General features: G+C 74.5%; 42 protein-coding genes, 1 pseudogene and 2 riboswitches (2 of these 45 only partly in view). Of the genes and pseudogenes, 11 read left to right on the top strand and 32 right to left on the bottom strand.

Translation table 11 applies throughout. The features are described from left to right. Positions 1-1,227, top strand: partial view of an acyl-CoA synthetase gene (locus QK440_RS04980; protein WP_282791717.1) — the 3' portion only. Its footprint begins 375 nt before the window's first position; the window shows 1,227 of its 1,602 coding nt (coding positions 376-1,602); its start codon lies off the left edge, out of view; its stop codon occupies positions 1,225-1,227. A gap of 122 nt (positions 1,228-1,349) precedes the next feature. On the opposite strand, the gene QK440_RS04975 is transcribed toward QK440_RS04980, so the two are convergent. The 4 genes from QK440_RS04975 to gap all read right to left on the bottom strand — a co-directional run bounded on the left by QK440_RS04975 (position 1,350) and on the right by gap (position 6,183). Then, on the bottom strand, positions 1,350-3,926 hold the full coding sequence (locus tag QK440_RS04975; protein ID WP_282791716.1) for a tetratricopeptide repeat protein: 2,577 nt from the start codon (positions 3,924-3,926) through the stop codon (positions 1,350-1,352). Beyond that, positions 3,923-4,291: a hypothetical protein gene (locus QK440_RS04970; protein ID WP_282791715.1), complete on the bottom strand. Its 369-nt coding sequence runs from the start codon at positions 4,289-4,291 to the stop codon at positions 3,923-3,925. Before QK440_RS04970 ends, QK440_RS04975 begins: the two co-directional genes overlap by 4 nt. 119 nt (positions 4,292-4,410) lie before the next feature. Then, on the bottom strand, positions 4,411-5,103 hold the full coding sequence (gene aroQ / locus QK440_RS04965) for a gamma subclass chorismate mutase AroQ (protein WP_282791714.1): 693 nt from the start codon (positions 5,101-5,103) through the stop codon (positions 4,411-4,413). A 75-nt stretch (positions 5,104-5,178) separates the two neighbouring features. Beyond that, positions 5,179-6,183, bottom strand: a complete 1,005-nt coding sequence (gap, locus tag QK440_RS04960; protein WP_282791713.1) for a type I glyceraldehyde-3-phosphate dehydrogenase — start codon at positions 6,181-6,183, stop codon at positions 5,179-5,181. 163 nt (positions 6,184-6,346) lie between these two features. Between gap and QK440_RS04955 the strand changes: the two genes are divergently transcribed. Together QK440_RS04955 and QK440_RS04950 are read left to right on the top strand one after the other, a co-directional pair. Further along, positions 6,347-6,937, top strand: a complete 591-nt coding sequence (locus QK440_RS04955) for a MarR family transcriptional regulator (protein WP_282791712.1) — start codon at positions 6,347-6,349, stop codon at positions 6,935-6,937. 97 nt (positions 6,938-7,034) lie between these two features. Continuing rightward, positions 7,035-8,015, top strand: coding sequence for a ferric reductase-like transmembrane domain-containing protein (locus QK440_RS04950; protein ID WP_282791711.1), 981 nt, complete (start codon positions 7,035-7,037; stop codon positions 8,013-8,015). Between the two features lie 23 nt (positions 8,016-8,038). On the opposite strand, the gene QK440_RS04945 is transcribed toward QK440_RS04950, so the two are convergent. From QK440_RS04945 to QK440_RS04920, 6 genes are all read right to left on the bottom strand, one after another. Next, positions 8,039-8,788 (bottom strand): class I SAM-dependent methyltransferase, encoded by a 750-nt coding sequence (locus QK440_RS04945; protein ID WP_282791710.1) that lies wholly within the window; start codon positions 8,786-8,788, stop codon positions 8,039-8,041. Beyond that, positions 8,757-10,145, bottom strand: coding sequence for an MFS transporter (locus QK440_RS04940; RefSeq protein ID WP_282791709.1), 1,389 nt, complete (start codon positions 10,143-10,145; stop codon positions 8,757-8,759). Before QK440_RS04940 ends, QK440_RS04945 begins: the two co-directional genes overlap by 32 nt. Then, positions 10,138-11,442 carry an ATP-grasp domain-containing protein gene (locus tag QK440_RS04935; RefSeq protein WP_282791708.1) on the bottom strand — a complete coding sequence of 435 codons (1,305 nt, stop codon included), beginning with the start codon at positions 11,440-11,442 and terminating at the stop codon, positions 10,138-10,140. Before QK440_RS04935 ends, QK440_RS04940 begins: the two co-directional genes overlap by 8 nt. After that, on the bottom strand, positions 11,439-12,461 hold the full coding sequence (locus QK440_RS04930; protein WP_282791707.1) for a pyridoxal-phosphate dependent enzyme: 1,023 nt from the start codon (positions 12,459-12,461) through the stop codon (positions 11,439-11,441). Before QK440_RS04930 ends, QK440_RS04935 begins: the two co-directional genes overlap by 4 nt. Then, positions 12,458-13,396 (bottom strand): hypothetical protein, encoded by a 939-nt coding sequence (locus QK440_RS04925; RefSeq protein WP_282791706.1) that lies wholly within the window; start codon positions 13,394-13,396, stop codon positions 12,458-12,460. Before QK440_RS04925 ends, QK440_RS04930 begins: the two co-directional genes overlap by 4 nt. A gap of 41 nt (positions 13,397-13,437) precedes the next feature. Continuing rightward, positions 13,438-13,653, bottom strand: a riboswitch (cobalamin riboswitch). Between the two features lie 152 nt (positions 13,654-13,805). Continuing rightward, entirely contained in the window at positions 13,806-15,170 is a 1,365-nt protein-coding gene (locus QK440_RS04920) for a hypothetical protein (protein ID WP_282791705.1), read from the bottom strand. A 158-nt stretch (positions 15,171-15,328) separates the two neighbouring features. On the opposite strand from QK440_RS04920, the gene QK440_RS04915 reads away from it, so the two are divergent. After that, positions 15,329-15,886 (top strand): MaoC family dehydratase, encoded by a 558-nt coding sequence (locus tag QK440_RS04915; RefSeq protein WP_282791704.1) that lies wholly within the window; start codon positions 15,329-15,331, stop codon positions 15,884-15,886. Here the strand turns inward: QK440_RS04915 and QK440_RS04910 are convergent. The 7 genes from QK440_RS04910 to QK440_RS04880 are packed head-to-tail and all read right to left on the bottom strand — an operon-like array spanning position 15,847 to position 23,063. Further along, positions 15,847-16,821, bottom strand: coding sequence for an ornithine cyclodeaminase family protein (locus QK440_RS04910; protein ID WP_282791703.1), 975 nt, complete (start codon positions 16,819-16,821; stop codon positions 15,847-15,849). The two genes, QK440_RS04915 and QK440_RS04910, sit on opposite strands and share 40 nt — an antisense overlap. Continuing rightward, positions 16,818-17,834 carry a 4-hydroxy-2-oxovalerate aldolase gene (gene dmpG / locus QK440_RS04905; RefSeq protein WP_282791702.1) on the bottom strand — a complete coding sequence of 339 codons (1,017 nt, stop codon included), beginning with the start codon at positions 17,832-17,834 and terminating at the stop codon, positions 16,818-16,820. The genes QK440_RS04910 and dmpG overlap by 4 nt, the downstream gene beginning before the upstream one ends. Beyond that, a complete protein-coding gene (locus tag QK440_RS04900) occupies positions 17,831-18,760 on the bottom strand; it encodes an acetaldehyde dehydrogenase (acetylating) (RefSeq protein WP_282791701.1) in 930 nt (309 codons plus the stop codon). The genes dmpG and QK440_RS04900 overlap by 4 nt, the downstream gene beginning before the upstream one ends. Further along, positions 18,747-19,652 (bottom strand): CoA ester lyase, encoded by a 906-nt coding sequence (locus QK440_RS04895; RefSeq protein ID WP_282791700.1) that lies wholly within the window; start codon positions 19,650-19,652, stop codon positions 18,747-18,749. The genes QK440_RS04900 and QK440_RS04895 overlap by 14 nt, the downstream gene beginning before the upstream one ends. Continuing rightward, the gene (locus QK440_RS04890) at positions 19,649-20,929 is read right to left on the bottom strand and encodes an aminotransferase class I/II-fold pyridoxal phosphate-dependent enzyme (RefSeq protein WP_282791699.1); all 1,281 of its coding nucleotides are present in this window, start codon (positions 20,927-20,929) and stop codon (positions 19,649-19,651) included. The genes QK440_RS04895 and QK440_RS04890 overlap by 4 nt, the downstream gene beginning before the upstream one ends. Then, positions 20,926-21,774, bottom strand: coding sequence for a cupin-like domain-containing protein (locus tag QK440_RS04885; protein WP_282791698.1), 849 nt, complete (start codon positions 21,772-21,774; stop codon positions 20,926-20,928). Before QK440_RS04885 ends, QK440_RS04890 begins: the two co-directional genes overlap by 4 nt. A 35-nt stretch (positions 21,775-21,809) precedes the next feature. Continuing rightward, complete coding sequence (locus tag QK440_RS04880) at positions 21,810-23,063, bottom strand: MFS transporter (protein ID WP_282791697.1); 1,254 nt, start codon at positions 23,061-23,063, stop codon at positions 21,810-21,812. A 459-nt stretch (positions 23,064-23,522) separates the two neighbouring features. Between QK440_RS04880 and QK440_RS04875 the strand changes: the two genes are divergently transcribed. Continuing rightward, complete coding sequence (locus QK440_RS04875; RefSeq protein WP_282791731.1) at positions 23,523-24,938, top strand: aminopeptidase P family protein; 1,416 nt, start codon at positions 23,523-23,525, stop codon at positions 24,936-24,938. Between the two features lie 53 nt (positions 24,939-24,991). Here QK440_RS04875 and metE read toward each other — a convergent pair whose 3' ends face one another. Then, the gene (gene metE, locus QK440_RS04870; protein ID WP_282791696.1) at positions 24,992-27,310 is read right to left on the bottom strand and encodes a 5-methyltetrahydropteroyltriglutamate--homocysteine S-methyltransferase; all 2,319 of its coding nucleotides are present in this window, start codon (positions 27,308-27,310) and stop codon (positions 24,992-24,994) included. Positions 27,311-27,502: 192 nt separating this feature from the next. After that, positions 27,503-27,734, bottom strand: a riboswitch (cobalamin riboswitch). Between the two features lie 171 nt (positions 27,735-27,905). Beyond that, positions 27,906-28,778, bottom strand: a complete 873-nt coding sequence (locus QK440_RS04865) for a maleylpyruvate isomerase family mycothiol-dependent enzyme (RefSeq protein ID WP_282791695.1) — start codon at positions 28,776-28,778, stop codon at positions 27,906-27,908. A gap of 86 nt (positions 28,779-28,864) precedes the next feature. Between QK440_RS04865 and QK440_RS04860 the strand changes: the two genes are divergently transcribed. Both QK440_RS04860 and ligD read left to right on the top strand, forming a co-directional pair. Next, positions 28,865-29,803 (top strand): MerR family transcriptional regulator, encoded by a 939-nt coding sequence (locus QK440_RS04860; protein WP_282791694.1) that lies wholly within the window; start codon positions 28,865-28,867, stop codon positions 29,801-29,803. A 195-nt stretch (positions 29,804-29,998) separates the two neighbouring features. After that, complete coding sequence (gene ligD / locus QK440_RS04855) at positions 29,999-30,976, top strand: non-homologous end-joining DNA ligase (RefSeq protein WP_282791693.1); 978 nt, start codon at positions 29,999-30,001, stop codon at positions 30,974-30,976. A gap of 18 nt (positions 30,977-30,994) precedes the next feature. On the opposite strand, the gene QK440_RS04850 is transcribed toward ligD, so the two are convergent. From QK440_RS04850 to QK440_RS04795, 12 genes and pseudogenes are all read right to left on the bottom strand, one after another. Further along, positions 30,995-33,325 carry an MMPL family transporter gene (locus tag QK440_RS04850; protein ID WP_282791692.1) on the bottom strand — a complete coding sequence of 777 codons (2,331 nt, stop codon included), beginning with the start codon at positions 33,323-33,325 and terminating at the stop codon, positions 30,995-30,997. 206 nt (positions 33,326-33,531) lie between these two features. Beyond that, positions 33,532-34,932: an MDR family MFS transporter gene (locus QK440_RS04845; RefSeq protein ID WP_282791691.1), complete on the bottom strand. Its 1,401-nt coding sequence runs from the start codon at positions 34,930-34,932 to the stop codon at positions 33,532-33,534. Continuing rightward, complete coding sequence (locus QK440_RS04840) at positions 34,929-45,062, bottom strand: non-ribosomal peptide synthetase (protein ID WP_282791730.1); 10,134 nt, start codon at positions 45,060-45,062, stop codon at positions 34,929-34,931. Before QK440_RS04840 ends, QK440_RS04845 begins: the two co-directional genes overlap by 4 nt. A gap of 169 nt (positions 45,063-45,231) precedes the next feature. Continuing rightward, a complete protein-coding gene (locus QK440_RS04835; RefSeq protein ID WP_282791690.1) occupies positions 45,232-46,017 on the bottom strand; it encodes an ABC transporter ATP-binding protein in 786 nt (261 codons plus the stop codon). After that, on the bottom strand, positions 46,014-46,973 hold the full coding sequence (locus QK440_RS04830; RefSeq protein WP_282791729.1) for an iron chelate uptake ABC transporter family permease subunit: 960 nt from the start codon (positions 46,971-46,973) through the stop codon (positions 46,014-46,016). The genes QK440_RS04835 and QK440_RS04830 overlap by 4 nt, the downstream gene beginning before the upstream one ends. Positions 46,974-47,104: 131 nt before the next feature. Continuing rightward, positions 47,105-48,127, bottom strand: a complete 1,023-nt coding sequence (locus QK440_RS04825) for an iron chelate uptake ABC transporter family permease subunit (RefSeq protein ID WP_282791689.1) — start codon at positions 48,125-48,127, stop codon at positions 47,105-47,107. Continuing rightward, positions 48,124-49,119 (bottom strand): ABC transporter substrate-binding protein, encoded by a 996-nt coding sequence (locus QK440_RS04820; protein WP_282791688.1) that lies wholly within the window; start codon positions 49,117-49,119, stop codon positions 48,124-48,126. Before QK440_RS04820 ends, QK440_RS04825 begins: the two co-directional genes overlap by 4 nt. 163 nt (positions 49,120-49,282) lie before the next feature. Next, positions 49,283-50,131 (bottom strand): siderophore-interacting protein, encoded by an 849-nt coding sequence (locus QK440_RS04815; protein ID WP_282791687.1) that lies wholly within the window; start codon positions 50,129-50,131, stop codon positions 49,283-49,285. Continuing rightward, positions 50,128-50,367 carry a phosphopantetheine-binding protein gene (locus QK440_RS04810; RefSeq protein WP_282791686.1) on the bottom strand — a complete coding sequence of 80 codons (240 nt, stop codon included), beginning with the start codon at positions 50,365-50,367 and terminating at the stop codon, positions 50,128-50,130. Before QK440_RS04810 ends, QK440_RS04815 begins: the two co-directional genes overlap by 4 nt. A 772-nt stretch (positions 50,368-51,139) precedes the next feature. After that, a pseudogene (locus QK440_RS04805) lies at positions 51,140-51,412 on the bottom strand (ion transporter); the annotation flags it as partial. Between the two features lie 69 nt (positions 51,413-51,481). Next, the gene (locus tag QK440_RS04800; protein ID WP_282791685.1) at positions 51,482-53,116 is read right to left on the bottom strand and encodes a serine/threonine-protein kinase; all 1,635 of its coding nucleotides are present in this window, start codon (positions 53,114-53,116) and stop codon (positions 51,482-51,484) included. A 149-nt stretch (positions 53,117-53,265) separates the two neighbouring features. Then, positions 53,266-53,661 (bottom strand): ATP-binding protein, encoded by a 396-nt coding sequence (locus QK440_RS04795; protein WP_282791684.1) that lies wholly within the window; start codon positions 53,659-53,661, stop codon positions 53,266-53,268. A 389-nt stretch (positions 53,662-54,050) separates the two neighbouring features. Between QK440_RS04795 and QK440_RS04790 the strand changes: the two genes are divergently transcribed. The 4 genes from QK440_RS04790 (at position 54,051) to paaK (ending at position 57,622) form a co-directional block, all read left to right on the top strand. Continuing rightward, positions 54,051-54,926, top strand: a complete 876-nt coding sequence (locus QK440_RS04790) for a helix-turn-helix transcriptional regulator (RefSeq protein WP_282791683.1) — start codon at positions 54,051-54,053, stop codon at positions 54,924-54,926. Between the two features lie 24 nt (positions 54,927-54,950). Continuing rightward, a complete protein-coding gene (locus QK440_RS04785; RefSeq protein ID WP_282791728.1) occupies positions 54,951-55,163 on the top strand; it encodes a DUF397 domain-containing protein in 213 nt (70 codons plus the stop codon). A gap of 107 nt (positions 55,164-55,270) precedes the next feature. Continuing rightward, a complete protein-coding gene (locus QK440_RS04780) occupies positions 55,271-56,137 on the top strand; it encodes an SAM-dependent methyltransferase (RefSeq protein ID WP_282791682.1) in 867 nt (288 codons plus the stop codon). Between the two features lie 183 nt (positions 56,138-56,320). Further along, on the top strand, positions 56,321-57,622 hold the full coding sequence (paaK, locus tag QK440_RS04775) for a phenylacetate--CoA ligase PaaK (RefSeq protein ID WP_282791681.1): 1,302 nt from the start codon (positions 56,321-56,323) through the stop codon (positions 57,620-57,622). 18 nt (positions 57,623-57,640) lie between these two features. On the opposite strand, the gene QK440_RS04770 is transcribed toward paaK, so the two are convergent. Beyond that, on the bottom strand, positions 57,641-57,671 hold the 3' portion of the coding sequence (locus QK440_RS04770; protein ID WP_282791680.1) for an alpha/beta hydrolase. The gene runs 746 nt beyond the window's last position; only the last 31 of its 777 coding nucleotides appear in the window; its start codon lies off the right edge, out of view — the gene reads right to left on this strand; it ends in the stop codon at positions 57,641-57,643.

Raw genomic sequence — 57,671 nt, 5'->3', positions numbered from 1 at the left:
CCCCGCGCGGGCAGGCTGCGCCACCTCGTCCGCGTGGGCCCGGGCGACGCGCCCGCGGCGGTGCCCTTCGCGCAGGCGGAGGCGTCCGGCTCACCGGGGCGCGGCTTCGGCCCGCGCTCGCCGGACGACCTGTTCATCATCTACACCGGCGGCACGACCGGGATGCCCAAGGGCGTGATGTGGCGCCAGGAGGACCTGTTCTTCTCGGGGCTCGGCGGCGGGGCGCCGACGGGCGAGCCGGTGACGCGGCCGGAGGAGGTCGCCGAGCGCGTGGCGGCCGGGGGCGACGGCATCACCTTCTTCCCGGCGCCGCCCCTGATGCACGGCACCTCGACGCTGACCGCGTTCATCTGCTTCCACTTCGGCCAGCGCCTGGTCATCCACCGCAAGTTCGTGCCCGAGGAGGTGCTGCGCACCATCGAGCGGGAGAAGGTCACCAGCGTCTCGCTGGTGGGCGACGCGATGCTGCGCCCGCTCGTCGACGCTCTCACCGGGCCCTGCCGCGGCACGGACCTGTCGTCCCTGTTCAGCGTCTCCTCCTCCGGCGCGATCATGTCGGACGCCGTGCGGGCGGAGTTCACGGCGCTGGCGCCCGACGTCGCGCTCCTGAACAACTTCGGCTCGTCCGAGTCCGGTTTCAACGGCACGGCGACGGACGACGCGGGCCCGGAGCGCGGCTTCCGCATCCGGGTCAACGACCGTACGCGGGTGGTGGACCCCGCGACGCACGAGCCTGTCGCCGTCGGCGAGCCCGGCCGCATCGCCCAGCGCGGCCACGTCCCCCTCGGCTACTACAACGACCCGCGCAAGACCGCCGAGACCTTCTTCCGGCGCGGCGACGAGCGCTGGGTGCTGCTCGGCGACATGGCGACCGTCGACGCCGAGGGCGTCGTGACGGTCCTCGGCCGCGGCTCGCAGTGCATCAACACCGGTGGCGAGAAGGTGTACCCCGAGGAGGTCGAGCAGGCCCTCAAGTCCCACCCGGGCGTGTACGACGCGCTGGTCGCCGGGGTGCCGGACGAGCGCTGGGGCAGCCGGGTCGCGGCGGTCGTCCAACTCCGCCCGGACGCCGGGCCGGTGGACGCTGCCGCCCTGCAGAGCCACTGCCGGGCCCGGCTCGCCGGGTACAAGATCCCGCGCGCCGTGGTGTTCACGGACCGCGTCCAGCGCTCGCCCAGCGGCAAGGCGGACTACCGGTGGGCGCGGAGGGTGGCGGCGGGGGCCTGACCACCCGTCCCCCTCCCCCGCCGCGCGGGCGTTCCACCGCGCGGGCTACGTCACGTTCGCAGGCACGCTCACCCTGACCTGGGGCTGACGGCCGGACGCGCCTCCGCGTGCGGGCCGCGGTGTCACTGCGGCACGCGCAGGGCCTTGGAGGGATGGGCGATGGCCTGGGTGGACGGCCCCTCCTCGCCACCTGTGTCGCGCGGCAGCGCCCGGGCCTTGTCCAGGAGCTGCCGGGCGAGCGGGTGGTTCTGCCGGGCCCATTCGACCTTGGCGGCGAGGCGGTAGGCGTACGCCAGGCTGGCGGGGTCGCCCGCCGTCTGGAACAAGGTGAGCGCGCGGTAGGCGTGCTCACGGGCCTGGTCGAGGTCACCGGTCTTGCGCAGGGCCTCCGCGGCCGAGGCGTGCGCGTGGGCGGCGCCCTCGTCGTCGCCGTGCGCGGCCAGGAGCCCGGCGGCCCGGTCGGCGAGCCGGGCGGCGGCACCACACTGGCCGGCGAACGTGTGCAGCGCCGCCTGGCCGACGAGGCACTCGGCCAGCAGCTTGTCGTCACCGGCTTCCTCGAAGCGGGCGTGGGCCTCCACCTGGAACCGCATGGCGTCCTCGATGAGGTCGGCGACCAGGGCCCGCTCGGCGAGGTCCATCAGCTCGTGGCCGACGTCGACCGGGTCGGCCCTGCCGTCGACGGCCTGCCGTGCGGCCTGGGCGGCCCGGCGCAGCTCCGCGGCCACCTCCTGGCGCGTGCCCGCGGGCTCGCGGCCCGGCGCCCTGGCGTCGCCGGGGCGGAGCCCGCCGCCGAGGAGGGCGAGGCAGCCGCGCGCCCGCGCGATGGCCCGGCCGTCGGTCCGGGCCGCCGCGTACCGGTAGGCCGCCTCGGCCTCCTCCCTGGCCTCGTCGAGCCACCGCTCCTCGCGGAGGGCGTCGGCCACCTCGCAGCTCAGCTCGGTCGCGAGGTTCCAGCGGTCCTCGCGCGCGGCCCGCGCGGCGGCGCGCAGCTCGGGGAAGGCGGCGACGCGCCAGTCCCCGCCGGGGCCGTGGTCGCGCGCCGCTCTCAGGCGTCTCCGCAGGTGCAGGTAGAGCCAGGTGCGGCACAGGGCCGCCTCCTTGGCGGAGGTGTGCGAGTAGCTGCGGTAGAGGTCGTGGAAGGCGTACCGGTCGTCGCTGCGCTGCAGGAGCCCCGCGTCGACCAGCTCCTCCAGCATGAGCCCGCAGATCCCGGGGGGCATCCGGCTGAGGGCCGCCGCCGAGTGGCGGTCGAAGTCCGCTCCGGGGTGGCTCACGCAGGCGTGCAGCACGTGGCGCTGCCGCTCGTCGAGCGCCTCGTACGACACCGTGAAGGCGGTGCGCACCCGGTCGTCGTCGGAGCGCAGGTGCTGCAGCGGCCGGTCGGACTCGCGCATGGCGTCGAGCATGAGGTCGGGCGGGGTGCGCCGGAGGCGGGCGGCGATGGGGTGCAAGGCGAGCGGGAAGCAGCTCAGCAGGCGGGCGATCTCGGCCAGTTCGTCGTCGTACCCGGTCAGGCCGCTGAGGTGGCGCAGCATCTCCACCGCGTCGGGCAGCGCGAGGGGCGCGAGCGCGTGGCGGCGGACGCCGGCGCCGGCTTCGGTGAGGGAGGCGCGGCTGGTGGCCACGACGAGGGCGTCCCCGGCGGCCGCGAGCGCCCGGTTGACCTCCGCGACGTCCGTGACGTCGTCCAGGAGGACGACGGGGAAGCCGACGGCCCGGTGCCCGCGGCGGCCCGTGAGCCGCTGGTGCAGCTCGGCGGCCAGCGCCGACTTGCCCACGCCGGGCGGTCCGTGGATGACCAGGAGCCCGGGGCCGGCGGCCGCCCGGGCCGCGAGGTCGGCCAGCTCGCGGTCCCGGCCGAACAGCCGTTCCGCGGGCGGCGGCTGCGGTGTCGTGGCGGCCTCGCGCTCGTGGTCCCGCGGTGCGTCCGCGACGTACGCCGGATTGCGGAAGACGGCGATCCGCTCGCCGGAGTTGTGGACGCCGAGCTGGGGGTGCTGGGGGTGTTCCCGGGTGCTCAGGTGGTGGTACAGCCGCCCGTGCAGGGTGCCGAAGTCGAGCACGGGCCCGGCCTCCGGCACCCCCGCCCGGACCAGGTCGACCAGAGCGCCGGTGAAGGCGGTCAGCTCCTCGTCGGGCGGGGAGTAGGCCAGTTCGGTGGCGGCGCTGGAGGTGAGGACGCACACGCCGTCGATGTCGGCGGCCTGCTTCAGCAGCGCGTCGCGGGCGCTCATGCCGCCCTCGACGGCCGCGCCGCTGAAGCAGCAGTCGAGGACCACGGCGCACTTCAGATGGCGCTGCCGGTGCGCGGCGCGCACCTCGTCGCGGATGTACGCGTGCGGCAGGGCCCGCCACATCTGCTGGTCGTTGGAGTCGTGCAGGGCGAGGTGGAGCTCCGTGGGCCGGTTCGGGTGCAGCAGGCCGTGTCCGGCGTAGTACACGAACAGCGTGTCCGTGGCCTCACGCACCGCCTCGTCGATGGCCCGCATCACCTCGCCGCTGCCTGCCTCGGGGCCGAGCACGCGGCAGCTCGCCGGGCTCAGGCCCCAACTCGCCTCGTCGCAGAGCACGTCGCGCAGCGCGGCCACGTTCCGCCTGACCGCGGGCAGGGGGGCGAGCCCGGCGTCCGCCGCGTAGGAGTCGACTCCGATCAGGACCGCTCGGGAGGACGCCCGAGCGGACAGCCGTACCGTCATGTACTGGTCTGCTCCCGTTCACCGCGTGCCCGTACCGTGCGGAGCACGTCCTCCACGCTGCCCTCCAGCACGGTTCCGTCGTTCTCGATGACGCGCACCACCGGGGGCGGGGTTGCGCGGGGCCGCCGCCAGGCCGCTACGGCGATCAGCAGGCTGAGGACGCCGACCGCGCCGTCGACGACCGCGGTGACCGTCTCCACCGTGCCCATCCCGGCCGCGGAGCCCGGCGTCCCTGCCGGAGCGGCCCCGGTCCCGGCCGGTTCGATCTCGACGCCCGCCCGCGCCACCGAAGGATCACGCCGCAGCCAGCCGGCCAGCGCACCGGCGCCCGCGGCGCTTCCCGCGTCGATCCACACCTCACCCATGCATGCTCCCCCGGACTATGTCCCAGCGACGAAGACTCCAGGGTGGCATCTTCCACTTGCGCGCGGGGCGTTGTATGCCGACATGCATCCACAGGGGCGAGATCGCGCCACCGTTCGGCTCATCCGCACACCGTCTTCACAGCCTGCCCCAGGGCCACCGCGTGCGTCCCGTCGAGGGTCCGCTCGTGCCGTACCCGGGCGGTGGCCGCCGCGAGGAGGCCTGCGCAGGACGACGGGGCGGTGCGCGCGGGCAGGGCCGCGGCGAGGGCGCGCACCAGCTCACCATTGACGCGATCGATCTCCTCGCGGACCGCGTCGAGGCGGGGCCGTTCGGCGGGCGCCGAGGCCGGGTCGGCGTCCCACCGGCGGTGCAGCGCGCGCTGGACCGCCTTGTGCGCCTCGATCTGGTCGCGGAAGACGCGCACGGTCACCCCGGGGTCGCCGCCCGCCTCCGCCGCCTGCCGCGCCACGGCGTCCAGGACCCGCCGCTCACGGGCCGGGTCGTCGACCGGGCCGCCCGTGCCGTACTTGGCGGCGGCGACGAGGTCGGCGGTGGCCAGGCGCCGCGCGGACAGGTCGACGACGGCGTGCAGCCGCGCGTAGGAGCCGGGGTGCGCGGCGGCGGGTACGGCGGCCGCCGGGCGCGGGGCGGGCGCGGCGGTGGCGGGGGCCTGGGCCGCGAGCAGCAGGGCGGCGGCACCCCCGGCGGCGAGCAGGCGTCGGCGGCCGGAAAAAGCGGGAAGGGCGAGGTGCACGGGCGTTCCCCTTGTCGACTGGTCGACGGTCGCGGCGATCACGCGGTTGACGGCCACGGCGCCCCCGGGCGGGTACCGGCGGGCTCGACGGCTCCCGCCCGTTCCCGCCCGCGGGCACCGTACGATCCTGCCCTACAGGGTGGCGCCCACCATGAGGGACAGGTCCACGAGGCGGTTGGCGTAGCCCCATTCGTTGTCGTACCAGCCGACGACCTTGACCTGGGGGCCGAGGACGCGGGTGAGTCCGGCGTCGAAGACGCACGAGGCCGGGTCGGTGACGATGTCGGTGGAGACGAGGGGCGCCTCGGAGTAGGTCAGGAGTCCTCGGTAGGCGCCCGCGGCGGCCTCCGCGTACGCCGCGTTGACCTCCTCGACGGTGGTGCGGCGGGTGGTGGTGACGGTCAGGTCGGTGACGGAGCCGGTGGGCACGGGCACGCGCAGCGCGAACGCGTCCAGGCGGCCCTGGAGTTCGGGCAGCACCAGGCCGATGGCCTTGGCGGCGCCGCTGGAGGTGGGGATCACGTTGAGGGCGGCGGCGCGGGCGCGGCGCAGGTCCTTGTGCGGGGCGTCCTGGAGGTTCTGGTCCTGGGTGTAGGCGTGGACGGTGGTCATCATGCCGGACTCGATGCCGACGGAGTCGTGCAGCACCTTGGCCAGCACGCCGAGGCAGTTGGTGGTGCAGGAGGCGTTGGAGATGATCGTGTGGCGCCGCGGGTCGTAGGCGTCCTCGTTCACGCCGAGCACGATCGTGACGTCCTCGCCGCTGGCCGGGGCCGCGATGACGACCTTCTTCGCGCCGCCGTCGACGTGCGCGCGGGCCTTGGCGGCGTCGGTGAAGACGCCGGTGGACTCGATGACGACGTCCACGCCGAGGTCCCCCCACGGCAGCGCGGCCGGGTCGCGTTCGGCGAGGACCTTGACGGTCACCGCGCCCGCGCGGATGGCGCCGGGCTCGGCGGTGACCTCGTCGGGGAAGCGGCCCAGGACGGAGTCGTGGGCCAGCAGATGGGCCATGGTCGGCACGTCGCCGAGGTCGTTCACGGCGACGATCTCCAGGTCCTCGCCGCGCGCGGCCACCGCGCGGAACACGTTGCGGCCGATCCGTCCGAAACCGTTGATGCCGATGCGCACAGTCATGGGGCTCGCTCCTTGTGTGCGGACGCGGTCGTACGGCGCGTACGGCGCGGACGCGTCCGGGTGCCGAAGAAAGGGCGGCAAGGGCGCACCGCGCCCCGTCGCACGGGCCGCCCGCCGCCAACATCATAAGCAGCTTATATAAGTCGCGCGATATATTTCTGCCGTGAACGAGAACGCACACCACGGCGACGCACATCACGGCGACGCGCACCACGCCATCGCGCACCACGCCACCGCGCACCACGACGAGGACGGCGAGGACCACGAGGCCGTCGACGACGGCAGCGGCACCGACGACGGCGACGACGGCACCGACGACGGCGACGACCTCGACGTGCACGCCTTCACGACCGCCCTGGAGAACTTCAACCGCTTCTACATCCGGCTCCCGACACTGGAGAAGCTGCCCTTCACGACGCTCTCGGTGCTCGACACCCTCGCGTTCGGCGGCAGCCCGAGGCGGCTCACCGAGCTGACCAGGACCGAGCAGCTCACCCAGCCCGCCATCACCCAGCTCATCACGCGCCTTGAGCGCGAGGGGCTGGTGGAGCGCCGCCCCGACCCGAGCGACGGCCGTGCCGTCCTGGTGCACATCACCGAGGCCGGCCGCCGCGTCGGCCGCTCCCGCCACCAGGACCGCACCCGGCACCTGACCCCGCTCGTCGCCCGGCTCTCCCCCGAGGACCGGCGGGCGCTCGCCGCCGCGCTGCCCGCCCTGACCCGCCTGGCCGAGCTCGGCCGCGCCGGCGACTGAGGCCGATCACCCGGGCGGTCTGCGCAACTCCCCTTCCACCAGCCATACTTGTGCCAACCGCGCCTCGGACACCCCACCCGTACCGGAGGGCCACGTCATGCAGCAGGAAGTGACGCCAGACAACGACGGCCCGCCGGTGCGGGAGGCGGCGGCCCCGGCCGCCCCCCGGGTGCGCCTGCGCTCGGACCTCCGCGCGGCGCTGCCCGACGCGGCGGCGGCCGTGGGAGTCACCGCCGCCGTGTTCGCCTTCCTGTGGTCCCGGGTGGCCTCGGGCGACTCGGCCACCGTCGCGGTCATGCCGTTCATGGACGACCCGGCGACCTACTGGATGTACCTCCTGAGCCAGGCGTTCGGCTGGTCGGGCCTGCTGTGGGCCTGGGGCACGGTCATGCTGGGGCTGCTCCTGTCCGGCCGGCTGACCGGCCGCCTCGCGGCGTCCCGCGCCGCGCTGGAGCGCTGGCACCGGACCACCAGCCTCACCACCATGGCCCTGATGTTCGCGCACGCGCTGATGTTCGCGGCCGAGCTGGTGCGCTACGAGACCGGCCTCGGCTGGGCCGAGCGGCTGTGGGGCGGCTTCGCGGACGCCTTCGTCCCCGGCTGGTACGACTCGGGGACCGGCGAACTGGCCATCCCCATCGGCCTCGGCGCGCTGTACCTCGCCGTACCGCTCGGGCTGCTCTTCTACGTCCGCCACCGCATCGGCCCGACCACGTGGCGACGGCTGCACCGGTGCGTCATCGTCGTCTACGTCCTCAGCGTCTGGCACACCCTCCTGTACGGCACCAACGTGTGGTACGGCGAGTGGCCGCGCACGGTGCTGTGGCTGCTCCAGCTGCCGGTGGCGGTGCTGCTCCTCGCCCGACTGTGGCGGCCCGCGCGGCGCAGCGAGCGGCTGGGCGCGCCGCGCCGGACCGGGGCCCTCGCCTGGGCGCTGCGGGCGGCGGGGCGGGTCGCCGCCGCGGCCGTGGTCGTGGGCCTGGTGGCCGTGGTGGTGTCCGGGCACGACGGCGGACGGGAGCGCCCGAAGCCGCAGCCGCCCTCCTCGGCGCCGCAGGACCACCACGAGGCGGACTGACCCCCGGGCGCCCGCCCTTCAGGTCACTCGGGCCGTACGGCCCGGACGATCAGGCGCTCCGCGTCCTGGTCGTAGGGCCGGGCGTCGAAGCCGCCGAACACCTCGACCCCGGCGAACCCCGCCGCGCGCACCATCGCGCTCAGCTCGACGGCGCTGTACACGAACCACACCAGGGCGGCGCGGGTGACGGTGTCCCCGCGGACCAGCACCCAGTCGCTGCGCAGCCGCGCCCAGTCGTCGAGGACCGTGTCGGTCTGCACGAGCAGGTCGTCGCCGCGCCGCACCACCTTGGGCGGGGTCACCTTGCGGGCGAGGAGCTCCTTCCCGGCCACGTCGAGCAGCAGGGTGCCGCCGGGCGCCAGGGCGGCGTACATGGCCTCCAGGACGCGGGCGTTGTCGGCGGGGTCCTCGAAGTACCCGAAGGACGTGAACATGTTGAGGACCACGTCGTAGGAGCGCGGCTCCGAGAAGGCGAGCACGTCCTCCTCCACGTAGCGGACCGTCACCCCCTGGTCCGCGGTGCGCTTGCGGGCCCGGGCCAGCATCGCCGCGCTGCGGTCCACGCCCGTGACCTCGTGGCCGCGCACGGCGAGCGGCACGGTGAACACACCCGGCCCGCAGCACAGGTCCAGGATCCGCGAGCCACGGGGGAAGGACAGCAGCGGGGAGGTGGCGAGGAGCTGCTCGGCCTGGTGGTGGCGCTGCTCGGAGAAGAGGAAGTCGTAGAACTCGGTCCAGAAGTCATCGTCCTGGAACCCGCCGGTCCGTGTCATGGGCGCTGAGCGTTCCTTCCGCGTCGGGGTGGTCGGAGCTGTCGGGACTGTCAGGGCTGTCAGGGCTGTCAGGGCTGTGGTTGCCGTGATCGCCGTGGGTGCCGCTGTTGCCGCTGTGGTTGCTGTGGTGACCATCGCGAGGGCCGTCGTGGCCCTGGTCGTACGCGGCGTCCGCGCGGCGCAGGGCCAGCAGTACCGGGGGCAGGACGAGGCACTGGGCGGCGGCCAGGAGCCAGAACAGGCCGGTGTCGCCGCCGCGTTCGGTCAGGCCGTAGAGCTGTCCGCCCAGGAGGCCGCTGGCGCAGGCGCCGAGTCCTGCGGCGAGGCGCTGCCGGCCGAAGATCACCGCCTCGGAGCGCGTGCCGCGGCGCAGCGCCTCCAGGTCGTTCTTGAGGAACAGCACGATGTCGCCGAGGGTGATGAGGGCCCCGCCGACGAGCAGCGCGGGCCGCGAGCCGACGGCGAGGACCGCCATGCCCGCGGCGAGCCCGAGGAAGCCCAGGGCGAGCGCCCGCGGGTAGGGCATGCGCCGGATCGCGTCGGAGGCCAGCGGCTGGACCACGATGACCAGGGCGAAGCACAGCAGCAGGACCACGCTGTAGAAGGCACTGGACGCCCGCTCCACCGCGTACACCGCGAGGTAGTGCTGGAAGTGGAAGTAGAGGTAGAACGCCAGAGCGTTGGCGGCGAAGGGCAGCACGGCCACCGCGCCGCCCCGCCCCGGCCCGGCGGCGGCCGCGCCGGGCCGCTCGCCCGCGGCCGGGGGCAGCCGGGCGTGCCCGGCCGTGACCAGGACGAACAGGGCCGTCACGGCCAGGAAGAGCGCCCCGGGCGCGGACAGGACGAAGGGGCCCGCGACGAGCGGGCCCACGGCCATGCCCGCGTTGAGGGCCGCGTTGCCCGCCGAGAGGAGGGCCGGGCGGTGCTCGTCGGGTACGCCGTGCACCAGGTACGCCTTGTTGGCCGGCAGGTACAGGGCGGCGCCGCAGCAGGTGAGGAGCAGCGCGGCCACGGCGAACGAGGGCCGGTGCAGGGCCAGGAGCAGTCCCGCGAAGCCGGCGGTGCGGATCACCAGGGCCGCCACCATGGTCCGGCGCAGCCCGATCCGGTCGGCGAGGGCGCCGCCGAGGACGCCGCCGGAGAACTGCACCAGGGAGGCGGCGGCGAGCACCACGCCCACCGTGCCGAGCCCCATGCCGAGCCGCTCGTGCAGGAAGACGGACATGAACGGCAGCACCATGAAGCTGCCGAGCGGGATCAGGAACGAGCTGAGCAGCAGGAACCGCGACGAGCCGTCGAGCGACCCGAGCGCGGTGCGCAGGTGCCCGCCCCCGGCCCGCGCCGCCCGGTCAGCCACCGCCGGTCCGCTCGGCGGGGCCGGGGAAGGGCTCGGCGGACCCGGGGAAGGCCTCCGCGGGGCCGGGGAAGGGCTCGGTGGTGACGCGCAGGGCGTTGGCGGCGGCCACGGCGTGGTGGGTGGCCAGTTCCGCCGTCGGGCCCTCCGCGTAGACGATGCCCGCGTAGCCCCGGCTGTCGTCCAGGTGCTCCACGGGGGCCCCGGGGCTCTTGACGGGGAACCAGGCGGGTGAGCCGGGCATGTCGAGGAGCCGGTCGAGGCCCGTGACGCCGGTGTACACGCCCGGGCGGTCCGGGTAGCCGAGCACGAAGGCGACGGCCGGTCCGCCGGGCGGGTCCAGGTCCATGAGGCGGGGGCGGCGGCCGAGCGCGCACTCCACCATCGCCTCGTAGACGTTGACGCCCAGGGCCCGGCACAGGCCCTCGCCGACGAGGGCGCCGCCGATGCGCGGGTTGACCTCCACGACCTCGGGCCCGGTGGCGGTCAGGGCGAACTCGACGTGCGCGAAGCGGTCCGTGTAGCCCACCGCCGCGAGGACGCGGTCCAGCCACCGCTCCAGCTCCGCGTGGCGCGCCCCCGGGAAGGCGACGGGGAACGCGGTGACCTCCTCGCGGAACCGCGGCTCGCGCGACATCAGCCTGCTGGAGACGCCGAGCAGCCGGGTGCGCCCCGCCCACGTGAGCGTCTCGGCGCTGTAGACCGGGCCGGAGAAGTACGGTTCGGCGAAGAGGCGGCCCTTGAGCGTCCGTCCGGCGGCCTCGCGCAGGGCCGCGTCCAGCTCCGCCTCGTCGCGGACCAGCCAGACGTTCTGGCTGCCGGTGCCCGCGGAGTCCTTGACGACGGCGGGCAGTCCCGCGTCCTTGAGCACGGCGTCCGCGAAGTCCACGCGCCCGTCGCCGGGGAGGGCGGCGGAGTCCACGGCGCGCGCCCTGGTCAGGCCCGCCTCGTGCAGCCGGTCGCGTACGGCGGCCTTGTCCCGGCTCAGCCGCAGCACGGCGGCGTCCACGCCGGGCAGGCCGAAGCGCGCGGTGAGCTCGGCGCCGACCAGCGTCCAGGTGTCGGTGGAGCTGATGAGGCCGCGCAGCTCCGGCACGCGGCCGAGGCGGTCCGCCACCTGTTCCGTGTCGAAGGTGTCGACCTGTACGACGTCGAGCGCCGTCGGGGGCAGCCGGTCCAGCTCGTAGGCGTAGTAGGCGGGGTCGCCGGTCAGCAGGCACAGTCGCTCCCCGAGGGCGTCGGCCGCGCGCACCAGGTGGCCGAGGCCGAAGGTCAGGGACTCCAGGCAGACCACGGTCACGCCGTCGCCTCCTTCCAGTGGGGCGGGCAGGGGGTGCGGTTCCAGGCCATCGTCGACCAGGGCATGGTCATGTCCTCGACGGTGTCGACCTCGACGGGCTTGAGTGCCGCCACGTCCAGGGCCTCGGCGTGCCGGGCGTAGACGCCCTGGACGTAGCGGTGACCGGTGTCGGCGCCGATGACGAGGTGGAGCCGGTCGGGGTGGCGCCGCGCCTCATGGGCGGCGGCCAGGTAGGCGGCGCCGGTGGACAGGCCCGCGAAGACGGCGTGGGCGCGCAGCAGGGCGACCGAGCCGGACAGGGCGTGGGTGAAGTCCAGCCAGTGCACGGCGTCGTAGAGGTGGTGGCGGACGTTGTCGAAGGGGATCGAGGAACCGATCCCGGCGATGATCGCCTCCGGGTCGTGGTGGTCCTGGCTGCCGAAGGTCACGCTGCCGAAGGGCTGCACGCCGACGAGGCGCACCGCCGGGTCGCGGCGGCGCAGGTGTTCCACGAGGCCGCCGGTGGAGGCGCCGGAGCCGACGCCGCCGACCACCGTGAGCGGCCGGTCGGGCACGGTCGCGGCCACGAGGTCGGCGACCTCCCGGTAGCCCGCGTAATGGATGTCGTCGTGGTACTGGCGCATCCAGTGGACGTCGGGCCGCGCGGCGAGGATCTCGCGCACCCGCCGGACGCGCAGGCGCTGGTCGAGCCGGAGGTCGCGGGAGGGCTCGACCTGCTCCACCGTGGCGCCGAGGATCTCCAGTTGGACGCGGGTGGTGGCGTCGACGGTGGTGGACGCCACGATGTGGCAGCGCATGCCGTAGCGGTGGCAGGCCAGGGCCAGGGCGTAGGCGTAGATGCCGCTGGAGCTGTCGACGAGGGTCTGGCCGGGGCGGACGACACCGCGGTCGAGGAGCCGGCGGACCGCGCCGAGCGCGGAGTAGATCTTCATGGACTCGAAGCGGAGCAGCACCATGCCGTCGGTCAGGCGGATGAGGTCGGGGGTCTTCAGGGCGTCGGCTATGTGGGGGTGGATCACCCATATCCTCCTCGGGCGAATGAGCACTGGTGGCCGAGCGAGCAGAAGAAGGCGGACAGCTCGTCCTTGAGCGCGGGGGCGGGGCGGTGGGCGAAGAGGTAGCCGACGACGGAGCCCGTGTGGGCGACGAAGACCCCGTCGGCGCCGAACTCCTCCCGGTGGGCGAGGACCGCGTCGAAGCACCGCTTGGGCAGGACGTCCTGGGAGAGCGCGGCGCTGGTGGTCGCCGCCCGGGCGACGGCGCACGGGTCCGTCGCCGCGAAGCCCTTGAGCAGGTCGGTCAGGCAGCGTTCGTACTCCTGGGCGCGGCGCCGGTAGTGCGGCAGGAGCAGCGGGGTGACCGCGGCCGTGTCCACGGTGCCGGTCTCGGTGACGTACGCCGTGTGGAAGCCGACGGCCGTGCCCAGGCGCCGCACCACGCGGTGCCGGCCGCTCAGGTGCAGCGCGAACTCGTCGAGGAACACGCTGTCGGCGCGCTCGATCGCGGCGAGGACACCGAGGACCGCGTCGGGGTCGTAGGGCAGCGCGAACACCCGGAACAGGCAGCGCAGGGTGGCGACGACGTCGGCCGTCGAGCTGGCCATGCCGACGCCGACCCGCAGTTCGGAGTGGGCGCGCCAGCTGCCCCGGGGGAGGGTGAGGCCGTAGCGGTCGAGGAAGAGCCGGACGGCCGTCGCCGACTTGTCCCCGAGCGGGTGCGGGCCGGGTTCGCCGGGCCCCGGGGTGAAGTGCACCCAGGAGTGGCGGTCGACGGGGAACGACACCAGCGCGATGTCGGGGTCCGGGCCGGGCCGCAGGGGGCCTTGGTAGAGCTCGCCGAGGGTGCCGTGGCAGACCCCGGACGAGGGGCGCGCCGAAGGACCGGCGCGGTCGGCCCGCGCCGCGTCCCGGGTGCCGGGCGTCCGGCGCCCGTCGTTCGCAGCTCTGCCCTGCACAGCACACCCGCCCTCGAGGTCACCGTGAACAACGCGTACGGGTGGCGCACGCGCACAGCGGCAGGTCTTCGGACTCGGGGGCGTGTCCCCCGCCTTCGGACGAAGGCGCGGGGGCTCCTACTGGCCGTCGCTTCCCGGGGCCGGTGTCCGGCCCCAGTGCGCCTGACGGCGTTCGTTCCCTCTCACCGCTGCGGGGCAGTCCCGGATTCCCACCGGGTTCCCTCTTACGACGCGCCACCGCGGACGGTGGCGCGAACCGACTGCGCACATCAGCGTAGAGGCGCCGCCGCTCCGGCGACAGGGCGTCTCCGCAGACGGCTGGTTATGGCCGAATGCCGCCCTCCGGGTGCCGGGCCCCGGACGCGGCGGCGGGGCGGGGCGAACGGCCGGCGGTGTGCGGTCGGGAACGTCAGACGGCGACCACGCAGTTGTCGGAGCTGTGGGTGCCGTGGACGGTGACGATGCCGGCCGTGCCGTCGCCGAAGAAGCGGGCGAGCACGCCGGCGGGGCGGCCGCCGAAGAGGAGGGGGCCGAGGACCGGCGCGACGTCGGCGTCGTACACCTCGTCCGCGCCGTCGGCGGCCAGGGACAGCCGGCAGGTGCGCGGGGACACGAAGTCCTGGACGATGCTCGTGCCCTCCTCGGCGGCGGCGGTCACCGCCGTCTCCCACTCCGCCGGACCCGTCTCGCGGCCGATGACGACCTGTTTGCCGCTCATCCCGATGCTCGCCTTGAGGACCAGCGACTCGCGGTGGTCCACGGCGTACCGGACGAGGTCGACCTTGCGGTCGCCCCGGTGCGTGAAGCGGTGGGACAGCACCCGCGTCCACGGGAGGTAGCGGTCGACCAGGGCCTGTTCGGCGGCGCTCATCCACGGGCGGCCCTCCGACAGGTGCCCCATGGTGAGCTTGCTGGAGAGGAAGGTGGACGTCTGGGTGCCCACGAGCAGGCAGCCGTGGTCCAGGGCCGCCTGTACGGGCGCGGTGTCGATGCCGAGTTCGAGCCAGTCCGGGATGGTGAAGTCCCGCAACCCCACCTGGTAGCGCAGGTGCGGCGGGCAGTCCCAGGCCTCGTGGAGGTCCTCGGGCTCGAAGAAGCGCGCGGTCAGACCCCGGCTCGCAAAGTACTCGGTCTGCATGTCGAAGTACCGGGTCTCGCCGCCCTGGTCGCGGGCGCTGCCCAGCACCGCGACGCGGGGCGCCACGCCCAGTTCCGCGCACACGTCGCGGAACATCTCGGTGCGCACGGCGAAGGGGTCCTGGCTGCTGAACGGCAGCCTGCCCTGCTCGTCGGCGTACAGTTCGCGCCAGACCGCGAGGCGGGAGTGCACCTCCACCGGGCCGCCGAGCGCCCCGCTGACGTTGAACTCCAGGAACTGCGGGCCGTGCGGGCCGATCACGATGTCCGGGCGGGTCACGCAGTCCGCGTACCGCTCCTCGAGGAACGGGTCGGCCATGAAGAGCCGGTGCTCGCTCTCCGGCATGCGGTAGGCGGCAAGGCGGCCCTGCGTGGTGGCTGCCGTCTCCAGCGCCGTGCGGCGCACCAGGTCGAGCAACGCGGCGGTCACCCGGAACAGTTCCGCGTACGACGCGCGCGGCAGCGCGACGGGCGCCGCGGGCAGCAGCCGCTGGTAGGGCCAGCCGGTGTCCCGTATCGCGTGTTCCAGCATCCGGCGGACGGCGGCCGGGGGCACGTCCGGCGGAGCGAGGCGGTGGTCGCCGAACCACGGGTGTCCCGACGGCGCCTGCGTGCCGGCCTCCACGAGCGCGCTCATACGCTTCCCCCAGTCCTTCCGGGTGCGCTTGGGCCACCGCGGGATCGATATCGATATGGATGACATGTGCCCAGGTCAGCCCGGCGCTCGTCTGCGATATGGATAGCGTACAGTCGCATCGCACGGCAACCGCCGTATCACATAAGGGAGTCCGACGCATGACGTTGCGCCGCATCCGGGACAACGAGTACGTGGAAGAGCACGGCGGGGACTACGAGGACTTCGAGCCCGGCATGCTGATCCGGCACTGGCCGGGCCGGACCATCACCGAGACGGACAACACCTGGCTGACCCTGCTCACCATGAACCAGCACCCGCTGCACTTCGACCGCGCCTACGGCGAGGGAGCCGAGTACGGCAGGGTCCTGGTCAACAGCGGGATCACCCTCTGCCTCGTCGGCGGCATGACCGTGCAGGCCCTCTCCGCGCGGGCCGTGGCCAACCTCGGCTGGGACAAGGTCCGCCTGAAGGACCCGGTGTACGTCGGCGACACGCTGTACGCCGAGAGCCGGATCCTCCACAAGCGGCTGTCCGCGTCCCGTCCGGGGCAGGGGATCGTCACGGTGGAGACGACGGGCAAGAAGTCGACCGGGGAGGCGGTCATCGTGTTCGAGCGCTCCTTCATGGTGCGCTGCCGCGAGACGTCCCACGAAGCTCCCCGGTCGCACGACATCCCTCAGCCGGGCACGGCCCCTTCGCCGCACGAGGCCTCGTAGAGCGCCGCGGCGGCGGCCGTGTCCTCGATGGCCATGCCGACGCCGCGGAACACCGAGGTACGGCCGTCGCCCGTCGCCGTCCCCGCCACCAGCGCGCCCAGCTCGACCAGGTCGTGTTCGCGGATGAGCCCCGCGGCGAGCGCGGCCCGTACCTCGGCGGCCTCCTCGACCGCCGCGGTCCGCTCCTCCACCACGACGAACGCGTCCGCGAGCAGGGCAGGTTCGACCTCGACCGCGTCCTCATGGGTGCCGCCGATGACGTTGAGGTGCGCGCCCGGGGCTATCCAGTCGGCCGCCACCAGGGGCGTGCGGTCGCTGGTCGAGGTCGTCGTGCAGACGATCTGGGCGTCCCGTACGGCGTCCCTGGCCGTGTCGCACACGGTCACCTCCACGGCGGCGGGCCCGCTCTCCCGTACCCACCGGGCGAACTCCTCCGTGCGGGCCCGGGTGCGGGAGAACACGCGGACCGAGCGGACCGGGCGGACCGCCGACACCGCCCGCACCAGCGCCCGCGCCTGCACCCCGGCCCCGATGACGGCGAGGTCCTCGGCGTCCTTCGGGGCGCACAGGCGGGTCGCGAGGGCCGCGACCGCGCCGGTACGGACGGCGGTCAGCTCGGCGCCCTCCAGCAACGCGCTGACCTGACCGGTCTCCAGGTCCGTCAGCACCACCACCCCGTGGATCAGCGGCAGGCCGCGATCGGGGTTGTCCGGGGTGAGCGTGGTGATCTTGACGCTGCCGACCCCGTGCCGCTCCCAGACCGCCGTCCCGGCCAGCAGCTCCCGCTGCGGGCCGTGCTGGACGACGGTGCGGGACGGCGAGGCGGTCCTGCCCGCCGAGAGGTCGGCGAACGCGTCGGCGAGGGTGTCGACGACCCGCAGCAGCCGTGCCTCGCCCGCCATGTCCTCGGCGGTGATCATCAAGGGGTGCCTCATGCGGCCTCGCCGTCCTTACGGGTGCTCAGGTCGGCGACGACGTCGACGATCAGGTCCTCCTGCCCGGCGATGGCCTGGCGCCTGCCCAGCTCGAAGAACACGTCGCGGGGGTCGACGCCGGCGCGCTCGGCGCGGTCGAGCACCTGGTGCTTGAACCCGGAGAACACCCCGGCCAGGCCGCTGACGATGCTCAGTGAGCCGGTGACCGGAGGTGCAGGCATGAGTTCCCGCTCCGCGAACTCGGCGGCGTCGAGTAGCGCGTACAGATCGATCCCGGTGCGGAACCCGGTGCGCTCCAGGACCGGGACGAGCACCTCCAGCTGGGTGTTGCCCGCCCCGGCGCCGAAGCCGCGTGCGCAGCCGTCGATGATCGTCGCGCCCGCCGCGGCGGCGGCCACCGAGTTGGCGACGGCCATGCCGAGGTTGTTGTGCCCGTGGAAGATCACGGGCACGTCGACGGCCGCGGCGATGGCGCCGATCCGCTCGGTGACGTCCTCGGGCAGGAAGTGGCCGGCGGAGTCCATGATGCCGACCGCCTGCGCGCCGTACGCCACGGCGTTCGCCGCGTGCTCGGCCAGCTCGGCCGGGGTCGCCATGTGGCTCATCATCAGCACGCAGTGCGCCTCGGCGCCCTCGGCCCGCAGGAACTCCAGGTGGCGCTCCGCCAGTGAGGTCTCGGTGCAGTGCACACCGATACGGAGGACGTCGGCGCCGTGGGCGACCGCCTTGCGCAGATCGGCGGAGGTGCCCCAGCCGGGCAGCATGAAGACGCCCATCCGGCTCGTGGTCAGCGCCTCGCGCACGGTCGACAGCATCTCGTCGTCGCTGACGGCGGACCGCCCGACCTGGAGGGACGAGGCTCCCAGGCCGTTGCCGTGGCCCACCTCCACCACCGGGACCCGCGCGGCGTCGGCGGCCTCCGCGTAGCCGCGCAGCGCGGCGGCGCCGAGCTGGTGCCGTACCGCGTGCTGGCCGTCGCGCAGCGTCGGGTCGTGGATCGTCACGGCGTTCATCGGCCCGCTCCCGTCCACGCCGCCGAGGAGAGCCTGGCGGCGTGCTGCTCGGCGACCATGACGGCGGCCGAGTTGATGATGTCCAGGTTCCCGGCGTACGGCGGCAGCACGTCGCTGGCCGCCATGACCTCCAGGGAGACGGTGACCCGGTCCCCGCTCACCGCGCAGGCGACGGCCTCGTAGCCGGGCTGGACGGCCCGGACCCGCTCGGCTGCCGCGGCGACGACGCCGCGCACCGCCTCGGCGTCGGCTCCCGGGACGACCGCGTGGACGGCCGTGCGGAAGGGCGCCGGGGGGACGGCGGGGCTGATGTTGAGGACCGCCTTGGTGTCGCGCACACCGGAGAACGCCGTGAGGGCGTGCTGGGTGGTGGCCACGTACTCGTCGAGGTTCAGCCGGGTCGCGCGGCCCGCGATGGTCGAGGCCACGGTGGAGACGACCTCGATGTACGTGACGTCGAACGCGTTCGCGAGCGCGTGCGCGATCGGCACCGACGCCTGGCCGCCGCAACTGACCAGGTTGACGTTGCGCACCGTCGGTGCCTGGGGGCCGGTGACGGTCGGCACCACCATCTGCCCGATCTTGCTGGGCGTCATGTCGATCAGCAGCGTGCCCAGCGGTTCGAGCAGCCGCCAGTGTTCGGCGTGCGCCATGGCGTTGGTGGCGTCGAAGACGACGTCGAAGGCCTGGGGCGCGGCGAGGATCGCGTCGATCCCGTCCGCCGACGTCGGGCAGCCCAGCTCGGCGGCGTACCGCAGGCCCGCGGAGCCGGGGTTGCGCCCGACCACCAGGGCGCAGTCCAGGACGTCGGAGCGGTGCGCCTTGCTGACCAGGTCCTGGCCGATGGCTCCGGTGCCGATGACGGCCACGGACAGGGGGCGCACGGTCCCGGGCGTGACGCCGGTGGTGTCGTCAACGACGGTCATGGGCCGCCTCCTCGCTGTCGTTCCCCGCGCTGCCGGCGCGGCGCCCGAATCGCTGTGCCCACGCGTCCCCGAGCGCCACCGTCGTGCGGGCCATGCGGGCGAAGGGCGGGCCGACCATGTCGCCGTCCAGGATCGTGACCCCGCCGTCGGCCGCCTCCACCGCCGCGGTGACGCGCCGGGCCCGGCGCACCTCCTCCGGGTCGGGCCGCAGGGCCTTGTTGATGGCGTCCAGCTCGGCCGGGTGCACGGTCGCCTTGCCCTGGAAACCCAGCTCCTGGGCGCGGGCGATCTCCTCGGCCAGCGCCGCCGGGTCGCCGAGCCGGAAGTTGGCGGTGTCGATGCAGGCCGTGCCGTGGCGGGCGCAGGCCATGGCCATCGCCTGCCGTGCCGCGAGCATGTTCGCCCAGGTGATCTCGACGCCCAGGGTGGCGGCCAGGTCGGCGGAGCCGAGCACCAGACCGTCGGCGGCCTGTGCGATCGCGTCGAGGTCGGCGACGGCCTGGGGCGTCTCGACGGTCACGTAGATCTGCGGGCGCACGCCCGCCGAGGCGAGGGTGTCGCGCGCCAGGGTGACCTCGACCGGGGAGTCGACCATGGTCATCACGACGAAGCCCGGGGCGACCGGGCACTCGGCGAGCATCAGCAGGTCGTGCACCGCCTGCAGGGTGCCCAGCTCGTTGACGCGCACGGCCACGTTCGCCGGTTCGGGGGCCTTCTCCAGGGCTGCCCGGCACACGGCGCGCGCCGCCGTCTTCTGCTGCGGCGGGACCGAGTCCTCCAGGTCGATCAGGTGGAGGTCCGCGTCGTACGACCACGCCTTGACGACCTGGTCGAGGGAGAGCGCCGGCGTGTACAGGATGCTGCGGGGGACGGCCCGGGCCGCGCCCGTCACCGGAGTGCCTCGGGCGCGGGCGGGCCGGCCGGGCGGGCGCCCACCTCGGCCAGCACCTTGCCCAGGTCGCGGATCTGCTGCTCGGTCTGGCCCGCGCGCATCATGACCCGCAGGCCCGCCGTACCGCGGGCGACGATCGGGAAGAACACCGGGGAGACGTAGAAGCCGGCCTCGATGACCCGGCGGCCCGCCTCGATCACGGTGGCGTCGCTCATCGGCACCAGCCGGATCGGGAAGGTGCTGCCGGCCTGGTCGGTGTGGATCAGCGAGTCGAACAGCTCGATGTTGCCGTAGAGGCGGTTCTGCAGCGTGGTCAGCTCGTCGGTCCGGTGGATCTCCGCCGAGGCGAGGCCGGCGCCGACCGACGCGGTGTCCAGCAGCTGGGAGTAGTTCAGGGCGCCGCCGAAGCGCTCGATGATGCGCAGCGTCTTCTTGGACTGCCCGTCGAGCACGACCGCCGCGCCGCTGGTGCCGAACGCCTTGTTGAGGGTGACCACCGTGATGGTGCGCTCGTCGGGGGCCGGGTGGTGCGTGCGGACGTAACCGATGCCCCGCTCGCCGTACGCCGACAGCGAGTGCGAGTCGTCGTAGTAGACCAGCAGGCCGTACCTGTCCTGGAGTTCGGCGAGCTCCTTGACCGGCGCGTAGCCGCCCAGGCTGTCGCTGCCGTCGCAGACGTAGGCGACCTGGGCGTACTTCTTGCACATGTCCTCGATGAAGTCGAGGTCGTGGTGGCGGGAGGTGACGACCTCGGTCTCGTCCGCGCAGACCGGCTTGACGTTGGCCATCGACACATGGGCGTTCTTGTCGAAGATCATCAACGGCCGGGTGCCGTTGCCGAGGTGGCCGGAGGCGATCAGCGGGAGCAGGCCGAAGGTCGCGGTGCTGGCGGCGATGGAGCAGACGACCTGGCCGCCGAACAGCTCACCGAGCGAGATCTCCAGCTCCTGCATGGCGGGGATCTGGACCCGGCTGCGGGCGATGCAGTGGTCGAGCACGCCGTAGCGGCGCAGTGCGTCGACGGCGCCCTCGATCACCTTGGGGTGGGAGTCGAGGTCCAGGTAGGAGCAGCAACTGAAGTTGACGAACTCGTGGCCCGCGGGGATGAAGTCATGGCCTTCGGTGGCACGCAGCACGCCCGTGTCGGCGTCGTAGTCGGCGACGATCCCGGCGAGGCCGTGGCGTTCCGACATGTCCCAGAACTCGTTGCCGATACCGATCAGCTTGTCGTTGTTGCGGTACCGGTGTGCGGGAGTGATGGTCTGGCGCTCGGTCATGACGTGGTACCCGCCGGTTCGTAGTTGTAGACGCCCTTGAGCTTGCGGTAGATCGCGGTGTAGACGGCCACGCCGAAGACGTACGGGCGGCGGAAGATCTTGGCGTCACGCATCCAGAAGTTCATGTTGATGTTCATGTCGTCCAGCGACTCGGCCTGGTGCCACCAGCCGAGGGGCAGGTACAGCATCTCGCCGGGCCTGAGGACCAGTTCGCGGCGCTGGGCGAGCTTGGACGCGAGCTTGGGGTAGCGCGCCCAGTCCACGTCGTCGAAGTCGAAGACCTGCGACTTGTCGCCGAACCCGCGCCTGAGGGACCTCGGGTAGTACTCCCAGAAGCCCGGCGGCGCCAGGACGAACCGCTTGCTGCCCTCCAGGCAGATGTTGAAGTTCTCCAGCTCGTCGAAGTGGCTCTGGGTGAACACGCCCTTGTGGCTGATCCACAGGTTGGCGGCGTTCATGGGGCCGCGGTAGTCGAAGAGCTTCCCGGCGTCGAAGCCGAGGATCGCGTTGACGTCGGCCGGGCTCTCACGGAAGTTCGAGACGATGCGGTTCCACGTCTGCGGGTCGTTCATGTACCGGTCGTCCTCGAAGAACTCCCGGAGCCTGATCTCCCTGGTGGTCCACCGCTCCGGGTTCTGCTTGTTGCCCGGCTCGGTGAACAGCGTGACCTTCATGTCGCCGAGGCGCTCGGCCACACCGTCGCGCCCCAGGCCCTGGGTGCCCTTCGGCAGGGTGATGACCACGGGGACGTCGGCCCGGATGAGGGCGTCCCGTCCGAAGGCCAGGAACTCGTCGAACGAGATGCGGGGGACCTGTAGGCCTCCGATGCCGCCTCGCCCGGACACAGAATGCGCTGTATTCACAACCCTGTCCTTGTTCTTCACTGTTCCGCTGTTGTCATTTCCGGAGCCGGCCGCGCGGCCGGCTCCCCCTTCCGCAGCACCGGCTGTCCGACGAGGCTCGCCACCAGGGCGACGAGTCCGCCGGCGGCTCCCGCCCAGGCGGCGTGCGCGGAGGTGTTCAGGTCGGCCAGTTGCCCGCCGACGGCCGTGCCCGAGGCGATACCGAGGGCACCGAAACTGTTGAGCCACGAGAACGCCTCCGACAGGGCTCCCTTGGGAGCCACCGACTGCAGGAGCGTGCTGCCCGCGATCAGCGCGGGCGAGACCGCGATGCCCGCGACGACCGCGAGGACGGCCATCACCCAGAGGGAGTCCGCGAAGGCCAGCGGGACCGCGCTGAGCATCAGCACACACGTGGTGCCCGCGAGCAGCCTGCCCTGCGAAACGCGCCAGTTGACGGCGCCGTAGGACACCCCGGCGACGAGGCTGCCGACGGCGATGAGCGCCAGCAGCACACCGCCGAAACCGGACTCCGACCGCTCCTGCGCGAACGCGATCATCGTGACGTCGATCGCTCCGAACAGGAACCCCATCCCGGCGTAGGAGATCATCAGCACCCAGACCCCGGGCACCGTGATCGCCCGCCGCGGTTGCTCGCCCGGTGTGTGGGCGCTCATCGGCTCGGACCGCCCGTGCAGCGCGACGAAGACCGAGCCGGTCACCGTCAGGACCGCGCAGGCGACCAGCCCTCCCGCCGGGTGTGCCGACGAACTCAGCACGGTGACGAGCAGGGGCCCGAGGAGGAAGATCGTGTCGTCGAGCATGGACTCCATGGCGTACGCGGTGCGCAGCGCGGTCTGGTCGACAAACGCCGCCCAGCGCGCCCGCATGAAGCCGGTGAACGAGACGGAGGTGCATCCGGTGACCACGGCGGCGGCCACCATGGCCCACAGCGGAAGCCGCAACCCGACCGCCACCAGCAGCAGGGTCATGCCGACCGCGTGCCCGAGGCAGGTGGTGAGGAGGACTTTCCGCTGGCTGTGCCGGTCGGCCAGACGTCCGAGGAACGGAGCCGCCACCCCCTGGGAGACGAGCATCGCCGCCGCCACCGTGCCGGCGTCGCCCAGCGATCCGGTGACGGCCGAGATCAGCATGAGACAGCCGATGGAACGCATGGCGATGGGAAAACGACCGACCATGCCCCAGAAAGCCAGCGAACCGGCGCCAGGGGATTTCAGCAGGCGCCCATAGGACTTCAGCCCGGAATTGGACGGCGACGCACCCTCGGACACAACGCTCCTGTCAGCGCAGAATGACGACGTGAGGAAAAGTCCTCGAGAAGGAGATCAGGAAATCCTGCGCTGAGAAAAGCCGTCCGCCGCACGCCCAGAATCCGACTGCTGCGAATCCGACTGCTGCGCGTCAGTGGCGCGAACCCCCCGTTCCGCCGTCATGCTAGGTCGGCCCTGACAGGGTGTCAACGGATCGAACCCACTCGATACCGCACACCGGGCCGCATACGATATCGGTCAAAATGCCGCTACCCGGAGTGATTCGAATATTCGGGACGGAGCACCCTTCGGGTTCTCCCTTACGATGGCGGCCAAACGCACACGACCAGCGGCGGTCGTGCGCAAAACCGAGGAGGCGGCGTGACCGAGCGGACGCTCGACGGCCATGGAAACGAGAACCACGAGCCCGGCCAGGAGTTCTCAGTCCCGGAAACCACGGACGGCGCGGAGAGCGAGGCCATAGAACAACGGAAGAACGGTCTGGAGCGGGATGTGAGCGAGCAGCTCGCCGAGAACATGAGGCAGGGCTGGGCCGACACCGAGCGGACCGACCTTCAGCCGATCCCGCAGGCGCAGCACACCGCACGCCGTCGTGCCGCGCTCTCCGCCCGCTTCCCCGGCGAGCGTCTGGTGATTCCGGCCGGCAACCTGAAGGTCCGCGCCAACGACACCTTCTACCGCTTCCGCCCCTCCTCCGACTACACGTACCTGACGGGGGATCAGACCGAGGACGCGGTCCTGGTTCTGGAGCCCGTCGAGGACGGCGGCCACGAGGCCACCGCCTACCTGCTGCCGCGCTCCGACCGGGAGAACGGCGAGTTCTGGCTCTCCGGCCACGGCGAGCTCTGGGACGGCCGCCGCAACAGCCTCACCGAGAACGAGCGGCTCCTCGGCCTGCCCTGCAAGGACGTCCGCGAACTCGGCGAGGCGCTCCGGGAGGGCACCGGCCCGGTCCGCCTGCTGCGCGGCTACGACGCCGCCATCGAGGAGGCCCTGACCGACAAGGTCACCGCGGAGCGCGACGAGGAGTTCCGCGTCCTCCTCTCCGAGATGCGCAGGGTCAAGGACGACTTCGAGGTCGCCGACCTGCGCTTCGCCTGCGAGGCCACCGCCCGCGGCTTCGAGGACGTGGTCCGCTCCCTCGACCAGGCGCAGGCCACGTCCGAGCGGTACATCGAGGGCACGTTCTTCCTGCGCGCCCGCGTCGAGGGGAACGACGTCGGCTACAGCACGATCGCCGCCGCCGGTCCCCATGCCACCACCATCCACTGGGTACGCAACGACGGGGCGGTCCGGGACGGTGAACTGCTCCTGCTCGACGCGGGTGTGGAGACCCGCAACCTCTACACCGCGGACGTGACCCGCACCCTGCCGATCAACGGCCGGTTCACGCCGTTGCAGCGCAAGATCTACGACGCCGTGTACGAGGCCCAGGAGGCCGGCATCGCGGCGGTGCGGCCGGGCGCCCCGTACCGGGACTTCCACCAGGCCGCCCAGCGCGTCCTCGCCACCAGACTCCACGAGTGGGGCCTGTTCGGCGACATGGACCTGGAGAAGGTCCTGGAGCTGGGGCTGCACCGCCGGTGGACCATGCACGGCACCGGCCACATGCTCGGCCTGGACGTGCACGACTGTGCCGCCGCCCGGACCGAGATGTACGTCGAGGGCGATCTCGAGCCGGGCATGTGCCTGACCGTGGAGCCGGGGCTCTACTTCCAGGAGGACGACCTGACGGTGCCGGAGGAGTACCGGGGCATCGGCGTGCGCATCGAGGACGACATCCTCGTCACCGAGGACGGCAACGAGAACCTCTCGGCCGCGCTGCCGCGGCAGGCGGACGAGGTCGAGGCGTGGATGGCCGCGCTCCGTTCCTGACGCACGCGGCGCGGGCCGGGGCGGTCACCGCTCGCCCCGGCCCGCGCCCCGGCTCACTCCCCCGACAGCTCCTGGCGGACGGTGCGGGCCGCGGCGACCAGGTTCTCCAGGGAGGCGCGGGTCTCGGGCCAGCCACGGGTCTTCAGGCCGCAGTCGGGGTTGACCCACAGGCGCGCGGCGGGGATGGCCGCGAGGGCCTCGCGCAGCAGGGCCGCCGCTTCCCCGGCGCTCGGCACGCGCGGGGAGTGGATGTCGTAGACGCCGGGTCCGGCCTCGCGCGGGTAGCCGTGCGCGGCCAGTTCGCGGGCGACCTGCATGTGGGAGCGGGCCGCCTCCAGGCTGATGACGTCGGCGTCCAGGTCGTCGATGGCCCGTACGACATCGCCGAACTCGGCGTAGCACATGTGGGTGTGGATCTGGGTGGCGTCGCGGACGCCGCCGGTGGTCAGGCGGAACGCCTCGGTGGCCCAGGCCAGGTAGGCGGGCCGGTCGGCGGAGCGCAGCGGCAGCGTCTCGCGCAGCGCGGGCTCGTCGACCTGGATGACCGACGTGCCGGCGGCTTCGAGGTCGCGCACCTCGTCGCGCAGCGCGAGCGCGACCTGGCGGGCGGTCTCCGCGCGGGGCTGGTCGTCGCGGACGAAGGACCAGGCGAGCATGGTGACGGGCCCGGTGAGCATGCCCTTGACCGGCCGGTCGGTGAGGGAGGCGGCGTAGGAGGTCCAGCGCACGGTCATCGGCCCGGGCCGGGAGACGTCTCCGGCGAGGACGGGCGGCCGCACGTAGCGGGTGCCGTACGACTGGACCCAGCCGTGCTGGGTGGCGAGGTAGCCGGTGAGCTGTTCGGCGAAGTACTGGACCATGTCGTTGCGTTCGGGCTCGCCGTGCACCAGGACGTCGAGCCCTGTCTTCTCCTGGAAGCCGATCACGTCCCGGATCTCGGTCCTGATGCGTTCCTCGTAGGCGGCGGCGTCGACGCGTCCGGCGCGCAGGTCGGCGCGGGCGGCGCGCAGGCCCGCGGTCTGCGGGAAGGAGCCGATCGTGGTGGTGGGAAGGAGCGGCAGGTCCAGGTGCGCGCGCTGGGCGCGGGCCCGCTGCGCGTACGGCGCCGGGCGGCGGCTGTCCGCGGCGGTGACGGCGGCGGTGCGGGCGCGCACCGCCGGGTCACGGGTGATCGGGGAGGCGGCGCGGGAGGCGAGGTCGGCGCGGTTGGCGGCGAGTTCGGCGGCGATGGTGTCGGGGCCCTGGGCGAGGCCGCGGGCGAGGGTGGCGACCTCGATGGCCTTCTGCCGGGCGAAGGCGAGCCAGCGCAGGATCTGCGGATCGATGTCGCGCTCGGGGGCGGTGTCCAGCGGCACGTGCAGCAGCGAGCAGGACGCGGCCACGTCGACCCGGCCGGCGAGGCCGAGCAGGGTGCCGAGCGTGCTCAGTGAGCGCCCCAGGTCGTCGATCCAGACGTTGCGGCCGTCGACGACGCCCGCGACGAGGCGCTTGCCCGGCAGCCCGCCGACGGCGGCGAGTCCGTCGAGGTTCGCGGCGGCGGCCCCGGTGAAGTCGAGCGCGAGACCGTCGACCGGTGCCTCGGCGAGCACGGGCAGGGCCTCGCCGAGCCGGTCGAAGTAGGAGGCGACGAGGAGCCGGGGCCGGTCGGTGAGGGCGCCGAGGTCGCGGTAGGCGCGCGCGGCGGCGTTCAGCTCGGCCCGGCTGCGGTCCTGGACGAGGGCGGGCTCGTCGAGCTGCACCCACGCGGCGCCGGCCGCGCGCAGATCGGCGAGGACCTCCGCGTACACGGGCAGCAGCCGGTCGAGGAGGGTGAGCGGCTCGAAGCCGGGGTCGACGCCGGGGGCGGGCTTGGCGAGCAGCAGGTAGGTGACGGGCCCGACCAGGACCGGGCGGGGGGTGTGACCCAGTGCGAGGGCCTCCGTCAGCTCGGCGACCTGCTTGCCCGAGTCGGCCGTGAACACCGTGTCGGGCCCCAGCTCGGGCACCAGGTAGTGGTAGTTGGTGTCGAACCACTTGGTCATCTCCAGGGGCGCCGCGTCCTGGCTGCCGCGGGCCATCGCGAAGTACCCGTCGAGCGCGTCGGCGTCGAGGGCCGCGCGGTGGCGGGCGGGGACGGCACCGACCATGACGCTGGTGTCCAGGACGTGGTCGTAGTACGAGAAGTCGCCGGTCGGCACCTCGTGGATCCCGGCCTCGGTCAGCTGTCGCCAGTTCGCGCGGCGCAGCTCTTGCGCGGTCCGGGTCAGGGACTCGGCGGTGACCCGGCCCTTCCAGTAGCCCTCGACGGCCTTCTTCAGCTCCCGGTTCCGGCCCTGGCGGGGGTAGCCGTACACGGTGGCCCGTGCCGCCGCGGCTGCGGACTTCGCTGTCACGTGACTCTCCTTCGCGAGCGTGTCTCGTACGGTCCCGGCGGCGGGACGAGGGGACGCGCCGCGGAGCACGTGCGCGCGAACGCGCGAAGGGGTGACGGACCGGTCGGGCCACGGCACGCCGGAATGCGTGGCTGCCCGCCGGATGTGGTCGCCGACCCGCCCTCGAGGTCACCGGGATGTCCGCGCGCGAGGGTCCGCGCACGGGCAACGGGCAGGTCTTCGGACTCGGGGGCGCGTCCGACGCCTTCGACCGAAGGCGGGCGGACTCCTACTGGCCGTCGCTTCCCGGGCCCGGTCGGGCCCAGTGCGTATGACGGCGGTCGTTCCCTCTCACCGCTGCGGGGCAGTCCCGGATTCCCACCGGGTTCCCTCTTACGACGCGCCCGTCCGGCTGACGGGGCGAACCAGTTGCCCTGCCAGCCTAGTTGCCCCCGTGACGCGGGGGAACAGGCGTTCACATGGCGGACGGTTCACAGAGCGGGCGGGGCGGCAGGCTCCCCCGGGTGGCGCCGTCCCTTCGCGCCGCCGCCCCCTCGACCGCCGTACCGGTCCCGCGGGGAGCCGTCGCGCGGCGCGCCGCCGTGCCGCCCGGGCGTCACAGCGCCGTGCGGGACAGCCAGTGGTCGAGCAGCGCGCGGTCCCCCGTCACCGTCACCCGGTCGTCGTCCGGCGGCAGGCGGCGGGTGAACACCAGCAGGAGGTCCGTCACCGCGCCCGACACCACCACGTCCGCCGCGACCGGCCCGCGCTCCCACCGCGGCGCCCCGGGTTCCCTGGTGACGACCCAGCCCGCCCCGGTCCCCGGCCGGAACCCGATACGGGCTCCGTGGCCGCGCAGTCCCGCCACCTCCGGCCGGACCGCCTCGAAGCCGGGCGTGCACACCAGGTCCATGTTCTCGCTGAGCACGTCGGCCGCCAGGGCGTCGGCGACCTCGAACGGACGGTCCGTCGCGCGGGCCGCGTCGTAGTGGTGGACGCAGGTGTCGCTCACCACCCTGCGCAGCCAGAAGGACACCGGCCGGGGCCCGAAGAACGTTCGGGTCGCGGTGTCCGCGCCACTCTCCCCCACCGCACGGACCAGGTCCTCCGCGCCCTCGCGCAGCCACCGCCCCCACGCGTCCGGGGCGCCGGGGTCGGCCTGGAGCGGGTTCGGGGCGGGCAACTGCCGCCGCTCGCGCACGAGTTCGGCCGCCCACCGGTGCTCCTGGCCGACGTGCCCGACGAGGGTGCGCAGGGACCAGTCCGGGCACGTGGGCACCCGCGCGTCCGGGTCCTGCCCGGCGACCGCGTCGGCGAACGCCGTGGTCTGCTCGCGCAGGGCCGCCACGAGCTGCGCGGTGCCCAGCTCCCCCGTCTCCCCCGCCTCCCCCGTCTCCCCCGTCCACGTCGCCCGGCGGTCGGCGGGCCGGTCCGCCCCCGTCCCCGTCCCCGTCCCGTCGGTCTCGTTCACCCCGGCAGATCCGTTCATGGTGCGTGATCCCTTCGTTCCCGGTGGTCCGTCCACCTCGGCAGCCCCCGCGCCGGGGACGCCGGTACCGTAGGAACTCCAGTCCGGTGGAGGTTCAAGTGCCGCTGCTCGACGACACGTTCGGGATCGGTGAGGTGGCCCGGCTGGCCGGTCTGCCGGTGCGGACGGTGCGCTTCTACTGCGACGAGGGCCTCGTCGACGCGGTGCGCTCCGCGGGCGGGCACCGCAGGTTCGACCGGGCGGCCGTGGAGCGGCTGCGGCTGGTCCGGCGGCTGCGGGGGCTCGGGCTCGGGCTGTCCGCCGTCCGGTCCGTGCTCACCGGGGAGCGCGCGGTGGCCGAGGCGGTGGCCGCCGAGCGGGCCGCGCTCGACGCGCGCCTCGCGGAGCTGTCCTGGCGGCGGGCGTCGCTGCGCGCGGTCGAGGAGGCCGGTCCCGCCGACCGGGCCGCCCGCCTGGAGCTGCTGGCCGCGGTGGCGGACGGGCGGACCGCCCGGGACGCGCTGCTCGGCTTCTGGCGGCGGGCGCTGGGCCCCCCGGTGTCCGAGGCGCTGTTCGCCGCGGTCGTGGCCGAGGCCGTGCCGGAGCCGCCCGCCGACCCGACCCCGCGCCAGGTGGTCGCGTTCGCCGAGCTGTGCGCCCTCGCCGGGGACCGGGCGCTGACCGGTGGGCTGCTGGCCATGGCCCGCGCCGACGCCGCGCTGGTCGCCGACGAGCGCGAGCTGCTGCGCGGGCTCGGCGAGGCGTGCGCCCTGGCCGCGCCACTGGTGCGGGCGGGTGAACCGCCCCGCGCGGGCCCCGCGCTCGACCGGTTCGTGGCGGCCCACGCCGCGGTGCGCGGCGGCAGCGACACGCCGCGGTTCCGACGGGCCCTGCTGGGCCATGTGGCCGCCGACCGCGTCCCGGGGATGCGCCGCTACTGGCGCCTGGTGGCCGAGGCGGGCGGCGGCCCGGCCGCCCCCGGCGTGGCCCACCTGTGGCTGACCGACTCCCTGGAGCGCTCGCTCGACCCGGCGCGCGCCGCCTGACGTCCCGGACCGGCGCGTGGGCCCGGCCTCACGCCCCGGCCCGGGGCGTGGACCCGCCTCGCCCCTGCTCGGGCCCGCGCCGCGGCGCCCGGCGGCGTGCGGCCGGGCGGGCCCGCCAACGCCGTCGCTGACCTGTCCGGGCGACACCCGTGCCGTCCGCGTGTGGGGGCGCGGCGACCCGGCCATGGCTGGATCATGGCCGCCTTGCCGCGCATCGACCCCATGCTCGCCTCCACGGGCCCGCTCCCCCCGCCGCGGGCCGAGCACCTGTGGAGCGCGGAGACGAAGTACGACGGGCAGCGGGCGGTGGTGTACCTGGCCGGGGACGGCTCGGTGCTGCTGCGCTCGCGCTCCGGGGCCGACATCACCGCGGCCTATCCCGAGTTCGCCGGGCTCGGCGGCAGTGTGGGTGCACCGGCGGTCCTGGACGGCGAGATCGTGGTCCTCGACGAGCGCGGCAGGCCCGACTTCGCCCGCCTCCAGCCGCGCATGGGCCTCGCCGCGTCCCCGGGGCGCGCGGCGCGGCTCGCCGCCGAGGCCCCGGCCCACCTGGTCCTCTTCGACGTCATGTTCCTCGACGGCCGGCTCCTGACCGGTCTGCCCTACGCCGAACGGCGCCCGCACCTGACGCGCCTGGTGCCCCCGGGGCCCTCCTGGTCCGTGCCGTCCTCGGTGTCCGGGCGCAGCCGGGAGGCGCTGGAACTGACCCGCTCCCTCGGCCTGGAGGGCATCCTCCTCAAGCGCCTCGACTCGGTGTACGAGCCCGGGGTGCGCTCGCGCGCCTGGGTCAAGGTGCGGAACGTGCGTACCGTCGACGCGGTCGTCGGCGGCTGGCTGCCGGGCCAGGGGCGGCTGCGCGGGCTGCCGGGCGCGGTCCTGGTGGGCGAGGTCCGCGACGGGGCGCTGCGCTACATCGGCGCGGTGGGCACCGGCTGGAGCGAGCGCGAGCGCGCCCACCTGGCCGAGCTCCTCGCCGTCGCCGCCCAGGACACCTGCCCCTTCACGCCCCCGCCCCCCGCGCGCGGCACCGAGGTCCACTGGGTGCTGCCCCGCCTCGTCGCGGAGATCAGCTACTCCACCCGCACCCGGACGGGGCTGCTGCGCCAGCCGGTGTGGCACCGGCTGCGCCCGGACCTGGCCCCCGGCGACGTGGACACGGGTGAGGCGCACTGAGCCGCGGAGGCGGACGGACTAGGGCGGAGGCGGGGTGATGCGGGACGAGGGCGGGTCGGCGAGGTCGCGCGGGCCCGGCAGTCCGGCGGGCGTCGCCGCCCGGTGTTCCTGCGGCGGGGCGGGGCGCAGGGCGAAGGCGGCGAGCGGGCCGGGCAGCCACCAGTTGGCGCGGCCGGCCAGCGTCATGAGGGCGGGTACGAGGACACCGCGTACGACGGTGGCGTCGACCACGGTGGCCAGGGCGAGCCCGACCCCGGCCACCTTCAGCGGGGTCACCTGGGAGGTGGCGAGGGCGCCCATGGCCGCCGCGACGGCCAGGGAGGCGGCCGTCACCAGCCGCCCCGTGCGCCACAGCCCCGCGGTGACCGCCTCGGCGGTGTCGCCGAGCACGGCGTACGCCTCGCACACCCGCGAAAGCAGGAACGTCTCGTAGTCGATGGACAGGGCGTAGGCGACGACCAGGACGAAGACGACGATGGCACCGTCGAGGTGCCCGGTGACGGTGAAGTCGCCCACCAGGCCGCGCAGATGGCCGTCCTGGAATACGTGGACCAGGCACCCCATGCAGGCGGTGAGACTGAGGCCCGCCACCGCCACCGCCTTGAGCGGGATCAGCAGGCTGCGGGTGAACAGGGCCAGGAGCACGAAGGTGACGGCGGCCGTCAGCGCGCAGGCGCCGGGCAGGGCGCCGACGAGGGCGTTCCCGGTGTCCACCGTCCGCACGGCCTCACCGGTCACCGGGGCGTGGCCGCCGGGCGCGGGCAGCGCGCGCACCGCGCGGACGAGCCGCGCGGCCGGGGCGGTGTGGGGTGCGTGGCGGGAGTCGACGGTCAGCAGGGGGCCGCCGGGGGTGGCGAAGCGCCGGCCGTGCTGCGGCGGCAGCGGAGTGTGCGCGCGGCCGCGGTAGGTGCCGGTCACGGTCCGCACCTCGGCGGCTCCGGGCAGCGCGGCGACGCGGCGGGCGTACCGGTCGAGCGCCACGGCGGGCGTGGACGGCGGCAGGCCGATGAGCACCTGCCGGGCCGGCGGGCGCGGGAAGTCCTGTGCGACGGACCGGGCGACGGCATGCGGCTCGCTGTGCGGAGGCAGGACCCGGGCGTCGCTGATGCCGAAGGCGGCGTGCGCGGCGGGCAGGACGCACAGGCCGAGCAGCCCCACGCACACGGTGAGCCAGAGGACCGGCCGGCGGCACACCGTGCGGGCCACCCACCGCCACCACAGTCCCTCCGTCGCCGTCCGGTCGGCTCCGCCCCGTCGCACCCGCAGCCGGGCGAAGACGTCGAAGCGGTCCAGGTGCGGGGCGAGGACGACGAGCAGCGCGGGCACGACGACGACGGTCGCGGCGGCCGACAGCAGCACCACGGTGATGCCCGCCCAGGCAAGCGAGCGCAACAGGCCCAGCGGGAACAGGAAGAGGGAGCACAGGGACAGGGCCACCACCGCGGCCGAGACCAGGACGGTGCGCCCCGCGGTCGCGACGGCCCGGGTGACCGCGTCGGCCACCGCGAGCCCGGCGGCGCGCTCCTCCCGGAACCGGGTGACCAGGAACAGGGCGTAGTCCACGGCCAGTCCGAAGCCCAGGGCACTGGTGATGTTCGCGGCGTAGGCGGACACCTCCGTGACGTGGGCGAGCAGGCTGAGCGCCGCCAGCGTGCCGGCCACCGCCACCGCGCCGGTCAGGAGCGGGACGACGGCCGCCACCAGGGAGCGGAAGACGAACAGCAGGACGAGGGCGGCCAGGGGCATCGCGATCAGCTCGGCGCGCAGCAGGTCGCGCCGGCTCTCCCGCATCGCCTCCACGGCCGACCAGGCGGGACCGCCCGCCGTCACCGTCAGGTTCCCGTGGCGCCCCGTCACCTCGGGCACGAGGGTGTCGGCGGCGCGCCACGCCCGGCCCTCGTCCTCCCCAAGGTCGACGACGATCAGGGCCGAGCGCCCGTCGCGCGAACGCAGCGCGGGGTCCGCGGTCCGCCAGTACGAGGAGGTGTGCACCACGTCCGGGAACCGGTCGAGTCGGCGCTCCACCGCCCGGGCGCGCCGGGCGACGGAGCTGTCGTCGACTCCCCCGGCCGCGTCGGTGCGCACGAGCAGCACCAGGTCCGGGGCGCTCACGGCGTAGCGGCCGCCGAGCACGGCGTTGTCCCGCGCGAAGGCCGAACCGCTGGGGACGAGGCCGCCGTGGGTGAGGCGGTCGAGCCCGGTGGCGCCGATCGCGCCGGCCAGCAGGGTCACCAGGGCGGCACCGGCGAGGACGAGACGCGCCCTGCGCAGGCACCACCGCAGGGCGGCGGCCGGAGCGTCGCGCCGCGGCCCGCGCCCGTCCGGCGGCGAAGGGCTTCGTCGCGGCATGCGATACGCCTTCCGGCAGGGCGGAACCGGTACGCGTACCACCGTCCGCGAGCTGTTGTCCGGGTGTACAACGGCCCTTCTCGGCACGGGGATACGCCGTTCGGGCGCGGGTCCCCCGTAGTGATGAGCGGGAGAGCGGGGAAGGCGATGGTCGGCTTGTCGCGGCCCCGTGCCCGTCGGTGAGCTGTGCGCCTCCGGCCCCCGCCTCAGGACTTCCCGGCACGGGTCCGCGGCAATCTGGTGGCTCCCGCGGCGGCGAACAGGCAGAAGCCGAGGACCCACCAGAAGGTGTCGCCGAAGGCTCCGGAGACGTCCGGGCCCCGGGCTTCGAGCCGCTGTTGGAGGACCACGGCGAGGGCCGCGGTGCCGACCGAGCCGCCGACGGTGTTGAGCATGTTGAGCGCTCCGGCGGCGCGCGGGAGCTGCGCGGGTTCGATGCGGCTGTAGACGATGTTCATCACCGGCGCGCCGACCATGGCCATGCCGAAGCCCCGGACCGCGAGCGCCGCGGCGATGACGGCGTCCGGGGGCTCGTGGCCGAGCTGGGTGAACGGCACGGTGCCCGCGAGGATCAGCGCGATGCCCGTGACCACGAGGGTCCGCGGCACGGCCTTGTCGATGGCCCGGTTGACGAGCACCGACCCGGCCGCCGCGCCGAGGCCCTGCGGGGCGAGCAGCAGCCCGGCCTCCCACGCCGACAGGCCCCGGCCGGTCTGGAAGTACAGCGGCAGCAGGAACATCGTGCCGAACACCGACGCGCCGAGGACGAGCAGCGCGAGGGCGGCGGCGCCGAACGGCGGCCGGGCGAAGAGCCGCGGGTCGATCAGCGGTGTCCCGCGGGTGCGCAGCCCGTGCGCGGTGAACCCGGCGAGCATCGCCAGGCCCGCCGTGATGCCGAGCGCCGCCGGCAGGGCGCGGCCGTGGGAGACCTCGGTCAGGCCGTACACCAGCACGGCGAGGCCCGGCGAGAGCAGGGCCGCCCCGCGCAGGTCGAAGGGGGCGCGCCGGGGCGACGGCGGCACCTCGGGCACGTAGCGGCGGGCGAGCAGGATCGCGGCCAGGCCGATGGGCAGGTTGACGAGGAAGAGCCACGGCCAGGGCGCCACAGCGAGGATGGAGCCGCCGGCGAGCGGGCCGAGCACCGGCGACAGGAGCGGGACGACCGCGACGACGCTGATCACCCGCCCGGTGCGCTCCTTGCCCGCGACGCGGGCGAGGAGCGCCTGCCCGGTGGCGGGCAGGAGCCCGCCACCGAGCCCTTGGAGTACGCGGAACGCGATCAGGCTGGGCGCCGACCAGGCGAGCGCGCACAGCACGGAGCCGAGCAGGAACACCCCCACGGCGGCGAGCCACGTCCGGCGGCCGCCGAACCGGTCGGCGAGCCAGCCGGAGGCGGGCACGGCGGCCACGACGGCCAGCAGGTAGGCGGTGGAGATCCACTGGATGTCGGTGACGGAGGCGCCGAAGTCGTGGGCCAGGGTGTCAATGCCGACGCTGACGATGGTGGCGTCGACCGTGGCCATGAAGGTGCCGAGCACCAGGATGAACGCGATCCGCAGCAGCGGTGCGTCGATCCGGCTGTCCGGCGGCGCGGCGGTGCCGGTCATCGGGCCGCCAGGAGGGCGCGTACGTCGGTGTCGAGGTGGCCGCCGAGGGTGCGGAGCAGGTCGAGGAGCTGCTCGGCGAGCCCGGTGGTGTCCACCCCGGCGCGGTGGGCGAGTACGCCGGTCCAGCCGTCGCCGTCCGGCATGACCGTGAGGGTCACGGGGTGGTGGGTGGCCTCGCGGAAGCGGGTCCCGACGAGGGTGAGGCCGGGCGCGGGGGCGCGCAGGCGGTCCGGGTCGACGGGGTAGTTCTCGAACACGACGAGGCTGTCGAAGAGCCTGGTCCGCCCGGTCAGCCGCTCCAGGTCCGTCAGGGCGACGTGCTGGTGCTCGACCAGGGCCCGCTGGCGGGCCTGGAGGCCGGCGAGCGTCTCGGCGAGCGTGCCGGTCAGGCGCGCGCGGACCGGCACGGTGTTGGCGAGCAGCCCGATGATCTCCTCGACGCCCTCCAGCTCCGGGGGCCGGCAGGCGACCATGGCGCCGAAGCAGACGTCCGCGCGGCCCGAGCGGCGCGCCAGCAGCACCGACCAGGCGCCCTGGACCAGGGTGTTGGGGGTCAGGCCGCGCGCCGCGGCGAGCCGGGTGAGGTCCGCCACGAGGTCCGCGTCGAAGGTGAGGAGCGTCGGCTCCTGCCAGGCGGGCCCGGGCGCCGCGGTGCCGAAGTGGTCGCCCTCGGGCAGGCCGTCCAGTTCGGCGGCCCACAGGTCCAGGTCGGGCTCGTGGTCGGCGCGCCAGCTCAGGTAGGTGGCGAACGGCACGGGCGCGGGCAGGTCCGGCTCCCGGTCCTGGAGGCGCGCGGTGTAGAGGGCGAACAGCTCGGTGAGGATGCGCGGTGCCGACCAGCCGTCGGAGAGCACGTGGTGGGTGGTCAGGACCAGGTCGGAGAGATCGGGCGCGCGGCGGATCACGGTGAGCCGGACGAGCGGTCCCTCGGCGAGGTCGAACGGCTCGGCCAGGTCGGCCGCGAGAGCCTCGTCGGCGGGCCCGTCGACCACCCGGAAGTCCGGGCGGGGCGCCTCGGGGAGCACCGCGAGGCCCGCGGGGAACACGGCGCCCAGGTTCGGGTGGCGTGCCAGCAGGTCGGCGCCCGCGGCGCGCAGGGCGTCGGTGTCGAGCGGCCCGGCGAGGGAGAACGTCGACTGCACGGTGTACGGGTCGGGGCGCTCGGTGCGCGCGTGGCGCAGCATCACCTCCTGGAGGGGGGTGAGCGGCTGCACCTCGGCGACCGCCCGCCCGCCGAGGGCCGTGAGCTCCGGCGCGGCGGCGGTGCGCAGCAGCGCGGTCCGCAGGTGCCCGGCGAGGTCCTCGATCTCGGCGGCGGTGAACAGCGCGGACGGCCAGGTGATCCGGATGCCGAGGGCGTCGTCGCGCACCAGGGCGTTGACCATCAGGGCGTGCGGCAGGGGCAGGTCGCCGGTGCCGCCGGAGCCGAGCGGGTCGGCGTCCGGGGGCGCCTGCCACGGCGTCTCCCGGTCGGGGGCGCCGGGGAACTGGCCGAGGTAGTTCCAGGCGACCTCCGGCCGGGCGGGGTCGAGCAGGCCCGCGGCGGTGAGGACGCCGTGGCCGAGGCCGTCGCCCTGGGCCCGCAGCCGCTCCTTGACCGCCGGGATGTCGTCGTCGGCGTGGAGGCGTACGGGGTGGACGGCGGTGAACCAGCCGACGGTCTGGGACAGGTCGACGTGCGGCGGGCGGCCGTGGCTCTCCAAGGCCACGAGGAGGTCCGGCGTCCCGCGCCAGTCCCGTACCGCCCGGGCGAGGGCCGTGAGCAGCACGGCGTCGGGGGTGGTGCGGTGGGCGGCGGGCAGGGTGGTGATCAGGGCGCGGGTCGCGTCGGTGTCGAGCCGGAGCTCGAGGTGCGCCGCCGTGGCCACGGTGTCGCGGGCGGGGTCGAGCGGGCGGGTGAGCGCCGGGGTGGCGGTCATCCGCCGCCAGTGCGGCAGTTCGGCGCTCCGGTCGGCGGCGCGCAGCGTCCTGGCCCAGCCGAGGAACGACTGGCCGTGGCGGGCCAGCGCGCCGCCGGAGTGGGCGTGGCGCACGTCGTCGAGCAGGACGCGCCAGGACACGCCGTCCACGACCAGGTGGTGGGCGGTCAGGACGAGTCTGCCCGGGCGTTCGGGCCCGGCGTCGACCCAGAGCGCGCGCAGCAGCGGGCCGGTGCGCGGGTCCATGGCCGCGCGGACCTCGGCGACGTGGGCGTCGACCTGGGCGCGCGGGTCGTCCCCGGCCGGGACGCGGGTCAGGACGTCGGCGCCGGTGACGGCTCCGACGGGCGGGATGCGCAGCGCGTCGTCGGCCAGGTGGGCGCGCAGCACGTCGTGGCGGGCCAGGACCGCGTCCAGAACGGTCTGCCAGCGGGCCTCGTCGCCGCCCGGCGGGACGCAGACCTCCACCCACTGGCAGAAGCCGTCGGCGGCACTCCCGGCGCGGCGCAGCAGGTCCCGCATGAGCGGGGTCAGCGGCGCGTCGCCTACCGCGGGCCCGGTGTCCGCGTCCAGGGCCCGGGCGCGGGCGGCGATCCCGGCGACGGTCTCCCCCTCGAAGACGTCCCGGGCGCTCAGGCCGAGCCCGCGGCGGCGGGCGCGCGAGACGACCTGGAGGGACACGATGCTGTCGCCGCCGAGGGCGAAGAAGGCGTCGTCGGGGCCGATGTCGTCGGTGCCGAGGACGTCCCGGAAGACGTCGAGCAGCACGGCCTCGGCCTCGGTCGCGGGCGCGCGCCGCGCGGTCGCGGCCACCTCGGGGGCGGGCAGGGCGGCGGTGTCGAGCTTGCCGCCGGGGCCGAGCGGCAACCGGTCGAGCTCCACGAGCGCCGTCGGCACCATGTGGTCGGGCAACTCCCTGGCCAGGTAGTCGCGTACACGGGCGAGGTCCAGGTCGGCGCCGTCGGTTGGGATGACGTAGCCGAGGAGCCGGTCGTCGCGCACGATCACCGCCCCGGCGCGCACGTCGGGGTGGCGGGTCAGCGTGGACTCGATCTCGCCGAGCTCGACGCGGAAGCCGCGGATCTTGACCTGGTGGTCGGCGCGGCCGAGGAAGACGAGCCGGCCGTCGGGGCGCCAGCGCACCAGGTCGCCGGTGCGGTACATCCGCTCGCCGGGCGCGGCGAACGGGTCGGCCACGAACCGCTCGGAGGTCAGGGCGGGGCGGCCGAGGTAGCCGCGGGCCAGGCTGGGGCCGCCGAGGTAGAGCTCGCCGGTGACGCCGGTGCCGACGGGCTGGAGCCCGTGGTCGAGGACGTAGGCGCGGACGTTCGGGTCGGGGCGGCCGATCGGCAGCGGGCCGGGGTCGTCCGGATCGTAGTGCCAGGTCACGGAGTTGATGGTGACCTCGGTGGGTCCGTAGGCGTTGAACAGCGCCTTGCGGCCGCTGCCCCAGCGCCGGGCCAGCTCGGGGTCGAGGCGTTCGGCGCCGACGACGAAGAACACGTCGTCGGGGACGGTGCGGTCGTCGGGCATGGCGGCCAGGAACGACGGCAGCAGGTTGACGCCGGTCACCCGGTGCTCGGCGATGTAGTCGAGGAGTTCGTCGCCGGGGACGCGCACCTCCTCGGGGGCGATCACGGACGTGCCGCCGGAGAGCAGCGGGACCATGGTCTGCCAGAAGGCGACGTCGAAGCTGGTCGACGCGAAGTGCAGGTACCGGTCGTGCTCGGTGACGCCGACGACCTCCTCCTGGAGGGCGATCAGGTCGGGTACGCCGCGGTGGGTCACGCCGACGCCCTTGGGCCGTCCGGTGGTGCCGGAGGTGTAGATGACGTAGGCGAGCGCGTCCTCGGTGAGCCGGGCGCGGGCGTGGGCCGGGTCGGTGTCCGGGACGTCGGCGAGGGTGGCCGGGTCGTCGAGCCGCAGCACCGGGACGCCGCGGGCGGCGGGGAGTTCGGCGCCGGTGGTCACGGCGGCGGCCGGGGCGATGTCGTCGAGCATGTACGCGAGCCGCTCGCGCGGGTAGGCCGGGTCCAGCGGTACGTACACCGCGCCCGCCTTGGCGACGCCGAACAGCGCCACGGTCATCTCGACGTCCCGGCCGAGCAGGACCGCGACCGGGTCCTGGGGGCGTACGCCGTGCGCGATCAGGGCGTGGGCGAGCCGGTTGGCCCGCCGGTCGAGTTCGGCGTAGCTGAGGGCGCGGTCGCGGCAGACCAGGGCCTCGGCGTCGGGCTTGTGGCGCACCCAGGCGGCGAACTCCTCCAGCCAGGGGCCGCGGGCCTTGGCGGGGACGACCTCGGTACCGGTGCGCAGCATCCGGGCGCGCTCGTCGGCGTCGAGCGTGCCGAGGCGGAGAGCGGGGCGCTCCGGGTCGGCGGTGATCTCCCGCAGGAGGTTCAGCAGCCAGCGGCCGTAGTCGCGCACGGTGGACTCGGCGAAGGCGCCGGGCTGGTAGCCGAGGCCGATGGTGATCTCGTCGTCGGGGATGACGATGACGGTGAGGGCGTAGTGCGTGGCGTCGGTGATGTCGACGCCCGCGAGGTCGAGCCCGGGGGCGAGCGGGGTGCGCTTGCGGCTGGAGAGCGGGAAGTTCTCCATCACCAGCATGGTGTCGAAGAGTTCGCCGATGCCGACGGCCCGCTGGATGCCGGGCAGGCCGACGTGGTGGTGCTCGGCGAGGGCCACGCTCTCGGCGTGCACGTCGGCCATCAGGTCGCGTGCGGTGCGGCCGGGGGTGTGCCGGACCCGTACGGGGATGGTGGTGCCGAGCTGGCCGATCATCGACTCGACGCCGTCGACCTCGGCGGGCCGCCCGGAGACCGGGCAGCCGAACACCACGTCGCGGCGGCCGGTGAGGCGGCCGAGGAGCAGGCCCCAGGCCGTCTGGAGCACCGTGGTCAGGGTGACGCCCTGCTCGCGGGCGAAGCCGCGCAGCCGGTCGCTGAACTCCCGGCCGAGGCCGAGGCTCACGCGGCCGGGGCGCTCGACGCCGGTGGCGGCGTTCGCGGGGGCGAGGCGCGTGGCCTCGTCGACGCCTTCCAGGGCGGTGCGCCACGCCTCCAGTGCCGCCTCGTGGTCGCGGTCGGCGAGCCAGCGGAAGTACTCCGACAGCGGCGGGGCGGCCGGGGCGGCGGGGCCGCCGCCCAGTTCGGCGTAGAGCGCGAGGAGGGTGCGGCCGACCAGGGGCATGGACCAGCCGTCGAGCAGGGCGTGGTGGTTGGTGATGACCAGCTTGTGCTCGTCGGGGCCGACGCGGGACAGCAGGAAGCGGATCAGCGGCGGCCGGGCCGGGTCGAAGGGCCGCTCCAGGTCGGCGCGGGCGGCCGCGGCGAAGTCGTCGTCCTGGCGCCAGTCCAGGGTGACGTCGGCGGGGATGACCTGTACGACGTCGTCGCCGGCCGCGGCCAGGTGGACGCGCAGCGCCGGGTGGCGGCGCAGGAGTTCGCGCGCGGCCTCGGCCATCCGGTCCGGGTCGAGCTGGCCGACGAGGGTGGTGACGGCCTGGACGACGTAGACGTCGGTGTCGTGGTCGTCGCGGACCAGGGTGTGGAAGGACAGGCCGACCTGGAGCGGGATGGCGGGCAGGACGTCGGCGATACGACCGCTGCCGCCGGTGCGCTCCAGGGCGTCGATGGCGTTCTGGTCGAGGTCGACGAAGGGCAGGTCGGAGGGGGTGAGCCCGCCGGAGGTCTGGCGCGCGTGCGCGGCCAGCGCGTCCAGGGCCCGGGTCCAGGACTCCTGGAGGGCGGCCACGGCGTCGGTGCCGAGCACCTCGGTGGCGGCGGTCCACTCGACGGCGAGGCGGGGCGCGCCCTCCCCGTGGCCGTCCCCGTGGTCCTGGGCAGGGCCCCCCTCGTGGACGAAGCAGTTGAGCGCGAGGACCTGCTCCAGGGCCTTGGCGTCGGGCTCGACGACCGCGAAGGCGTCCCGCTCGGGCAGGCGCCAGCCGGTTCCGGTCAGCGGGGCGAACCGGCCCAGGTAGTTGAGGAGCACGTCCGGCGGCGGGGAGGCCGCCAGCTCGGGCCCGGCCTCGGGGTCGAGGTGGCGCAGGACGCCGTAGCCGACGCCGCCGTCGGGGACGCCGCGGCGGGCCTCCTTGGCGGCGCGCAGCACGCGTCCCACGTCGCCCGTGGCGGGTACGCGGACGGGGTACTCGCTGGTGAACCAGCCGACGGTGCGGGCCAGGTCGAGGTGTTCGCGGCCGTGGCCCTCCAGGGTGACGGTCACCGCGTCGCCGCCCGCGCCGTGGTCGCGCAAGGCGAGGACGAGCGCGGCGAGGAGCACCTCGTCGACGCCCGCGCGGTAGGCCGCGGGCAGGGTGGTCAGCAGGGCCTCGGTGACCTCGGGCGAGGCCACGGTGACCGAGCGGCGGGCGGTGGCGACGGTGTCGCGGCGCTGGTCCAGGGGCCGGGGGCCGAGGCGGGTCGCGGAGGCCAGGGCCGTGCGCCAGTGGGCGAGTTCGCCCCGGCGCGCGCCGGTGGCGCCCTGGTCGGCGAGGAGCGTGGCGTGCCGCCGCCAGGAGGCGCCGACGGGGGCGGGGGTGCCGCCCGCGCAGGCCGTGTGCAGGTCGGGCAGCAGGACGCGCCAGGAGACGCCGTCCATGGCCAGGTGGTGCACGACGACGACCAGCCGGTCCGGCTCGCCGTCGGCGGTGCGGACCAGGGCCGCCCGCAGCAGGTCGCCCGTACGCGGGTCCAGTTCGCCCGCGAGGCGGCGGGCCACGGCGGTGACGTCCTCGGCCTCGTCGATGACGGTGACGGCGGCGCGCACCGCGCCGCGCGGCAGTACGTCGAGGGCGTGGCCGTCGCCGGTCGCGCGCAGCCGCAGCGCGTCGTGGTGGTCGAGTACGGTCCGGACGCCGGTGACGAGGTCGGCGTGGGTGAGGCCGGTGACGCGCAGGGCGGTCCACTGGGCGTATCCGGCGACGGTGTCCACGTCCGGGTGCGGGTCGAGCAGGGCGCGCACGATCGGCGGGGCGGGCACGGGCCCGGTCGGGTCGTCCACCGGTCCCGCGGTGTCCTCCACCAGGGCGGCCCCGGCGGCGAGGGCGGCGAAGCTGCGGCGGGCGAGGAGGTCGCGGGGGCGCAGCTCCAGGCCGCGGGCGCGCAGCCTGCTGCTGACGGTGATGGCGGTGATGCTGTCCCCGCCCAGGGCGAAGAAGTCGTCGTCGACACCGACCCGTTCGACCTCGAAGACCTCGGCGAGGACCGCGCACAGTAGCCGCTCGCGGTCGGTGCGCGGCTCCCGGCCGCCCCGGGGCGCCGCGGGCGCGGGCAGGGCGGCGCGGTCGAGCTTGCCGTTGGGCGTGACCGGCAGCCGGTCGAGGACCACCACGGCCGCGGGCACCATGTGCTCGGGGAGCCGCCCGGACAGGTGGGCGCGTACGTCCTCACCGGTGAGCCCGGTGAGCCCGGTGGTCTCGGTGGTCTCGGTGGTTCCGGTGGTCGCAGTGGCCCTGGTGGCCCCAGTGGCCCCGATGACGCCGGTGGCCCCCGTGTCCTGGCCGACCGGGGCGGCCGGGCCCGGGACGACGTAGCCGACGAGCCGCCCCGAGCGGACCGCGGCGGCGGCCGCGGTGACGCCGGGCACCGCGCCGAGCGCGGCCTCGACCTCGCCCGTCTCCACGCGGTGGCCGCGGATCTTGACCTGTCCGTCGCCGCGGCCGAGGTACTCGAGGCCGCGTCCGGGTACCCACCGGGCGAGGTCGCCGGTGCGGTACATCCGCTCCCCCGGCGCGCCGAACGGGTCGGCGACGAAGCGCTCGGCGCTCGACCCGGGCCGGCCGAGGTAGCCGCGGGCCAGGTGCGGTCCGGCCAGGTACAGCTCGCCCGGCGTGCCGTGCGGTACCGGCTGGAGCGCGGTGTCCAGGAGGTACACGCGGGTGCCGGCGAGCGGGTGGCCGATGGTGGGCTCCTCGCCGTCGACGCGCGCGGTGGTGGCGTCGACGGTGGCCTCGGTCGGCCCGTACATGTTGCGCGCGGTGACGCCGGACGCGGCGACGCGCCGCCACAGGGCGGGCGGGGTGGCCTCCCCGCCCAGGACGAGCAGGGCGGGGCGCCGGTCGAGGAGGCCGCCGTCGACGAGCGGCGCGGCCATCGAGGGCGTGGTGTCCACGACGTCGACGCCGTCGCGGGCGTACGCGGCGAGCAGGGCGTCGGCGTCGCGCGCGGTCTCGGCGTCGTACAGGTGGAGTTCGTGCCCGCACAGCAGCCACACCAGGTGGTCGAAGGCGGAGTCGAAGGCGAACGAATAGGTGTGGGCGACGCGCAGGGGTCTGCCGGTGGCGCCCTCGGCCTCGGCGACGACCGTGGAGCGCTGGTGGTGCAGGAGCGCGGCGAGGCCGCCGGCCCGGCCGAGCACGCCCTTGGGGCGGCCGGTCGACCCGGAGGTGTGGATCACGTAGGCGAGGTGCTCGGGGTGGCGGGGCGTGGCCAGTTCGTCGTCCCGCAGCGGCGCGCCGGACAGGCCGGCGGCCTCGTCGCGCAGGGTGGCGTACGGCAGGACGGCGGTCCCGTCGAGCGGGCCGGTCCACGGCGGGCCGTCGGCCGTGCCCTCGGTGAGGACCAGCGCGGGGCGGGTGTCGTCGAGCAGCTCGCGCAGGCGCTCGGGCGGGTGGGTGAGGTCCAGGGGCTGGAACGCGGCGCCCGCGGCCAGGACGGCGAGGAGGGCGGCCACCGTGTCGGCCGAGCGCGGCAGCGCCAGGGCGACGATGTCCTCGGCCCCGATGCCGCGGGCGCGCAGCGCGCGGGCCAGGCGGTGTACGCGGCCCGCCAGGTCCCCGGCGGTCAGCCGGTCGGCGCCGCACACCAGGGCGGTGCGGTCCGGACCGGCCTCAGTCATGGCGGCGAACGCGGTGGGCACGTCGGGCGGGGTGCCGGGCACGGCGGGCGGCGCCCAGTCGGCGAGGACCCGGGCCACGTCGGCGGTCAGGGGCGCCCGGCCCACCGGCAGGCCGTCGGTGAGGCCGGACAGCAGGGCGCGCAGGCCGGCCAGCTTGCTGTCGACCATGGCCTGGTCGTTGGTGCGGCCGTCGACCTCGAAGCCGAGCAGCAGCCCGCCGTCGCGGGTGGGCAGGACGCTCAGGCCCATGTCCTCGGGCGGGCCGCCCGCGACGTTGCGCATCACGCCGGTGGCCCCGGCGAATTCGATGGCCAGGTCGAACGCCTTGAGGTTGATGCCGCGGCCGTGCAGGAGCGCGCCCGCGCCGGGCACGCCGAGGTCGCGGGGCAGGTCCTCGCCGCGGTAGCGCTGGTGGTCGCGCATCTCCTTCATGGCGGCGGCGACGCGGCGGCTGAGCGCGCCGAACCCGTCACCGGCGCGCACGGCCACCCGCAACGGCAGCACGTTGACGGCCATGGCGGGGGTGCGCAGCTCGATCGAGCCGGTGCGGCACATCAGCGGCAGCGCGAACACCACGTCGGTGCGGCCGAGGACGCGGTGCAGGAACGCGGCGTACCCGGCGATGAGCGCCTCACCCCAGGTGACGCCCTCGCGGTCGGCGAAGGCGCGCAGCCGGGCGGTCTCCTCGGGGGTGAGGACGGCGCGGGCGGTCAGGGTGCGCTCGGGCGGTCCCGCGGCGGCGTCGGTCTCGCCCAGGTCGGGCAGCGGGGTGAACCGCTCGACCCAGTAGGCGCGGTCCTCGGCGAACCGGTCGCTGTCGCGGTAGGCCCGGTCGGCGGCGACGAGGTCGGCGAAGGCGCCGAACGTCGCCTTCGGCGGCTCCGTCCCCCGGACCAGGGCGGTGTAGCGGGCGGCGGTGCGGCGGGCGAGCATGGCGGCGGTGTAGCCGTCGAAGACCAGGTGGTGGCCGAGCTGGGTGTACCAGACCTCGCGGTCGGAGAGCTTGATGACGGTCCGGGCGTACAGCGGCCGGTCGACCATGCCGCGGCACGCCTCGGCGGCGCGCGCCCGCTCGGCGGTGACGAGCGCGTCCGCCGCGGCGGCGGGGTCGGCCTCGCCGCTGACGTCGACCACCCGGGGCGGCTCGACGGGGTCGTCGGCGACGCGCTGGCGCGGCCCGTCCGGGGTCTCGTACACCCGCAGGCGCAGCGTCTCGGCCTCCTCGGTGGTCGCCCGGACCGCCTCCACGAGCGCGCCGACGTCGACCGGTTCGGCGCCGGTTATCTCCACCACGTCGCCGACCAGGTAGTACGGCGAGTCCGGTTCCAGGCGCTGCGCGTTCCAGATGCCCTCCTGGGCGCTGGTCAGCGGGAGCGGCCCGGCCGCGGCGAACGCACCGGCGGTACCGGCCGGTCCGGGGCTCCCCTCCGGAGAGGGGCCGGTGGCGCGGGACGGTCCCGGCAGCCCCTCCGAGGACGCGCCGGCGGCACCCGCCGGTCCCGACAGCCCCGCCGAGGACGCGCTTGTGGTGTTCAACTCATTCTCCTTGCAGGGTGGGGACGACCATCGGCGTGTCCGTCACCGGGTCGGGGACGATGACGCTCGGCAGGTCGAAGACGTCCTTGATCAGCGCGGCGTCGACGATGTCCGTGGGGTCGCCCTCGGCGACCACCCGGCCGTCCTTCATGGCGATCAGGTGGTCGGCGAAGCGGCAGGCCTGGTTGATGTCGTGCAGCACGGCGATGACCGTGCGGCCCTCGTCGCGCAACCGGGCCAGCAGGCCGAGCAGTTGGTACTGGTGGGTGATGTCCAGGAACGACGTCGGCTCGTCGAGCAGCAGGCAGGGCGTCTCCTGGGCGAGCACCATCGCCATCCAGACCCGCTGCCGCTGGCCGCCGGACAGCTCCTGTACGAGGCGGTCGGCCAGGTCGGCGACGCCGGCGGCGGCCATCGCCGCGGTGACGGCCTCCTCGTCGTGCGGCGACCACAGGGCCAGCAGCGACTGGTGGGGGAAGCGCCCCCGGCCCACGAGCTGGCGGACCTTGATGTCGTCGGGGGCCAGCGGGTCCTGGGGCAGGAAGCCGAGCTGCTTGGCGAGCTGCTTGGGCGGGTAGGCGCCGACCTCGCGGCCGTCGAGCTCCACGCGCCCGGTCTCGGGCTTCAGCAGCCGGACGAGGGCGCGCAGCAGGGTCGACTTGCCGCAGGCGTTGGGCCCGACGACGGCGGTGAACCTGCCGTCGGGGACGTCGAGGCTCAGCCGGGTGGAGACCACCCGGTCCCCATAGCGCAGGGTGATGTCCCGCGCGGTCAGGCGTGCGGTCACGCGCGCCTCACCTCCTTGGTCAGCAGCCAGATCAGGTAGCAGCCGCCGATCGCGGTGCTCACCACGCCGACGGGCAGCGCGACGGGCGCGAGCAGCATCTGGGCGAGCAGGTCGGCGCCCTGGAGCAGGACCGCACCGGTGAGGGCCGCCGGGAGCAGCGGCACTCCGGCCGCGCCCGCGAGCCGGCGGCCGATCTGCGGGGCGGCCAGCGCGGTGAACGCGATCGGTCCGGCGACGGCGGTCACCGTGGCCGTGCAGCCGACGCCGACCAGGACCATGAGCAGGCGCAGCCGGTCGAGCCGGACCCCGGTGGTCGCCGCGACCGCGTCGCCCAGGGACGCCTGGTGCATGGCGTGCGCCCGGGTGGCCATCAGGGCGAGCAGCACCCCGATCACCGCGAACGGGATGCCGAGGTCGTCCCAGCCGACGCCGTTGAGCGAACCCGCGCTCCAGCCGACGGCGGCGATCGCCACCTCCAGTTCGGCGCGGAGCACGATCCACGAGTTGAGCGCGGTCATCATCGCGTTGATCGCGATGCCGATCACCACCAGGCGCAGCCCGGAGAACCCCCGGTCGTACGCGAGCAGGTAGATGGCGGCGGCGACGGCGAGGCCGCCGAGCACCGAGCCGACGGCGAGTTGGGCGGACGTGCCCGACAGGACGGTGAGGGCGACCAGGGCACCGGTGTAGGCGCCCGCGTCGAGGCCGATGACGTCGGGGCTGCCCATCGGGTTGCGGGTGAGGTTCTGGAAGAGCGCCCCGGCCACGCCGAGCGCGGCACCGAAGACGAGTCCGGCGAGCACCCGCGGCATCCGCCAGTCCCAGATCACCACCGAGGGCTCGGCGCCGGTGAGGACGTCGAACACCTCCCGGGGCGTGGCCCAGGACGCGCCGTAGCAGAGCCCGAGCAGGCCGAGGCCGAGGATCAGGGGGACCAGCGCGGCGACGAGCAGCAGGGTGCGGCGTTCGACGCGCAGCCCGCGCAGGGCGACGGTGCTGCCGCGCCGTGCGGCGGCGGTGGTGGCGGTGGCCGTGGTGGTGGCGGTGGCGGTGGCCGTGTTCGGTGGGGCGGCCTTGTCGCGTGTGGTCACAGCGCCCCCGCCCCGTGGCGGCGTACGGCCCAGATCAGCATGGGGCCGCCGAGGAACGCGGTCACGATGGCCACCGGCACCTCGCCGGTGGGCAGCAGCACCCGCGATCCCATGTCGGCGATCAGCAGCAGGACGGGGCCGAGCACCATCGAGTAGAGGATCAGCCACGGCACCGAGCCCGCGGCCGGCTTGCGGACGAGGTGCGGCACCATCAGGCCGACGAACAGGATCGGCCCGGCCACCGCGGTGGCCGCCCCGCTGAGCACGGTGATGAGGACGAGCGCGGCGCCCCGTACCCGGCCCACGCCCGCGCCCAGGGCGTGGGCCACGTTCTCGCCCAGCGCCAGGGCGTTGAGGGCCCGGCTCAGCAGCAGCGCGCCGGCCAGGGAGACCCCGATCGCGGCCAACGGCAGGGCCAGCGGGGCCTGTTCGCGGGCCGCGAGCGAGCCGACCGACCAGAAGCGGTACGCGTCGAACACGTCCGGGAGCATCATCCGCATGCCGAGCGCGACGCCGTTGAGCACCGCGGTCAGGGCCACGCCGGTGAGCACCAGGCGCAGCGGCGAGCGGCGTCCGACCGCGGCGACCAGGAGCGCCGCGAGGACCGAGCCGGCGAGCGCGCAGCCGAGCTGGCCCGTCTGCCCGGCGGCCAGGCCGACGCCGGAGCCGAGGGTGATGGCGAACCCGGCGCCCGCGGTGACGCCGAGGATGCCGGGTTCGGCCAGCGGGTTGCGGGCCAGCGTCTGGATGAGCGCGCCCGCCACCGCCAGGGCGGCGCCCACGGCGACGGCGAGGAGCGCGCGGGGCGCCCGGACGTCCCGCACGATGACGTGGTCGTCGGTGCCCCGGAAGTGCAGCAGCGCGCGCACGACCTCGGCGGGCGGGATCGAGCGGGCGCCGACGCCGATGCTGACCACGGCGACGGCCGCGAGCAGCACCAGGCCGCCGGCGAGCAGGGCGGCGCGCGGCACGGCCCGCCGGGTTCCCGCCGCCTCGGCCGTGCGGCCCCCGGCGGTCACCGCTTCAGGAGCGGCGCGAACGACGTGTCGATCGCGTCCAGGGTCTGCATGGCCTGCCCGTAGGTCGCGGCCTCGGTGTAGCGGAGCGGGAAGGTCTTCTTCGCCTTGACGGCGGGCAGGTTCTTCCACAGCTTGGAGTCCATGACGTACTTCACGGACGGCGGCACGCTGCCGTCGGCGTTGACCGAGTACGTGATGGCGTCGGCCTCGCGCAGGGAGGCGGGCAGCTCCTCGAGCGAGGGGTACTCGCTGACGGCGCGGGAGCCGGGGCCGGGCTTCTTGACCTTGCCGTAGTACGTCGCGCCGACGTCCTCGGCGATGTTGGTGCCCCACGAGCGGCCGAACTCGCGCTGGAAGGTGCCCTTGGCGACCTCGCCGTACGCGCCGACGTGGCCGAACTTCAGCCCGGGGAGCACCTTCTTGTACTTCTTGGCGAGCCCGGCGGCCTTGGCCTCGTACTTGTCCTTGACGGCGTCGAACGTCTTCAGGGAACCGGCGGCGTCGGCCTGCTTGCGGGAGAGCTCGCGCCACGCGGACGGCACGGTCGGGCCGATCGCCACGACGGGGGCGATGGACTCCAGGCGCTTGACGTCGATGTCGCCGAGCACCGGCGCGGGCACGCCGATGACGATGAGGTCGGGCTTGGCCTCGGCGACGGCCTCGTAGTTGGTCTCCGACGCCGCCTCCCCCGCCACCTTGGGGAGCTTCTTGTACGTGGCCAGGTCCTTCTTGCTCATCATCGGCTCGCCGCGCTTCCACGACGAGATGCCGACGAGCGGGGCCTCGGCCTCGATCATGGCGGGCACGGCGTAGCCGGTGGCCACCACGCGCTTCGGGTCGGCGGGGATCTTGATCTTGCCGTTGTCGGCGGCGAACACCCGGGTCTCGCCCTTCCCCGAGTCCGCCTTGTCGCCGTCCGACGATCCGCACCCGGTCACGGTCAGGGCGAGGGCCACGGCGCCGACGAGAGCCGACGATCTGCGCAGGGACATGTGATGCTCCATGTTGCTGGGGTTGTCGCTGGGAGTTGGTCTTGTTGGGAGTTGGTGTTGCTGGTCGATCACGCCGGTCGGCAGTTCGACGGACGGGGACGCGCGGCTGAGGGACGACGACTGTCGGGTCGTCAAAGAGCCGCTGCCATCCGGCCGGCCGCCGTCAGTGGTCGTCGTCGAAGTCGGCGACGCCGCGTTTCCAGTAGCCGGTGATGTCGTGGTCGGCCTTGTCGAGGCGCAGTTCGTCGCGGACCCACCGGCGCAGCGGCTTGAGCTGGCCCGCCTCACCGGCGGCCCACACGTACAGCCGCTCGCCCTCGGGCACGGTCACCGCGGTCACGGCGCGCGCCAGGGCGTCGCCGGTGCCGGCCGGGCGGCCGCCGCGGTGCAGCCAGCGCACCTCGAAGCCGTCGGGCGCGGACAGCTCGATCTCCTCCGCGGCGTCGGCGACTTCGACGAACGCCCAGCCCCGGGCGGTGCGGGGCAGCTCCTCCAGCCACCGGGCGATCGCGGGCAGCGCCGTGAGGTCGCCGGCCAGCAGGTAGCGGTCGTAGGCGTGCGGTACGACGAGGCCGCCGGGCGGCCCGGCGACGTGGACGACGGCGCCCGGTTCGACCGCGCGCGCCCAGTCGGAGGCGAGGCCGCCGTCGTGCAGGGCGAAGTCGATGTCGATCTCGGCCGCGGCCGGGTCGTAGCGGCGCACGGTGTACTCCCGTGAGGTGGGCGCGGGGCGCGGCCAGCGCAGCATCGACCCGTTCGGCTCGGGCAGCCGCAGCGAGCCGTCCGGCTCCGGGAAGAGCAGCTTCACGTGCTCGTCCGGCGCGTGGGCCTCGAACCCCTGGGCGCCGGGCCCGCCCAGGGTCACCCGCAGCAGACCGCCGCCGACCATGGCCGTGCGGACGACCTCGGTACGCCGGACGCGGATCGGATAGCCCACCTTCTCGGCGTGGCGGCCCGCCCGGACCTCCGCGATGCGCTCCAGGTGCCGGTGCCGGTGGTCTTCCCGCGTCATGCGGTGCCGCCCGTCAACAGGGCTGTCCAGTGCGCCAGTTCGGGCCGCTCGGCCAGGTCGGGGAACTCCACGGTGGTGGCACCGGCGGCGCGCCAGCGCTCGATCAGCGTCATGATCCGTACGGAGTCCAGGCCGAGGTCGATCAGGTTCTCCTCGGGCTCGATCTCGGACGGGTCGCAGTCGAGGAGTTCCGCGACGTCGGCGCGTATCCGTTCGGGCGAGAGGGTCTGGGTCATCGGGTGGCTCCTGCGGGGATCGGCGCCGGTCGCGCGGCGGGCGCGGCGGCGAGGTGGTCACGACGCCCCGGCACGCGGCACGGGGCCCGCCGGGACGTGGCGCGCCGTGCGCGCGCCCCGGCGTGGCGTGCGGGAAGGGAGTGCGCGGGGTCGTACGACGTCGTACGGGGTCGTACGTCGTACGGGGAAGAGGCGAGGGGTGTCGCGGCCGTGGCCGCGGACGTCGGCCACGGAGCGGAACCGCCTCCGGGCGGGGACACGCTCACGCCTCCGGCGGGTCGGCCGTCCAGCGCACGGGTCGGGGACGCGCCGGTGTGGAGAGGGACACGTCAGCGATTCCTTTTCTGCGCGGTCGGGTTCTGCGCGGTCGGGCGAGCGGTCGGGGCACGGGAACAGCGGTGCGGTGGACGGCCGACGGGACCGGTGCCGTACACGCACGGCAGGGCCCGTCACCCGCACACCGAGCAGGCGCACACGCCCCCCGCTTGGCCAGGTAAGGCTAACCTAACTAATGACTGGGGTGACGTGCAAGCGATCTTCAGGCCATATGGCCGCGCACGACCGGGCACCGGCCGGTCCCCGCCGGAATCGGGCGACGTGACGCCACGCCAGATACGTGACGCTCAGGCCGCGGCGTCGTCGCGGTCGCGATCCGGGCACGCAGCTCGGGCTCGGCGCAGTCCGGCGCGCCCGCTCCCGGCGGCTCCGCCTCCACCCGGGGTCCCGCGTCGGCCCGCGGGTCCGCGCCCGCCCGCTGTCGTACCTCCTCGTCCACCGCGTACACGTACAGCACGAGCGCGCCCACCAGCAGGAAGCTCACCGTGCCGGGCAGGCTGCGGCCCACCGCGACCAGCACGATGCGCAGTTGGGGCAGGAAGCGGGCGGTGCGCAGCACACGCGCCAGGCGCAGCAGCCGCAGCACGGTGGTGTTCTCCCGCGCGAACGGCAGGAAGGCGCACAGGGCCACGGCCAGGTCGAAGACGTTCCACGGGTCGCGGAAGAAGGCGCGGGGCCGGTCGGCGTGCGCCCCGAGGCGCAGCAGCACGCCGACCCGGGCGGACGAGCGGGCGGGCAGGCAGGCAGGTGGACGGGCGGACGGGCGGACGGGCGGGCTCTAAGGCTTTCGCCAGATCGTCATGTCCGCCGTCAGGAAGCTGAACCCGCCGCGCGGCAGCGCCGTCGACTTCACCTGGACCACGAGCAGCGCGATGTCCCCCGAGGGGTGCTTGACACAGATCTCGCTGCCGGCGGCCACCCCGGCCAGCGGCAGCCTGCGGCTGTCGGCGCCGTCGAGCGCGATCCGGCAGGCTTCGAGGTCGGCGCCGGGCTTGCTGTACAGCATGGTGATCAGGCTGGTGCGGCTGTCCAGGTAGCAGTTGTCGCCCTCGCAGTCGAAGCGGATGTCCCCCTTGCGGTCCTTGCGTTGGACCGGCTCGTCGAAGCTCACGGACTTCTTCGCGTCCAGCCACACCTGGGGGTACGGGAGGGGCCGCGGCTTCCCGGAGCCGTCCGTGGCCGGGTCCGGCCCACCGGACCCGCGGGCCCCTTCCCCCTGTTCGCGCTCGGCCGCCGCCGTCGGCGCCGCCCCACCCGCGGCCCCCGTGCCGCCGGACGCCTCCGGGCCGGAGGTGCCGGTCCCCGCGGTCGGGGAGGTGGCCGCGCGCCGCTCGCGCGCCCCGTCCGCCTCCATGACGCGCCAGGTCAGGCCGCCGAGCACCAGCAGCCCGGCCGTCACGGCCGCGGTCGCGACGAGCGTGGTACGCCGTCGCCGCGCCCGGCCTCCGTCCTGGTCCGCGGCGGCGGGCCGGGTGGGCCACAGCGCCGTGGGCGCCGCGGAGGGCTCGGGGAGCGGCCCCGGAACGGCGACTTCCGGGCCCATGACGTCCCGCCAGACGGCTGGTCCCGCGCCCGCGTCGGCGTCGCGTCCCAGCTCCTGGCGGCACCACGCGACGACCTCCGCCGGGGTGGCCCGCTCCGTCGGAGCGGCGGCGAGGCACCGGGCGATCAGCGGCCGCAGCGGCGCGGGCAGCCGGGACAGGTCGGGCGCGTCGTGCACGATCCGGTACAGCACGCCGACCGCGGAGCCCTCCCCGTACAGCGGTTCGCCGAGCGCCGCGAAGGCCGCCGTCTGCCCCAGCGCGAAGATGTCCGTCGCCGCCGTGACCTCGCCCCCGGACGCCTGCTCGGGCGCCATGAACTGGGGCGTGCCGACGGCGGAGCCGGTGGCGGTGTACGAGCTGAACTCGGCGGCCAGCGAGATGCCGAAGTCGATGACGCGCGGCCCGTCGGCGGCGAGCAGCACGTTCGACGGCTTGAGGTCCCGGTGCACGATGCCCGCGCCGTGGATGGCCTCCAGCGCCTCGGCCACCCCCGCCATCAGCCAGAGGACCGCGGGCACCGGCAGCGGTCCGCGCCGCGCCACGGCCTGCGTCAGGGAGGGGCCGGGCACGTAGAGGGTGGTCAGCCACGGTGGCGTGCCGTCCGCGTCGGCGTCGACCAGCTCGGCGGTGTAGGCGCCCCGCACCCGCCTGGCCGCCTCCACCTCCCGGCGGAACCGCCGCCGGAAGCCCGGGTCGTCGGCCAGCTCCGGCCGCACCACCTTGATGGCCACCGGCCTGCCGCCGCGCGTGTGCGACAGGTACACCCGTCCCATGCCGCCGGCGCCGAGCCGGGCGGCGAGGCGGTAACCGGCCACGACGGGCGGATCGTCCGCCTGCAACGGCCGGAACGCGTCTGTCGCCTCGTGCATCGTTCCCCTCCCCCGGCCCCCTCGCTCCGGGAGGCGACCGACGTCAGCACCCTAAGCGGGCGCCGACCTGCGGCGTTCGGAGGGGGACCCCCTCAGGCGGCACAGCGGGGGCGGCGGGGCGGTGGCCACGCCCCCGGTGCCTGAGGGGGTCAGGGCTGCTTCTCCGGTGCGGTGAGCGGGAGTTCCGCCCAGACGACGTGGCCGGAGCCGTCGTGGGCGGGGGTCACGCCCCAGTCGAGCGCCAGCGCGGCGACCAGGGCGAGGCCGCGGCCGCTCTCGCGGGCGGGGTCCGGCGCGCGGCAGACGGGGACCGTGCGCCCGCAGGCCTGGTCCTCGACCTCGATCCGGAGCCGGTGGCCGGTCACGCGCACGCGGCCCAGGACCTGGTCGCCGAGGGCGTGCGCGACCGCGTTGGTGACGAGTTCGGAGACCACGAGCGTCGCGTCGTCGCCCACCTCGGGATCGATGTCCCACGCGGCCATCCGGTCCCGTACGTGCCCGCGGGCCGCGCGTACCGACGCGGCGACGGCCGGTAAACGGAACACGGTCGCCCGGTGCGCGGACAGGGCTCCGCGTGCGAGATCCGAAGGCGTGGGGTGGGTGGGGGAAACCACGTGGGTCGCCTTTCGTCTGCCGTCACCACACCGCCGGTGCCGGTCATGCACCGCGGCTCACGGCGCGTCACGGCCACGGCCCTTGCAGGGGCCCGCGCCTCGCCATGACGGTCTGTCAACTCCGTGCCGTCGGCCAGCCGTTCGTCACGATCACCGTGTTCCCACTGTGACACCTGTGAAGAGCGCACTGCAACAGCCCAGTTGAAAATTTCAACTCGACAGGCGCATGCTGCTCCCAACAGCCGATGATCGTGACAGACTGCGATCGAGGCAGGCCCCGGTGCGGGCGTGGACGTGGTACGGGTGCGGGGAGGTGGGGCGTGACAGCGGACACCGCGTGGGGCGGGGCTCCCTCGGTCCTGCGCATGATCCTCGGCAAACAGCTCGAGGAGCTGCGCACGCGTGCGGGCCTGACGTACGAGCAGGCGGGCGAGGCGATCGGCGTCAGCCACTCGACCATCCGCCGCCTGGAGGCGGCCAAGGTGGCCCGCCTGCGCCTGCCCGACGTCGAGAAGCTCCTGCGCACGTACGGCGTCACGGACCAGCATGAGATCGACACCTTCCTGCAGTCGGCGCGCGAGGCGAACAAGCGCGGCTGGTGGCACACGTACCGTGACGTGATGCCGGACTGGTTCGCGGCGTACCTGTCCCTGGAGCAGGCGGCGCACCAGATCCGGGCGTACGAGGCGCAGTTCGTGCACGGCCTGCTGCAGACGGAGGACTACGCCCGCGCCCTGCTCACCGCCGGGAACCCGCACGCGCCGGCCGACGCCACGGAGCGCCGGGTCGCCCTGCGCATGCAGCGCCAGGAGCTGCTGAGCCGCGCCTCTCCCCCGCACCTGTGGGTCGTGATGGACGAGACCGTCCTGCGGTGGCCGGTGGGCGGGCCCGCCGTGATGCGGGCCCAGATCGACCATCTGATCGCCGTCACCTCGCTGCCCCATGTGACCGTGCAGATCATGCCGTTCAGGAACGGGCCGCATCCGGCCATGCGGGCCGGGGCGTTCCACATCTTCCGGTTCCGCGCCCCCGAGCTGCCGGACATCGTCTACCTCAACGGCCTGGTCGGGGCCGTCTACCTGGACAAGGGCGACGACGTCGTGGTCTACCGCGAGGCACTGGACCGTCTCGGCGCCCAGGCGGCGCCCGTCAGGAAGACCGAGGCGCTGCTCGGCGCGATTCGCAAGGAGCTGTGAGTGAACCACCCGATACGCAACGGCATGCCCTCGCCGGACCTCGGCGCGCGCGGCTGGCGCAAGCCGTGGAGCGACGACGCGGGCGGCGCCTGCGTCGAAGTGAAGAAGCTGCGTGACGGGCGGATCGCGCTGCGCCAGTCGACCGACCCCGGCGGCCCCGCGCTGATCCTCACCCGCGGCGAGATGGCCCTTTTCCTCGCGGGTGTGAAGGCGGGGGACGCGGACTTCCTCTGTTAGCCACGGCCCCGGGCCGCGGGGCCCGGGGCCCGACCGTTCCGCGCAGGGCGCGGCCGTGACCGGAACGGTCCACCGAAACGCAAGCCGACGACCTGACAGGAGGAGCCGTGTCCCACGACGACGGATGGCCGGCCGACCGGATCGACACCGAGAACGCGCACTCCGCGCGCATCTACGACTACATCCTCGGCGGCAAGGACTACTACCCGGCGGACAAGGAGGCCGGGGACGCGATGGCGCAGGAGTGGCCCGCGCTGCCGATCCACATGCGGGCCAACCGCGACTTCATGAACCGCGCCGTCCGGTACCTCGCGCGGGAGGCGGGGATACGGCAGTTCCTGGACATCGGCACCGGCATCCCGACGTCGCCGAACCTGCACGAGATCGCCCAGTCGGTCGCCCCCGACTCGCGGGTCGTCTACGTGGACAACGACCCGATCGTGCTCACCCTGTCCCAGGGCCTGCTCGCCAGCACCCCGCAGGGCATGACCTCGTACATCGAGGCCGACATGCTCGACCCGGACACCATCCTGGGCGCCCCGGAGCTGCGCGGGACCCTGGACCTCGGCAAGCCGGTGGCCCTCACCGTCATCGCGATCGTGCACTTCCTCCTCGACGAGCACGACGCTCCCGGCATCGTCAGCCGGCTCCTCGAGCCACTGCCGTCGGGCAGCTACCTGGCGATGTCCATCGGCACCGCCGACTTCGCGCCGGACGAGGTGGCGCGGGTCGCGCGTGAGTACGCGGCCCGGGACATGCCCATGCGGCTGCGCACGCACGCCGAGGCCGGGCGGTTCTTCGAGGGTCTCGACCTGGTCGAGCCCGGAATCGTCCAGGTCCACAAGTGGCGCCCGGACGCGACGGGGAGTGGAATGGCGCGCAGCAGCAGCAAGGACGGCGGGAACGGCGAGGCCGTCGAGGACATCAAGGACGCGGACATCGCCATGTACGGCGCGGTCGCCCGCAAACCGTAGGGTCCGGTCCGTCGGGGCCCGCCCGGAAACCGTAGGGTCCGGCCCGTCGTGAGGGGGCCGTGGCTGCGGCCACGGCACCTGGTACGAGACCCTTGCCACAAGCCATGAAACATTGCATCACTGACCCGGACACAAGATCGGCCGATTGCTCGGCCGCCCGGCTCGGACGGGGGGTATCCGCCCATGGCGCGTACACCGGCACTCCTGGACGCCGCGGAGCGGCTCGGTCGGGAGGAACTCGCAGCACTGCAGCTCGAGCGCCTCCAGGACACGTTGCTGCACGCGTACGAGAACGTTCCCTTCTACCGGGCCGCGTTCGACGCGACGGGGCTCGGCCCCGACGACTGCCATACGCTCGCCGACCTGGCCCGCTTCCCGTTCACGACGAAGGCGGACCTGCGGGCCAACTACCCCTTCGGGATGTTCGCCGTGGAGCAGTCGGAGCTGCGGCGGCTGCACGCCTCCAGCGGCACCACCGGCCGCCCCACCGTCGTCGGCTACACCGAGCAGGACCTGTCGATGTGGGCGGACGTCGTCGCCCGCTCGATCCGGGCGGCGGGCGGGCGGCCCGGGCACAAGATCCATATCGCGTACGGGTACGGCCTGTTCACGGGCGGGCTCGGCGCGCACTACGGCGCGGAGCGGCTCGGCTGCACGGTGATCCCCGCCTCCGGCGGCATGACCGCGCGCCAGGTGCAGCTCATCCTGGACCTGCGCCCCGAGATCGTCATGGTGACGCCCTCGTACATGCTGACGCTCCTGGAGGAGTTCGAGCGGCAGGGCATCGATCCGCGCACCACCTCGCTCCAGGTGGGGATCTTCGGCGCGGAGCCGTGGACGGAGGAGATGCGGCACGAGATCGAGGAGCGGTTCGCGATCGACGCCGTCGACATCTACGGCCTCTCGGAGGTGATCGGCCCCGGCGTCGCGCAGGAGTGCGTGGAGACCAAGGACGGCCTGCACATCTGGGAGGACCACTTCTACCCCGAGGTGGTGGACCCCGTCACCGGGGAGGTGCTGCCCGACGGCGAGCTCGGCGAGCTGGTCCTGACCTCCCTCACCAAGGAGGCCATGCCCGTCATCCGCTACCGCACCCGCGACCTGACGCGCCTGCTGCCCGGCACGGCCCGGGTCTTCCGCCGCATGGAGAAGGTCACGGGCCGCTGCGACGACATGGTGATCCTGCGCGGGGTGAACCTCTTCCCCACGCAGATCGAGGAGATCGTCCTGCGCACGCCGGGCCTGGCCCCGCACTTCCAGCTCCGGCTCACCCGCCAGGGGCGCATGGACGCCCTCACGGTGCGCGTCGAGTCCCGCCCGGACACGCCGCCGGGCCGCCGCGTCACCGCGGCCCGGGAGATCGAGTGCGCGGTCAAGGACAGCATCGGCGTCTCCGTCACGGCCGAGGTCGTGGCACCGGAGACCCTGGAGCGGTCCGTCGGCAAGATCAAGCGCATCGTGGACCTCCGGAACGGCCCGGCCTGAGCCGTCCCGGGCCTTGGGTCACCGCTGCGCCAGGAAGGCCAGGACGGCC

Source organism: Streptomyces sp. CC224B, from assembly GCF_030010595.1.
Classification (GTDB): domain Bacteria; phylum Actinomycetota; class Actinomycetes; order Streptomycetales; family Streptomycetaceae; genus Streptomyces; species Streptomyces longispororuber.
The sequence above is the reverse complement of the archived record's forward strand: the minus strand, read 5'-3'. Positions and strand labels throughout refer to the sequence as shown.

Bases quoted from the DNA above. Each gene is read 5' to 3' on its own strand.
- QK440_RS04975 (WP_282791716.1), bottom strand. From the start codon at position 3,926: ATGACGGTACGGCTGTCCGCTCGGGCGTCCTCCCGAGCGGTCCTGATC.
- QK440_RS04970 (WP_282791715.1), bottom strand. From the start codon at position 4,291: ATGGGTGAGGTGTGGATCGACGCGGGAAGCGCCGCGGGCGCCGGTGCG.
- gap (WP_282791713.1), bottom strand. From the start codon at position 6,183: ATGACTGTGCGCATCGGCATCAACGGTTTCGGACGGATCGGCCGCAAC.
- QK440_RS04950 (WP_282791711.1), top strand. From the start codon at position 7,035: ATGCAGCAGGAAGTGACGCCAGACAACGACGGCCCGCCGGTGCGGGAG.
- QK440_RS04945 (WP_282791710.1), bottom strand. From the start codon at position 8,788: ATGACACGGACCGGCGGGTTCCAGGACGATGACTTCTGGACCGAGTTC.
- QK440_RS04920 (WP_282791705.1), bottom strand. From the start codon at position 15,170: ATGAGCGCGCTCGTGGAGGCCGGCACGCAGGCGCCGTCGGGACACCCG.
- QK440_RS04915 (WP_282791704.1), top strand. From the start codon at position 15,329: ATGACGTTGCGCCGCATCCGGGACAACGAGTACGTGGAAGAGCACGGC.
- QK440_RS04910 (WP_282791703.1), bottom strand. From the start codon at position 16,821: ATGAGGCACCCCTTGATGATCACCGCCGAGGACATGGCGGGCGAGGCA.
- dmpG (WP_282791702.1), bottom strand. From the start codon at position 17,834: ATGAACGCCGTGACGATCCACGACCCGACGCTGCGCGACGGCCAGCAC.
- QK440_RS04900 (WP_282791701.1), bottom strand. From the start codon at position 18,760: ATGACCGTCGTTGACGACACCACCGGCGTCACGCCCGGGACCGTGCGC.
- QK440_RS04890 (WP_282791699.1), bottom strand. From the start codon at position 20,929: ATGACCGAGCGCCAGACCATCACTCCCGCACACCGGTACCGCAACAAC.
- QK440_RS04865 (WP_282791695.1), bottom strand. From the start codon at position 28,778: ATGAACGGATCTGCCGGGGTGAACGAGACCGACGGGACGGGGACGGGG.
- ligD (WP_282791693.1), top strand. From the start codon at position 29,999: ATGGCCGCCTTGCCGCGCATCGACCCCATGCTCGCCTCCACGGGCCCG.
- QK440_RS04850 (WP_282791692.1), bottom strand. From the start codon at position 33,325: ATGCCGCGACGAAGCCCTTCGCCGCCGGACGGGCGCGGGCCGCGGCGC.
- QK440_RS04845 (WP_282791691.1), bottom strand. From the start codon at position 34,932: ATGACCGGCACCGCCGCGCCGCCGGACAGCCGGATCGACGCACCGCTG.
- QK440_RS04820 (WP_282791688.1), bottom strand. From the start codon at position 49,119: ATGTCCCTGCGCAGATCGTCGGCTCTCGTCGGCGCCGTGGCCCTCGCC.
- QK440_RS04815 (WP_282791687.1), bottom strand. From the start codon at position 50,131: ATGACGCGGGAAGACCACCGGCACCGGCACCTGGAGCGCATCGCGGAG.
- QK440_RS04810 (WP_282791686.1), bottom strand. From the start codon at position 50,367: ATGACCCAGACCCTCTCGCCCGAACGGATACGCGCCGACGTCGCGGAA.
- QK440_RS04800 (WP_282791685.1), bottom strand. From the start codon at position 53,116: ATGCACGAGGCGACAGACGCGTTCCGGCCGTTGCAGGCGGACGATCCG.
- QK440_RS04785 (WP_282791728.1), top strand. From the start codon at position 54,951: ATGCCCTCGCCGGACCTCGGCGCGCGCGGCTGGCGCAAGCCGTGGAGC.
- paaK (WP_282791681.1), top strand. From the start codon at position 56,321: ATGGCGCGTACACCGGCACTCCTGGACGCCGCGGAGCGGCTCGGTCGG.